The 53,664-nt window shown below is 45.0% G+C and carries 50 protein-coding genes and 2 pseudogenes; 39 read left to right on the plus strand and 13 right to left on the minus strand.

Annotated elements, in window-relative coordinates; all coding sequences use genetic code 11:
- Positions 1 to 707: tyrosine-type recombinase/integrase (locus AAY47_RS13825; RefSeq protein WP_047770731.1), on the plus strand; the 707-nt coding region annotated here is incomplete at its 5' end.
- A 172-nt stretch (positions 708 to 879) separates the two neighbouring features.
- Here AAY47_RS13825 and AAY47_RS21760 read toward each other — a convergent pair.
- Positions 880 to 1,107, minus strand: coding sequence for a hypothetical protein (locus AAY47_RS21760; RefSeq protein WP_047770732.1), 228 nt, complete (start codon positions 1,105 to 1,107; stop codon positions 880 to 882).
- Positions 1,108 to 1,689: 582 nt separating this feature from the next.
- On the opposite strand from AAY47_RS21760, the gene AAY47_RS13840 reads away from it, so the two are divergent.
- Positions 1,690 to 2,109 carry an HNH/ENDO VII family nuclease gene (locus AAY47_RS13840; protein ID WP_053014289.1) on the plus strand — a complete coding sequence of 140 codons (420 nt, stop codon included), beginning with the start codon at positions 1,690 to 1,692 and terminating at the stop codon, positions 2,107 to 2,109.
- Positions 2,106 to 2,537, plus strand: a complete 432-nt coding sequence (locus AAY47_RS13845) for an SMI1/KNR4 family protein (RefSeq protein WP_047770734.1) — start codon at positions 2,106 to 2,108, stop codon at positions 2,535 to 2,537. Before AAY47_RS13840 ends, AAY47_RS13845 begins: the two co-directional genes overlap by 4 nt.
- A 44-nt stretch (positions 2,538 to 2,581) precedes the next feature.
- Here AAY47_RS13845 and AAY47_RS21320 read toward each other — a convergent pair.
- A pseudogene (locus AAY47_RS21320) lies at positions 2,582 to 2,761 on the minus strand (type I toxin-antitoxin system SymE family toxin); the annotation flags it as partial.
- Positions 2,762 to 2,941: 180 nt separating this feature from the next.
- On the opposite strand from AAY47_RS21320, the gene AAY47_RS13850 reads away from it, so the two are divergent.
- The 4 genes and pseudogenes from AAY47_RS13850 to AAY47_RS13860 all read left to right on the plus strand — a co-directional run bounded on the left by AAY47_RS13850 (position 2,942) and on the right by AAY47_RS13860 (position 5,995).
- Complete coding sequence (locus AAY47_RS13850) at positions 2,942 to 3,526, plus strand: TetR/AcrR family transcriptional regulator (RefSeq protein WP_047770735.1); 585 nt, start codon at positions 2,942 to 2,944, stop codon at positions 3,524 to 3,526.
- 139 nt (positions 3,527 to 3,665) lie between these two features.
- Entirely contained in the window at positions 3,666 to 4,541 is an 876-nt protein-coding gene (locus AAY47_RS13855) for an NAD(P)-dependent oxidoreductase (RefSeq protein WP_047770736.1), read from the plus strand.
- Positions 4,542 to 4,593: 52 nt separating this feature from the next.
- Positions 4,594 to 4,831, plus strand: a pseudogene (locus tag AAY47_RS22770) (IS5/IS1182 family transposase); the annotation flags it as partial.
- Positions 4,832 to 5,461: 630 nt separating this feature from the next.
- Positions 5,462 to 5,995 carry a hypothetical protein gene (locus AAY47_RS13860; protein WP_047770737.1) on the plus strand — a complete coding sequence of 178 codons (534 nt, stop codon included), beginning with the start codon at positions 5,462 to 5,464 and terminating at the stop codon, positions 5,993 to 5,995.
- A gap of 68 nt (positions 5,996 to 6,063) precedes the next feature.
- On the opposite strand, the gene AAY47_RS13865 is transcribed toward AAY47_RS13860, so the two are convergent.
- Positions 6,064 to 6,444 (minus strand): DUF1090 family protein, encoded by a 381-nt coding sequence (locus tag AAY47_RS13865; RefSeq protein WP_047770738.1) that lies wholly within the window; start codon positions 6,442 to 6,444, stop codon positions 6,064 to 6,066.
- Positions 6,445 to 6,651: 207 nt separating this feature from the next.
- Here AAY47_RS13865 and AAY47_RS13870 point away from each other — a divergent pair, with 207 nt between their 5' ends.
- The gene (locus tag AAY47_RS13870; RefSeq protein ID WP_047770739.1) at positions 6,652 to 7,494 is read left to right on the plus strand and encodes a 23S rRNA (adenine(2030)-N(6))-methyltransferase RlmJ; all 843 of its coding nucleotides are present in this window, start codon (positions 6,652 to 6,654) and stop codon (positions 7,492 to 7,494) included.
- A 151-nt stretch (positions 7,495 to 7,645) separates the two neighbouring features.
- Positions 7,646 to 8,998 carry a glutathione-disulfide reductase gene (gene gorA / locus AAY47_RS13875; protein ID WP_047770740.1) on the plus strand — a complete coding sequence of 451 codons (1,353 nt, stop codon included), beginning with the start codon at positions 7,646 to 7,648 and terminating at the stop codon, positions 8,996 to 8,998.
- Positions 8,999 to 9,120: 122 nt separating this feature from the next.
- On the opposite strand, the gene lsrK is transcribed toward gorA, so the two are convergent.
- Complete coding sequence (lsrK, locus tag AAY47_RS13880; RefSeq protein WP_047770741.1) at positions 9,121 to 10,713, minus strand: autoinducer-2 kinase; 1,593 nt, start codon at positions 10,711 to 10,713, stop codon at positions 9,121 to 9,123.
- A gap of 298 nt (positions 10,714 to 11,011) precedes the next feature.
- Between lsrK and lsrF the strand changes: the two genes are divergently transcribed.
- Together lsrF and lsrG are read left to right on the plus strand one after the other, a co-directional pair.
- Positions 11,012 to 11,896, plus strand: a complete 885-nt coding sequence (lsrF, locus tag AAY47_RS13885) for a 3-hydroxy-5-phosphonooxypentane-2,4-dione thiolase (protein WP_047770742.1) — start codon at positions 11,012 to 11,014, stop codon at positions 11,894 to 11,896.
- Position 11,897: 1 nt separating this feature from the next.
- Positions 11,898 to 12,197, plus strand: a complete 300-nt coding sequence (lsrG, locus tag AAY47_RS13890) for a (4S)-4-hydroxy-5-phosphonooxypentane-2,3-dione isomerase (protein ID WP_047770743.1) — start codon at positions 11,898 to 11,900, stop codon at positions 12,195 to 12,197.
- Positions 12,198 to 12,253: 56 nt separating this feature from the next.
- Here the strand turns inward: lsrG and mobB are convergent, their stop codons facing one another.
- Together mobB and mobA are read right to left on the minus strand one after the other, a co-directional pair.
- Positions 12,254 to 12,778, minus strand: coding sequence for a molybdopterin-guanine dinucleotide biosynthesis protein MobB (mobB, locus tag AAY47_RS13895; RefSeq protein ID WP_047770744.1), 525 nt, complete (start codon positions 12,776 to 12,778; stop codon positions 12,254 to 12,256).
- A complete protein-coding gene (mobA, locus tag AAY47_RS13900; protein WP_047770745.1) occupies positions 12,775 to 13,362 on the minus strand; it encodes a molybdenum cofactor guanylyltransferase MobA in 588 nt (195 codons plus the stop codon). The genes mobB and mobA overlap by 4 nt, the downstream gene beginning before the upstream one ends.
- Before the next feature lie 187 nt (positions 13,363 to 13,549).
- Here mobA and AAY47_RS13905 point away from each other — a divergent pair, with 187 nt between their 5' ends.
- The 4 genes from AAY47_RS13905 (at position 13,550) to polA (ending at position 18,671) form a co-directional block, all read left to right on the plus strand.
- Positions 13,550 to 13,819 (plus strand): YihD family protein, encoded by a 270-nt coding sequence (locus tag AAY47_RS13905; protein WP_047770746.1) that lies wholly within the window; start codon positions 13,550 to 13,552, stop codon positions 13,817 to 13,819.
- An 18-nt stretch (positions 13,820 to 13,837) separates the two neighbouring features.
- Positions 13,838 to 14,827 carry a serine/threonine protein kinase gene (locus AAY47_RS13910; RefSeq protein ID WP_072059800.1) on the plus strand — a complete coding sequence of 330 codons (990 nt, stop codon included), beginning with the start codon at positions 13,838 to 13,840 and terminating at the stop codon, positions 14,825 to 14,827.
- An 18-nt stretch (positions 14,828 to 14,845) separates the two neighbouring features.
- A complete protein-coding gene (gene dsbA / locus AAY47_RS13915; RefSeq protein WP_047770747.1) occupies positions 14,846 to 15,469 on the plus strand; it encodes a thiol:disulfide interchange protein DsbA in 624 nt (207 codons plus the stop codon).
- A 409-nt stretch (positions 15,470 to 15,878) separates the two neighbouring features.
- Entirely contained in the window at positions 15,879 to 18,671 is a 2,793-nt protein-coding gene (polA, locus tag AAY47_RS13920) for a DNA polymerase I (protein ID WP_047770748.1), read from the plus strand.
- A 448-nt stretch (positions 18,672 to 19,119) separates the two neighbouring features.
- Here polA and yihA read toward each other — a convergent pair whose 3' ends face one another.
- A complete protein-coding gene (yihA, locus tag AAY47_RS13925; RefSeq protein WP_047770749.1) occupies positions 19,120 to 19,743 on the minus strand; it encodes a ribosome biogenesis GTP-binding protein YihA/YsxC in 624 nt (207 codons plus the stop codon).
- A gap of 596 nt (positions 19,744 to 20,339) precedes the next feature.
- Here yihA and ppiA point away from each other — a divergent pair.
- The 3 genes from ppiA (at position 20,340) to AAY47_RS13940 (ending at position 23,103) form a co-directional block, all read left to right on the plus strand.
- The gene (gene ppiA, locus AAY47_RS13930; protein WP_047770750.1) at positions 20,340 to 20,906 is read left to right on the plus strand and encodes a peptidylprolyl isomerase A; all 567 of its coding nucleotides are present in this window, start codon (positions 20,340 to 20,342) and stop codon (positions 20,904 to 20,906) included.
- Positions 20,907 to 21,187: 281 nt separating this feature from the next.
- Entirely contained in the window at positions 21,188 to 21,763 is a 576-nt protein-coding gene (locus tag AAY47_RS13935; RefSeq protein ID WP_047770751.1) for an aminodeoxychorismate synthase component II, read from the plus strand.
- Between the two features lie 122 nt (positions 21,764 to 21,885).
- Entirely contained in the window at positions 21,886 to 23,103 is a 1,218-nt protein-coding gene (locus tag AAY47_RS13940; RefSeq protein ID WP_047770752.1) for an aspartate aminotransferase family protein, read from the plus strand.
- Between the two features lie 64 nt (positions 23,104 to 23,167).
- Here the strand turns inward: AAY47_RS13940 and crp are convergent, their stop codons facing one another.
- From crp to AAY47_RS13955, 3 genes are all read right to left on the minus strand, one after another.
- Positions 23,168 to 23,800: a cAMP-activated global transcriptional regulator CRP gene (gene crp, locus AAY47_RS13945; protein WP_004240730.1), complete on the minus strand. Its 633-nt coding sequence runs from the start codon at positions 23,798 to 23,800 to the stop codon at positions 23,168 to 23,170.
- A gap of 426 nt (positions 23,801 to 24,226) precedes the next feature.
- Positions 24,227 to 25,096 carry a phosphoribulokinase gene (locus tag AAY47_RS13950; protein WP_047770753.1) on the minus strand — a complete coding sequence of 290 codons (870 nt, stop codon included), beginning with the start codon at positions 25,094 to 25,096 and terminating at the stop codon, positions 24,227 to 24,229.
- A 66-nt stretch (positions 25,097 to 25,162) separates the two neighbouring features.
- A complete protein-coding gene (locus AAY47_RS13955; protein ID WP_047770754.1) occupies positions 25,163 to 25,381 on the minus strand; it encodes a YheU family protein in 219 nt (72 codons plus the stop codon).
- A gap of 185 nt (positions 25,382 to 25,566) precedes the next feature.
- On the opposite strand from AAY47_RS13955, the gene AAY47_RS13960 reads away from it, so the two are divergent.
- On the plus strand, positions 25,567 to 26,172 hold the full coding sequence (locus AAY47_RS13960) for a LysE family translocator (protein ID WP_047770755.1): 606 nt from the start codon (positions 25,567 to 25,569) through the stop codon (positions 26,170 to 26,172).
- Positions 26,173 to 26,244: 72 nt separating this feature from the next.
- Here the strand turns inward: AAY47_RS13960 and murQ are convergent, their stop codons facing one another.
- Complete coding sequence (murQ, locus tag AAY47_RS13965; protein ID WP_200897790.1) at positions 26,245 to 27,150, minus strand: N-acetylmuramic acid 6-phosphate etherase; 906 nt, start codon at positions 27,148 to 27,150, stop codon at positions 26,245 to 26,247.
- A gap of 1,042 nt (positions 27,151 to 28,192) precedes the next feature.
- Here murQ and AAY47_RS13970 point away from each other — a divergent pair.
- Complete coding sequence (locus AAY47_RS13970; RefSeq protein WP_047770778.1) at positions 28,193 to 29,086, plus strand: LysR family transcriptional regulator; 894 nt, start codon at positions 28,193 to 28,195, stop codon at positions 29,084 to 29,086.
- 289 nt (positions 29,087 to 29,375) lie between these two features.
- Here AAY47_RS13970 and AAY47_RS13975 read toward each other — a convergent pair whose 3' ends face one another.
- On the minus strand, positions 29,376 to 31,331 hold the full coding sequence (locus AAY47_RS13975) for an ABC transporter ATP-binding protein (RefSeq protein WP_047770757.1): 1,956 nt from the start codon (positions 31,329 to 31,331) through the stop codon (positions 29,376 to 29,378).
- Between the two features lie 249 nt (positions 31,332 to 31,580).
- Here AAY47_RS13975 and AAY47_RS13980 point away from each other — a divergent pair, with 249 nt between their 5' ends.
- On the plus strand, positions 31,581 to 31,784 hold the full coding sequence (locus AAY47_RS13980; RefSeq protein WP_047770758.1) for a YheV family putative zinc ribbon protein: 204 nt from the start codon (positions 31,581 to 31,583) through the stop codon (positions 31,782 to 31,784).
- Between the two features lie 145 nt (positions 31,785 to 31,929).
- Positions 31,930 to 32,463 (plus strand): peptidylprolyl isomerase, encoded by a 534-nt coding sequence (slyD, locus tag AAY47_RS13985; RefSeq protein ID WP_047770759.1) that lies wholly within the window; start codon positions 31,930 to 31,932, stop codon positions 32,461 to 32,463.
- Positions 32,464 to 32,595: 132 nt separating this feature from the next.
- On the opposite strand, the gene AAY47_RS13990 is transcribed toward slyD, so the two are convergent.
- The gene (locus tag AAY47_RS13990; protein ID WP_047770760.1) at positions 32,596 to 32,814 is read right to left on the minus strand and encodes a SlyX family protein; all 219 of its coding nucleotides are present in this window, start codon (positions 32,812 to 32,814) and stop codon (positions 32,596 to 32,598) included.
- A gap of 265 nt (positions 32,815 to 33,079) precedes the next feature.
- On the opposite strand from AAY47_RS13990, the gene fkpA reads away from it, so the two are divergent.
- From fkpA to rpoC, 17 genes are all read left to right on the plus strand, one after another.
- On the plus strand, positions 33,080 to 33,844 hold the full coding sequence (gene fkpA, locus AAY47_RS13995) for an FKBP-type peptidyl-prolyl cis-trans isomerase (protein ID WP_047770761.1): 765 nt from the start codon (positions 33,080 to 33,082) through the stop codon (positions 33,842 to 33,844).
- 478 nt (positions 33,845 to 34,322) lie between these two features.
- Complete coding sequence (locus AAY47_RS14000) at positions 34,323 to 35,060, plus strand: helix-turn-helix transcriptional regulator (RefSeq protein ID WP_047770762.1); 738 nt, start codon at positions 34,323 to 34,325, stop codon at positions 35,058 to 35,060.
- Positions 35,060 to 35,455, plus strand: a complete 396-nt coding sequence (gene tusD / locus AAY47_RS14005) for a sulfurtransferase complex subunit TusD (RefSeq protein WP_047770763.1) — start codon at positions 35,060 to 35,062, stop codon at positions 35,453 to 35,455. Before AAY47_RS14000 ends, tusD begins: the two co-directional genes overlap by 1 nt.
- A 34-nt stretch (positions 35,456 to 35,489) precedes the next feature.
- Positions 35,490 to 35,849 (plus strand): sulfurtransferase complex subunit TusC, encoded by a 360-nt coding sequence (tusC, locus tag AAY47_RS14010; protein WP_047770764.1) that lies wholly within the window; start codon positions 35,490 to 35,492, stop codon positions 35,847 to 35,849.
- Between the two features lie 19 nt (positions 35,850 to 35,868).
- Positions 35,869 to 36,156, plus strand: a complete 288-nt coding sequence (gene tusB, locus AAY47_RS14015) for a sulfurtransferase complex subunit TusB (protein ID WP_047770765.1) — start codon at positions 35,869 to 35,871, stop codon at positions 36,154 to 36,156.
- A 223-nt stretch (positions 36,157 to 36,379) separates the two neighbouring features.
- Positions 36,380 to 36,754, plus strand: coding sequence for a 30S ribosomal protein S12 (gene rpsL, locus AAY47_RS14020; protein WP_010848548.1), 375 nt, complete (start codon positions 36,380 to 36,382; stop codon positions 36,752 to 36,754).
- Positions 36,755 to 36,852: 98 nt separating this feature from the next.
- A complete protein-coding gene (rpsG, locus tag AAY47_RS14025; protein WP_047770766.1) occupies positions 36,853 to 37,323 on the plus strand; it encodes a 30S ribosomal protein S7 in 471 nt (156 codons plus the stop codon).
- Between the two features lie 95 nt (positions 37,324 to 37,418).
- Positions 37,419 to 39,527, plus strand: a complete 2,109-nt coding sequence (gene fusA / locus AAY47_RS14030) for an elongation factor G (protein WP_047770767.1) — start codon at positions 37,419 to 37,421, stop codon at positions 39,525 to 39,527.
- A gap of 70 nt (positions 39,528 to 39,597) precedes the next feature.
- A complete protein-coding gene (gene tuf, locus AAY47_RS14035; RefSeq protein WP_047770768.1) occupies positions 39,598 to 40,782 on the plus strand; it encodes an elongation factor Tu in 1,185 nt (394 codons plus the stop codon).
- Positions 40,783 to 41,118: 336 nt separating this feature from the next.
- Entirely contained in the window at positions 41,119 to 41,502 is a 384-nt protein-coding gene (secE, locus tag AAY47_RS14040; RefSeq protein WP_047770769.1) for a preprotein translocase subunit SecE, read from the plus strand.
- Between the two features lie 2 nt (positions 41,503 to 41,504).
- Positions 41,505 to 42,050: a transcription termination/antitermination protein NusG gene (gene nusG, locus AAY47_RS14045; RefSeq protein WP_047770770.1), complete on the plus strand. Its 546-nt coding sequence runs from the start codon at positions 41,505 to 41,507 to the stop codon at positions 42,048 to 42,050.
- Positions 42,051 to 42,265: 215 nt separating this feature from the next.
- The gene (rplK, locus tag AAY47_RS14050) at positions 42,266 to 42,694 is read left to right on the plus strand and encodes a 50S ribosomal protein L11 (protein ID WP_038260747.1); all 429 of its coding nucleotides are present in this window, start codon (positions 42,266 to 42,268) and stop codon (positions 42,692 to 42,694) included.
- Positions 42,695 to 42,697: 3 nt separating this feature from the next.
- Positions 42,698 to 43,399, plus strand: coding sequence for a 50S ribosomal protein L1 (gene rplA, locus AAY47_RS14055; RefSeq protein ID WP_047770771.1), 702 nt, complete (start codon positions 42,698 to 42,700; stop codon positions 43,397 to 43,399).
- Positions 43,400 to 43,734: 335 nt separating this feature from the next.
- Positions 43,735 to 44,232 (plus strand): 50S ribosomal protein L10, encoded by a 498-nt coding sequence (rplJ, locus tag AAY47_RS14060; RefSeq protein ID WP_047770772.1) that lies wholly within the window; start codon positions 43,735 to 43,737, stop codon positions 44,230 to 44,232.
- A 63-nt stretch (positions 44,233 to 44,295) separates the two neighbouring features.
- Positions 44,296 to 44,661 (plus strand): 50S ribosomal protein L7/L12, encoded by a 366-nt coding sequence (gene rplL, locus AAY47_RS14065; protein WP_047770773.1) that lies wholly within the window; start codon positions 44,296 to 44,298, stop codon positions 44,659 to 44,661.
- 381 nt (positions 44,662 to 45,042) lie between these two features.
- Positions 45,043 to 49,071, plus strand: a complete 4,029-nt coding sequence (rpoB, locus tag AAY47_RS14070) for a DNA-directed RNA polymerase subunit beta (RefSeq protein WP_047770774.1) — start codon at positions 45,043 to 45,045, stop codon at positions 49,069 to 49,071.
- A 161-nt stretch (positions 49,072 to 49,232) separates the two neighbouring features.
- On the plus strand, positions 49,233 to 53,465 hold the full coding sequence (gene rpoC, locus AAY47_RS14075; RefSeq protein ID WP_047770775.1) for a DNA-directed RNA polymerase subunit beta': 4,233 nt from the start codon (positions 49,233 to 49,235) through the stop codon (positions 53,463 to 53,465).
- Positions 53,466 to 53,664: the final 199 nt, after the last annotated feature.

Consider the following 53,664-nt stretch of genomic DNA (forward strand, 5'->3'; position numbering starts at 1 on the left):
TGGTGTTGCCGAAAGAAGAAAAGCGGCTGCCGGCGCAGATCCTGAGTGAACGGGAAACCACACAGGTGCTGGAGAGCCTTGACGATCAGAGTGTGTTGGGACTTCGCAACCGGGTGATGCTGGAAATCCTCTGGAGCAGCGGCATCCGGCGCATGGAGCTGCGCCAGCTTCAGCGGGGCGACATCGACTTCGAACGTGGTGCGGTAGTGGTAAATCAGGGCAAAGGGAATAAAGATCGGGTTGTGCCTGTCGGTGAGCGGGCGCTGGGCTGGCTGAAACGCTATCTGGTCAACGTCAGGCCACAACTGGCCGCGCACTATGACAGCGGTTATCTGTTTATCTCGCAAAAGGGCAGGCCGCTGAGTCTGGGACACCTGACGCAAATCGCAGGCAAAGCCATCCGGCAGCAGGCACATCTGGACAAGCCGGGGGCGTGTCACCTGTTCCGGCACTCAATGGCCACGCAGATGCTGGATAACGGTGCCGATATCCGCCATATCCAGGCGATGCTGGGGCATGAAAAGCTGAATACAACACAAATCTATACACGGGTGGCTATCGGTCACTTGAAGAAAGTGCATAAACAAACCCATCCGGCAGAGCGTGATACACCGACACCACCGGAAAGCAGCGCAGACCGTGCCAGCGGAAAGCCGGGCGCCGAACCGAAACCACAGCGCACCGGACAACCCGACCGTCCCCGTTAAGTTCGCTGGGTACGGGGCAGGGGCAGACCGTAGCCGGACTGCCCGTCGGCCTCGGTGTCTGCGGGGGTACGTGGGCCATGGTCGGCCTGAACAATGCTGCCCCCGTTCAGTCAGTGCAGGCCGTCCAAAGCCCACTCAACATAATGTTGGGGAATTATGCGAAACTCGCCGTTCAGCCACGTAGTCCCCCAAAAACCGGTAAAGCGGCTCGCATCGCATAATACACATTATGTCTGGCGCCCCCGCTTATCGGCATCGCAAGGTGCCGCCGCACAAGGCTGGCGCCTTCTGCTGTCAGCTTCTGAGCCAGTCCCGGCCAAAGACCCGCGCCGACCCTGAGCACTGTGCCACGTTCCGGCAAAATCACGTCTTCTTTAGCTGCCTTGCGTTGTTCCGGCAAACTTCCCGGTAGGCAGGTCGGCCTGCGGCCTCCGCAAATTTACCTCCCCCGCCCCGACCCCGCTGCACTGGCTGCGCCCGGCTCGCAGTCGCTGCGCTCCTCGCTCGTTACCGTGCTCGCCATCTCCGCCCCGTGCAGCCCCCGCAGGGGGCTTCCCTTGAGTAAAGTGCCATCAACAAAACCGAGCACAATCTTCGGCTTCCATGCCTGAGAGCGTCGCAGGGCGCCGCTGGCAGGCTCTCTGCCGCCCGCCGCCCGGCAAGCCGGGCAGCGTTCGCCCGTTGCCGATGGTGAAAAACCGCACAAAATCAGGTTGATTACCCCATCAATCAGAAAAAGGGGCGCTATACTGCACAACGGCTTGCGGCGGTAGCCCGGCAAAAGCGCACCGGGGCAACATGGCAAAACAGCGCAAAAGTGCGTATCGGCGTTTTAAGTTCGTGGATGTGGGCTAAACGGGTAAAAACGGTTCTTTAATAATCTGATATTAAAAGAAAAAATTACGTAAAAAAGTACGACCGCACCGGAATCGTTCCTAAGGATCCGCTGGGGCTGGCAGGGGGGGTTAACCCGTATTCTTATGTGCATAATCCCACGGGTTGGGTAGACCCTCTGGGGCTAGCTGGTTGTTATTCACAAAAGAGAAAATATTGGTCTGTTCCTGTTACCTTTAAGGGCAATAAAGTCTATCAACGAGATGATTTATTCGATCCTCAAAAAATGTCAACATGGAGGGATAAAGGGAAAGTGATCAGGGGAACGAATATTGAACGAATGGCATCAGGTAGAGCACCTGTTGGGTATGATGGTAAGGCTGTCAATTTACATCATATGCTACAAACTCAACATGGCCCTATAGCTGAGCTTAGCCAGACATTCCATAAAACCAATCACAAAGCAATTCATATAAATCCTAATACCATTCCTTCAGGAATAAATCGTACTGCATTTAATAAATGGAGAGAGGAGTATTGGATGAACAGAGCTGGAGATTTTAAATGAATAGAGTGAAATTATTAGATCTATTTGCTCAACATTCAGATTTATTAAATATGGGTAGCACAGATGATGCACCTTCAACTGAATGGATAGAAAAAGCAGAAAGCGCATTATCTTTGGTCTTACCTAATGATTATAAATGGTTTTTAGAAAACTTTGGCGGCGGCGATATATGTGGTGATGAAATATACAGTATATATTGCATTCCATTCGAAGAAGCTGTAGGTGGTGACTTAATATACCAAAATACAATAGCTAATAATTACCTGAATGAAGGGCGTTTAGTTGTATCAAATACTGACTTTGGAGAAGAATTTTACTTTGATACCAAAGAATTGAAAGCTATTTATGTTGCATTAGGTGAAGAACATAAATTATACGCAAGCGATTTTATCGAATTCTTATATAAACGATTAATGTCTTATATTTAAGATTAAAGCCGGAAAGATCTCTATGATCTTCCGGCTTTTTACGATTATCCTGCCTTATAATCTCCAAGCAGTTCCCGCATCTTGAGCTTAATCTCACTGAGCTGATCCTGCTGGCGCTGGTACTGTTGCTTGATGGTGCGGGTGTCGTCGCTGTCAGGAATAAGCACCAGACAGCCATCCAGTATCTTCACGGTCAGGGTACAGCCCTTATCAAACCCAGCGGCTTTAAGCCACTACAAGTACAGCTTTGCCCTGCGCACCATTCATTACATTCTCTTTGTCTTGGGTCGGAATACGTACTGCCATACCATCTTTATGATTCTGCTATATATATCAAACTTGACTGTCTTATATGCTTGGTGATAAATTTTATTTGACCGATCATTACAAAAAGAGAAAGTTTTATGAGATCAAAAGAATTTGATCTGGATGTGATAGCTAAGGCTGCAATGCGTACTTTTTGGCTTCGCGGGTATTCCGGTACAAGTATTCAGAATTTAGTAGATGATACGGGATTAGGACGAGGGAGTTTATACAATACTTTTGGTAGTAAGCATGGACTCTATGAGTTTGCCCTACAGTCTTATTATGAAATGACAGCAAGTTACGTTGAATTACTTACTCGAAACGACTCAGTTAAGGATTTGATTCGACAATTACTTCTGAAAATCGTTTCAGAAGAACTCAATGATACTGCAAAGTTGGGATGCATGGTTGCAAATGCTTCTTTGGAAATGGCACGACATGACAGTGATATTGCCAATCTGGTAGCGATGAACCTAAGCAGAATGGAACATGCTCTGAGTACTTTGATACTTCGAGGTCAAGTCACAGGTGAAATAGCCCCGACCAAAAAGCCCATCGCTCTGGCTAGATTTATTGTCAGCACAATTCAAGGAATTAGAGTTGTCAGTAAAGGAGCGCCTCAAACAGATCGTTCTGAGCGACTCGCTGATATCGTTGACGTTGCGATGAGTACAATAGAATAAGTAATCATCATATCGTAAAAATACAAAATTTTTTGAAATGATTAGTTAATAACGGGTGTTTATTTTTTAAATTGTCAGTTTGAAAATATACCCGATCTAAGCAAACGAGATTATATTTCATATTTCGAAGGATAAATTTATGACTCAAATAGTACACGCAAACACTAATAAAATTGCAGTACTTGGTACTGGTATTATGGGAGCTGCTATCGCTTGTAATTTACAAAAGAATGGCTTTAACGTTAGCGCATGGAGTCGCACTTATGAAAAAGCAAAAAATCTGGAAGAATTCGGAGTAACTGTACACAAGTACGTGCAAGACGCAGTTAGTGATGCTGATATTATATTAACAATGCTTAAAGATGGTGATTCAGTATTAAAAGTTATAAATTCTGCATTACCTAATTTATCCAAAGGGACAATCTGGATTCAGAGCAGTACTGTTGGTATTACAGCAAATGAACAACTTGAAACCTTTGCTGCTGAAAATGGTCTTAAATATTTTGATGCTCCAGTTCAAGGAACTAAAGGTCCAGCTGAGCAAGGTAAGTTAATTATTATTGCGTCAGGTCCTTTATCCGATCGTAATACAGTTCAGTCTATATTTGATGCCATTGGTCAGCGTACTGTGTGGGTTTCAGAACAAAGCGGTGTGAGTAGCAAGCTCAAACTTGCCCTAAATAGTTGGGCTTTCGCTTTAACACATGGGATCGCTGAAAGCTTATCTATCGCTAAAGCTCTTGGTGTAGATCCATCACTTGTTATTGACGTAGTTAAAGGCGGACCGATGGATAATATGTATTTCCAGCTAAAGTCTGCTGCAATAATTTCTGGAAATTATGATGCTAGCTTCTCTTTGGATAATGCAGTAAAGGATGCTGAATTAGTTATAGATGCCGCCAAACGCGCTGGTGTAAAAGTTGATGGTGTTGAGGCAGGACTTGAGCGTTTCAAACGAGCACAACAAGCGGGTCACGGTAATAAAGATATGGTCGCAACTTATTTTGCCAAATAATAATTTTTGCTTTGCGTAGGATATATCGTAACTATAAAAGGGTCGATAATAATGGCGGGATTTATCGCCTGAATTTGGCAAATGGAATACGGTCTTTTCGCGGTTTAATGCCGGGTTAAAAAAGGCATTTTACAGCTTATTTTCAATTGGTTATCTGGCATTATTGATACAAAATGGTTGTTTATTGATGGGCGTATTGTTTGTACTCACCAACATAGCGCCGGAGTAGGCGCTCAACCAAGCTCCATTTAGCGCTACCCTGCGGAGATGTGCCGTGTCTACATTTTGATCAATTTTGTGGCTGTGAAAAGTTTTTGGCGGTTCCCTAAGGTAGGTGAATGCAAAAGTACACTGATATGCATAAATTACCTGTATTTCCTTTCTCTTTATGATTATTTTTTAATATAACAAATCAGATACACGAGATTGCTCTAAAACTATCATAAAATCACGTTAGCAACTATTTATCTAATTTATTATTTGCTTACCATATTTTTCTATTTGAAATCAAAAAAAACGCGGGTACAATTACTATACTTTTTAGTCATCCTGAGTGTCCCTGTATAACTCTCTTGATGCTAGAGATTGGAAGTGGACATCTATTTTTATCTTGTAAACCGCACTTAAGATATCAAATAGCAATTGTATAACAATCGCTTGTAAGTAATAAGTGATGTCGAATTGTCTCCACAATTCAAGATATACCTTCATAGCAATTGTAAACCCTAAAAAAATCAGGCTGCTGTTGGAAAGGCAGAAGGGCGTGTTTTTTGCCTGTGTTTATCAGTGCCGTGAAGCAAGATGTGGCGATAAAAATGCAGTTGTAAAATTCATAAGGAATAATATCAATCACTTGATTTTAAAGGTTAAAATTCCAAGGCCGTTTTCTCATATCAAATTTGATTATGAAGGGGGGAATGATGTTTTTCCGTGGTGTCAACAAAAGTAATATGATTATTTTTTCGTTAATACTGGGAATTGCTATTTTATTTTTGTCTTTTGAAAACAGCAGATTAGGGATTATTGTTTATGCCGATAAGCATTGCCAGAGAAATACAACCTGTTTGATTGATATGAATAAAATTATTCCTTTTGACTGGGACAAAATGTATATCATCGACAAAGGCATAGCGCCGGAGGATATTGAAAAAATTATCGGGGCAAAGTTTAATTACGAAACCAGCCTTTTTTATAAAATTATTTTTGTCAGAGATCAGAAGGTGATTTATTCAGATGAGTATCATCCACCAGATGAGTCTTATATGAAAAAATTCATTAAGCCTAATTTTTATTATCCTTATGAAAGAGAAGGAAATTATTTTAGCCATTATGCTATTTCTAAAGATAACTCCATTCTTTCTGTGAAAATTGAAAATGAACCGCTTATGAGTGATAAAATCTATTACAATATCTTCCCTTCTAATGTGCAGCAAATTAGAGGGAGGGAGCTATAAACCTATTGGATGATAAAATAAATACAGGATTAGATGCAGGCCGTGTTTTGTACCTGACCTGCACTTTTTTATTTTTTCTTTCTTATGTCTATTTTGTTGCTTTTGGACGGTTTGTGAGATGGCCTTTTGCTACTTGGCTGTTTCAACGGTGGTGAACTGTTCTTGTCAGCTGAGTTCCCTGTTGTATTATTTTTCGCGTTGCCTTTTACGGTTTCTGGCTTATTGTTTTGTGCTTGAAGAAGCTCTTCCAGAGCACATGTAGTCTTTATGTTTTCCAAAGAGCGCATTAATCCTTTTATCAGACGCTTATCTTTATCTGCCTGAGCATACTGGAGCTGTTTTTCCAACGTTTTTTTCTTAATCTCACATCCCGTTTTACCCCGGTTTGCATAGGCAACACTCATACTGAAAACGATCAATACAGATAAGATCACTGTTTTCGACATCATGAATTATTCCTAAGATTTTTAGGTTATTTATCTGAAATTTTATACGCTGATCTTGCTTTGATCCTGAAAGCTCCCCTTAGATTCACAACGAAGAGAGCAAAAAGAGGCACTTATCTTTTTTGTTAAGAATGAGGCTATAATGCCCCTTTAGTTGTCTGATAGGGCATCAGGCAAGTTATCAATATTTTGCTCTCGGGGTTAAATCCAATGTTAAGTTATCGCCATTGCTTCCATGCCGGCAACCATGCTGATGTGTTAAAGCACGTAGTACAAAGCCTGATCATTGAGTCACTTAAAGTAAAAGAAAAACCTTTCCTGTATCTGGATACTCACGCTGGCTCAGGCCGCTATCATTTGAGTGGAGAACGTGCAGAACGTACAGGAGAGTATCTGGACGGTATTGCCCGTATTTGGCAGCGTGATGATATCCCCGAAGAATTGGCGGCGTATATGGATGTTGTGAAGATGCTGAATCCACAAGGCTCCTTACGTTATTACCCAGGCTCTCCGCTGATTGCTCGTCATTTATTGCGGGAGCATGATGAGCTTAATCTGAGTGAATTGCATCCTAGCGATTTTCCTCTGTTACGTACGGAGTTTTCCCGCGACAGACGTGCCCGTGTCCTGCGGGAAGATGGTTTCCAGCAATTAAAATCAAAGCTGCCACCAAAAAGCCGTCGTGGGTTTGTACTGATTGATCCGTCTTATGAATTGAAATCGGATTATCAGAATGTCGTTCAGGGTATTCAGGAAGGGTATAAGCGCTTTGCTACAGGGACTTATGCACTGTGGTATCCCGTTGTTCTGCGTCAGCAGATTAAACGCTTGGTGAAGGGGCTGGAAGCCGCTGGTATTCGTAAGATTTTACAAATTGAACTTGGTGTTCGCCCTGATAGTGATCAGCGTGGTATGACGGCATCAGGTATGATCGTCATTAATCCGCCGTGGAAATTAGAACAACAGATGAAGGCTGTATTGCCGTGGTTGCATCAGGTACTGGTTCCTGAAGGTACAGGACATACATCAGTAGAGTGGATTGTCTCCGAATAAGGTAAAGGTTTAGTGTGGCGTTATCACTCTATAGCCGTGGCCTATGGCAATGAGAGCTAGAATCGTCCACTGTCAGTGATAACTTTTTGTAATAATGACGTCAGGTTGAGCTTTAGCAGTAACTTAATTGATTAGACGGAAATGACCTAAGATGAGTAAACATTACGATTATATTGCAATTGGTGGTGGCAGTGGCGGTATTGCTTCCATTAACCGTGCCGCTATATATGGGCAAAAATGTGCCCTGATCGAAGCAAAGGCGTTAGGTGGAACATGTGTTAATGTGGGCTGTGTACCAAAGAAAGTGATGTGGCACGCTGCTCAAATTGCGGAATCTATTCATCAATATGGTCCCGATTATGGTTTTGATACCACCGTCAATCACTTTGACTGGAAAAAACTTATTGCCAGCCGCACTGCTTATATTGAGCGTATCCATCAGTCATATGAACGCGTATTGAATAATAATAAGGTCGATGTTATTCAGGGATTTGCCCGTTTTGTTGATGCGCATACTGTCGAGGTTAATGGCGAAAAAATCACGGCTGACCATATCCTGATCGCAACAGGGGGGCGTCCTGTACGTCCAGATATTCCCGGTGCGGAATATGGCATTGATTCAGATGGTTTCTTCGAGCTGAATGAACTGCCGAAGCGTGTTGCTGTGGTCGGGGCTGGCTATATTGCTGTTGAAATCGCGGGTGTTTTGAATGCACTGGGTAGCGAAGCACATCTGTTTGTCCGTAAACATGCACCTTTGCGTTCTTTTGACCCCCTGATTGTGGAAACACTGTTGGAAGTCATCAAAAATGAAGGGCCAATACTGCATACAGAAGCAATATTACAGTCCGTGATTAAAAATAGTGATGGCAGCCTGACAGTTAAATTGCAGGATGGCCGGGAGCAGGTTGTTGATACGCTGATCTGGGCGATTGGGCGTGAGCCGATGACAGATAAACTGAATCTGGCCGCTACAGGTGTTGAACTGAATGAAAAAGGCTATATTCAGGTCGATAAATATCAGAACACCAATGTTAATGGTATTTATGCGGTGGGTGATAACACGGGCGCGGTGGAGTTGACGCCAGTTGCGATAGCCGCAGGGCGTCGTTTGTCAGAGCGTCTGTTTAATAATAAACCTGATGAGCATCTGGATTACACCAATATACCTACAGTGGTATTTAGCCATCCACCAATTGGCACGGTAGGTTTGACGGAGCCACAGGCAAAAGCTCAGTATGGTGAAGATCAGGTTAAGGTTTATACATCGTCATTCACCGCAATGTACACCGCAGTGACGCAGCACCGTCAGCCATGCCGTATGAAGCTGGTCTGTATAGGAGCCAATGAGAAGATAGTCGGTATTCACGGTATCGGCTTTGGCATGGATGAAATACTGCAAGGTTTTGCGGTTGCGTTGAAAATGGGGGCAACGAAGAAGGATTTTGATAATACGGTTGCTATCCATCCGACGGCGGCAGAAGAGTTTGTGACGATGAGATAATGGGATAGGTTTTAAGCGTAATTCCCCATTATTTATTGCTGAAAAAAGCCAGAGTTATTCTGGCTTTTTTATCTGAGATAGGCGCTACATCTCAGGTGGAAAGTTTTTTATTAAATGTTGAATCACAACCCCGGTGCCTTCCATAACGAAGTTGTCAGCCCGTCATCCACCAGATGCAGTTGGTCTGCATACACCGCCTGCCAGTCTTTTTTCGCTTTCTGGTAAACCTCACGGTGGTTTAAATTCGGTTGATATTCCCGCTCCCAACGTACCAATCTTTCTCCTGTTGCGGGCATGGAAGCATATAATCCAACCCCCACCCCTGCCGCAATGGCACAACCCAATGCCGTTGCCTCTTTTACCACAGGCACGCGAACAGGCAGCCCCGTAACGTCAGACAGGATCTGGCTCCAGAGTTTGCCTTTTGCCCCACCGCCTGCGAAGACCAGCGATTCTGCCTGGACACCAGAGAAAGCCGAAACCATATCAAGGTTACAGGCCGAGACGATAGCGGCGTTTTCTTCCAGCGCCCGAAATAGCGTTGCCTTGTTGCATTTTTCTGGATCAATCGAGAGATTGAGGAAAGATGGCGCAGCGTGATACCACGATTTAAAGCGCATAACATCGGAAAAAATCGGCATGACGCCATGTGCACCGGCAGGAACCCTTGCCGCCATCTCTTCCAGCAGATTGTAGGCATCAACGCCCAGTCGTTCCGCCAGCCGTTTTTCTTCTGCGCAAAAAGCATCGCGGAACCAGCGCATGGTGAGACCGGTGAAAAAACTGATGGATTCTGCTTGTGCCATGCCGGGGATAACGTGCGGATTGATACGGATGTTCATGTTGGGGTCGGTGATCGGTTCAGGCAGGTTGACGACTTGCTGCCAGAATGTTCCGCCGAGTACTGCGGTTTGGGCGGGTTTGACGATACCAATGCCAAGGCAGCCGAGTTGAACATCGCCACCACCCATAATCACGGGAGTACCGCTGTTCAGGCCGCATTCTGCCGCGGCTTTTGCCGTAATATAGCCGAGCAAGGTGCCCGTTTCTTTGACGGGAGAGAGGATATCAGAGCGCAATCCTGCCATTTCTAACAGGTTGGGGCACCAATCGCGGCTGGCTAAATTCAGCATGCCTGTTGTGCCCGCGTTAGAGGGATCAACGGCCAGCTCGCCACTTAGCATATAAGCCAGCCAATCACTGATCATGGTTAAGGTACTGGCTTGTTGATAGATATCAGGGCGATAGTGCGCTAGCCAAAGCAGGCGTGGCATGGCTCCCAATGCCAATGTTTGGCCGGAATGGCGGTAGACATCATATTCAAAGGTATTATTGTAAAGCGCTTTCAGTTCGCTGACTTCACGACTGGAGCGGGCATCTACGTTGGCACATGCCCAGATAGGATCGCCGTCGCCATTATAAAGGACAATCCCTTCCCGCATTGAACAGGCGGCAACACCTTGAATCGACTTGGCAGGCAGTTCTGCCTTTTGCAGTGCCTGCCGAATGCATTGGCAGGCCAGTTGCCAGTTATTTTTCAGATCAAATTCCATTGAACCCGCAACATTCGGTACGGGATGGTGTATCCATTCAGCTTGTCCAACGGAAACCTGATTGCCTTCGAGATCAAATATAACTGCCCGGATACTGCCAGTTCCTGCATCAAGCGCCATCAGATACTTCCCTGATGGGGGGGTATAAGCGCGTTGATTCATGATGCTATCCTCGTCTGTCGTTACCTTTGTTCGATATGTCACAGGGAGTGGATGAGTACTATTCGTCGATCAATTTTCATAGCGATCTGAATGGACTTTAACATAACTTTAACTTTTTCACAGAATGTGATCGGAATACTGCAAAAATCTATAATTATGAATTAGAGTTTTGAACAAAAATATTTTTAATAAATAAATGTTCATGTTTGGTTATTTTTCACCAAAGACAATATCAATCAGTACGGTTTCTAATTCATGGGGCGGGTATACAGCCCCTGACACCTTTCTGGAGGGAGAAATGGCAGATTTAGATGATATCAAAGAGGGTAAAGATTTTGGCATTAATACACCGCAACAGAACACGCTGTTTGAACTGAAAGGCTGTGGTGCGCTGGATTGGGGTATGCAGTCCCGTTTGTCACGGATTTTCAATCCCACCACCAATAAAACGGTGATGCTGGCATTTGACCACGGTTATTTTCAGGGACCAACGACAGGCCTGGAGCGTATTGATATCAATATCGCCCCGCTGTTTGAATATACCGATGTGTTGATGTGTACCCGCGGTATCCTGCGCAGTCAGGTTCCGCCTGCAACCAATAAACCTGTCGTCCTGCGTGCGTCTGGGGCGAACTCGATTCTGACTGAACTCTCCAATGAAGCTGTTGCGGTGGCGATGGAAGATGCACTGCGCCTCAATGTCTGTGCGGTTGCAGCACAGGTCTATATCGGTTCAGAACACGAACACCAATCTATCAAGAACATTATCAAGCTGGTGGATCAGGGAACACGTTATGGCATGCCAACAATGGCGGTGACGGGCGTCGGTAAAGATATGGCGCGTGACCAACGTTACTTCTCGCTGGCGACTCGCATTGCAGCTGAAATGGGGGCGAACATCATCAAAACCTATTATGTCGAAAGCGGTTTTGAGCGGATTGTGGCGGGTTGTCCAGTGCCGATTGTGATTGCGGGTGGTAAAAAATTGCCGGAACCGGAGGCGTTGAATATGTGCTATCAGGCGATTGATCAGGGAGCGTCTGGTGTGGATATGGGACGCAATATCTTCCAGTCGGAAGCCCCTGTTGCGATGCTGAAAGCGGTGCAGGCCGTGGTGCATCATCATGAGAAACCTGCTCAGGCTTATGAGCTTTTCCTGAGTGAAAAAGCCAGGGGGAAATAATATGCACGTCACATTAGTGGAAATTAATGTTAAGGCCGACAAGATAGACGAATTTATCGAAGTATTTCGGGATAATCACTTTGGCTCTGTTAAAGAGCCGGGTAATTTACGGTTCGATGTATTGCGTGATGAGAATATCCCGACTCGCTTCTATATCTATGAAGCCTATGCTGACGAAGCGGCAGTTGCAGCGCATAAGAAAACGCCTCATTACCTGCGTTGTGTTGAAAAACTGGAAGCATTGATGACTGAACCCCGTAAAAAAACCACGTTTATTGGTTTGATGCCGGAAGGGAAGTAAGGCAAGGGGACATCAGGTCGAGTGACAGGAAATATTTCTTATTGTTATAACCACGGTTATTGATGTAACCACTCGGCAATAAACGCTGCCACTTGTTCCGGCCGATTAATATCAAACTGTGGAAGTGGTGTTGCCAGCGTAATATCGCTGGCAATTGCTATGACATGCGGATCGAGAAGCTCATCAACGGTAGAGTTTAAGCCATCTCGATAAAGTGCGATTTTGGGGATGGGTTCATGTTTGAATCCTTCAACCAAAATCAGATCCGACAAATTGACATCAAATTGACGGGCAAGGTAGTCAAGATCCAGTTTCGGCAACTCTGGGGTTTCAGTCATCAAAGCCCAGCGTTGCTGGCTGGCAACCAATGTTTGTGCCGCCCCCGCTTTGCGTAGCTCGTAGCTGTCCTTGCCGGGCTTATCGACATCCATATTGTGGTGAGTATGCTTAATCAGCCCAACGCGGATGTGTTGCTGGCGTAACAGTGGAATAACGTGCTTCAATAGTGTCGTTTTTCCGGTTCCACTATAAGCGGTGATACCCAGAATAGGCAGTGTTGTGTTGTTGGTGCTGTGGTTCATGCCATCTCCTGAAGGCGTTTCCAATGATGGCATTCTTCAGGGGTATTTAAGTTGGTGAACGCATTGGGATTGGGAAAATAGACCGCTTTTGCCTTAATCATCTGCATAAAGAACATCAGTTTTCTGTCTCCCAAAGCCAGATAGCTTTCCAGGCGGGGGATTAGTCTGCGGTGCATTAATACCAGAGTAGGATGAGCGCGTTCGCAGTCATGAGCATAAGCCGCCAAGGCGTTTTGTTTGTAGTGCCACAGTGTTGCGACCAGGTTTTCCGGGAAATTGGGGACATCGCAAGGAACAAATACCACCCACTCGTGGATGGCGCTTTTTAAAACCGCCAGCATACCTGCCAATGGCCCGGAAAAATCGGCAATGATATCCGGTATGACGGGATAGCCACTCTGATAATAAACCGCCAGATTGCGATTGGCATTAACCAACAGTTCATGAACCTGCGGCTGCAATCTTGTGGCAATGTGTTGGTAGAGTGGTGCATTGTTAAATTGCAGCAATCCTTTGTCGTTTCCTCCCATGCGGGTGGATAATCCTCCAGCCAGAATTGCGCCACTGATTTTTGGATGCGTCATGTAAAATCACCTGATATTGGGCAATGAAATATTTAATGTTTGGTATACCCTTTGTCTTTCAATTGTGAATCAATATCTCACCATGCTGCTTGAGGTGGCAGTATAACTTTACGCTGATTGACAGACCAATGCTTTCTCAAAGTCATTAACCCTGCTAATTTGTATCGTGATTTATAAGGAACTAAAAATGAAGTATCACCGCCTCAATGAAGTTATCGAACTTTTACATCCAGTATGGAAGAATGAGCCGAATTTAAATTTGCTGGCACTTTTGCAAAAACTGGCTGATGAAGCGGGATTCACAGGGCAGTTGTCTGAATTAACGGATGATATTTTGATTTATCACCTGAAAATGCGCGGTACGGATAGCCATGCAGAAATCCCTGGGTTGAAAAAAGATTATGAAGCAGATTTTAAGACGGCATTGTTGCGTGCCCGGGGCATTATTGAAGATTGATAAAGAGAGAACTGTGTTGTGACAGAACCGAAAGCTTTTAATTTCCAAAATATTACGCCAGATTTAATCATGGATGCATTGGGGCAATCTGGCCTGTATCTTGATTCTGGTCTGACTGAACTGAACAGCTATGAAAATCGGGTGTATCAGTTCATGGATGAGAACCGCAAACGCTATGTTGTGAAATTTTATCGCCCCCTGCGCTGGAGCCAGCAGCAAATTCAGGAAGAACACGATTTTGCCCATGAATTGCAGCAGGCTGATTTGCCCGTGGCAGCCCCGTTAATGTTTGACGGGCAGACAGTGCTGAATTACGGCGGTTTCTTTTTTGCCATTTTTCCCAGTGTGGGGGGGCGTCAGTACGAGTCAGATAGTTTTGACCAATTGGAAGACGTTGGGCGATTGCTGGGAAGAATGCATCAAATCGGGGCAAAAAAGCCATTTTCTGCTCGTCCTACCCTTAATCTGAATGAATATTTATATCAGCCGTACCAACATCTCGCTGAATGTAAACTCATTTCCGCCCGGCATAAACAGAATTTTCTGGTTGCACTCGATGAATTGAATCAGGCAGTCGCAAGCCAATGGCATGATAACTGGCAAGTATTGCGGCTGCATGGTGATTGCCATGCTGGTAATATCTTGTGGCGTGATGAAGCATGGTTTGTGGATCTTGATGATGCCCGCAATGGTCCCGCTATTCAGGATTTGTGGATGTTGCTGAGTGGCTCACGGCAAGAAAGGGTGATCCAGTTGGATATCTTGCTTGAGTCATATGGTCAGTTTATGGCATTTGATCCCAAGACATTGGCGTTAATAGAGCCTCTGCGTGCGATGCGAATGGTCTATTATTTAGCCTGGGTTGCTCGTCGCTGGCAAGATCCGGCTTTTCCAAAAGCGTTTCCGTGGATGGCTGATAGTGATTTTTGGCATAAGCAAGTGAGTCTTTTTTCTGAACAAGTCAGGCTGTTACAGGAACCGCCTTTACAGCTTAATCCGATGTATTAATTTTTTTGGAGACCATTTATGAAGAAATTTTGGCTAGCGCTGGTGGGAGCATTTATGGCATTTAATGCTGCTGCTTCCGGTTTTTCTGAAGGCAAACAGTATACCGAGTTAAAAGATCCGGTTGCAAATCAGCCTCAGGTGGTGGAGTTTTTTTCTTTTTATTGTCCTCACTGCTATCAGTTTGAAAATACGTATCACGTTCCTGCTACGGTTGAGAAAAACTTGCCAGCAGGTGTGACTCATGAACGTTATCATGTGGATTTTCTGGGGCCGTTGGGCAAAGCATTGACCGATGCCTGGGCAGTCGCCATTGTCATGAAGATTGAAGATAAAGTCACTCCTATTTTGTTTGATGGCATTCAGAAAAGCCAAACCATCACTAGCAAGGACGATATCCGCAATGCCTTCATCAAAGCGGGTATATCTGGTGAAGAGTATGATGCAGCCCTGAACAGCTTTATCGTGCAGTCGGTAGCGGCTAAAGAGCGTCAGGCAGCCAAAGATTTCAACTTACGTGGTGTTCCAGCGATGTTTGTTAATGGTAAGTACCTGATCAACAATGGCGGAATTGACACTCGTTCAGCTTTGGACTACTCACAGAAATTTTCTGAGGTCGTGAACTATCTGGTAAACAAAAAATAAGTTGCAAGAAGGTAGCGTAACGAAACAAAAATGCGAGTATTAATATAAAATAATACAGGTATTGTGCCAGCCATGAGAGAGTTGGCACAATACCTGCCAAAAAACACCTTTCATAACATAAACTCCGGTAATATCCACAAGTCAGTGATTTTAAAGCGGTTGTAATATTTATTTAATATTTCGCGTAATTCATTGATTTTTACCTCCTGTTATCCTCTCTTTGCGGTGATATACATAAATCTGTTTTATATGCCATTTTTTTGTGCACAAAGTTATCCACAGAGCACTGATCAGAATATTTGTCATAAAATGCAAGTTAGTACGAGAAAATTCCCGCAAAATTCGTCTATAACGACACAGTATGGCATTCTATTCTTTATTCATCCCACAGAACGACGAAGAAAATTTTATGGCACAGATAGCAGACAATCCCCTGATTTTAGTTGATGGTTCTTCATACCTTTATCGTGCATATCATGCGTTTCCACCACTGACAAACAGTTCGGGAGAACCGACGGGTGCCATGTATGGTGTGCTGAATATGTTGCGAAGTTTGATTATGCAGTATAAACCCAGTCATGTGGCGGTTGTGTTTGATGCCAAAGGCAAAACGTTCCGTGATGAGCTATTTGCTGAATACAAATCCCATCGGCCGCCTATGCCGGATGACTTGCGTTTGCAGATTGAACCGTTGCACAAAATGGTTAATGCAATGGGACTGCCTATTCTGGTTGTGCCAGGCGTTGAAGCTGACGATGTTATCGGTACGTTGGCCTTGCAGGCTGAAAAAGAGGGCCGTTCGGTGCTGATTAGCACGGGTGATAAAGATATGGCGCAATTGGTGACGCCAAATATCACGCTGATTAACACCATGACCAACACTATTTTGGGACCGGAAGAGGTTGAGGGAAAATATGGTATCCCGCCTGAGCTGATTATCGATTTTCTCGCCCTCATGGGGGACTCTTCCGATAATATTCCGGGGGTGCCGGGAGTAGGTGAGAAAACCGCGCTGGGGCTATTGCAGGGGATTGGCGGATTGGATGAGATCTATGCCCGGCTTGATGACATTGCCACACTTGGTTTCCGTGGAGCCAAAACCCTGGCTGGCAAAATGGAACAGCATAAAGCGATGGCTTATCTTTCCTACCAATTGGCGACAATCAAAACCGACGTTGAGTTGGATAGGACCTGTTTAGATCTTTCTGTTATCCCACCGGATGCGGATGAGTTACTGTCTCTGTTCAGTCATTATGAATTTAAACGTTGGATCAGTGACGTACAGAATGGTAGTTGGCTGGCAGGTAATGGAAAGAAACCTGTTGCAGCCGGCACTAAGTCAAAATCAGTAGCTGCTGCACCCGCCGCTGTTAAAATTTCACCGGAAAATTACCAAACCATCCTTGAGCGTCAATCCTTTGATGAGTGGATTGAAAAGCTGAAACAAGTTCCGGCATTCTCTTTTGATACGGAAACCGACAGTCTTGATACCCTGACAGCTAATCTGGTGGGAATGTCCTTTGCCATTGCCGTGGGGAAATCAGACGTTGAAGCCGCTTATCTGCCATTGGGACACGATTATCTGGATGCGCCACAGCAATTGGAGCTGCACGAAGTTCTCGCAGCATTAAAACCGCTGCTGGAGGATGCCAATCTGCCTAAAATTGGTCAAAACCTGAAATTTGATCGTGGTGTTTTAGCGCGTTATGCCATTGCTTTAAATGGCATTGTTTTCGATACCATGCTGGAATCGTATGTTTTGAACAGCGTAGCGGGGCGGCATGACATGGATAGCCTTGCTGATCGTCATCTGGGCTATAAAACCACCACATTTGAAGAAATTGCGGGCAAGGGCAAAAAGCAACTCACCTTCAATCAAATTCCATTGGAGGAAGCCGCAAAATATGCGGCGGAAGATGCAGATGTGACTCTTAGGCTACATCAGGTCATGTATCCTCAGTTAGAGAATGCGCCAACGCTGCAAAAAGTTTTCCAGAAGATCGAAATACCTCTGGTGCCGGTTTTGTCCCGTATGGAAAGAACAGGGGTGCTGATCAACGCCCAAACGTTGGCAGAACATTCAAGGGAAATCACTGCACGTCTGGATGAACTGGAAAAGTCTGCTTATGAGTTGGCAGGGGAAGAATTCAATCTGGCGTCACCAAAACAGTTACAAGTCATCTTATTTGAAAAAATGAACTTGCCTGTATTGAAAAAGACGCCAAATGGCGCACCATCAACGAATGAAGAAGTACTGGAAGAGTTGGCAGAGAACGATGAGTTGCCAAGAGTGATTCTGGAACATCGCGGCCTGGCAAAACTGAAAACCACTTACACGGATAAATTGCCTCTGATGGTGCACCCACTGACAAATCGCGTTCATACGTCTTATCATCAGGCGGTAACTGCGACGGGACGCCTCTCTTCCCGTGATCCAAACTTACAAAACATCCCTGTTCGTAATGATGAAGGGCGCCGCATCCGTCAGGCATTTGTGGCACCGGAAGGTTACCGCATTATGGCGGCGGACTATTCGCAGATTGAATTGCGCATTATGGCGCACTTGTCACAGGACAAAGGCTTGTTGGAGGCATTTGCCCAAGGCAAAGATATCCACCGCGCAACGGCTGCGGAAGTGTTTGGCGTACCATTGGAACAAGTGACCAGTGAACAGCGTCGCAGTGCTAAGGCGATTAACTTCGGCCTGATTTATGGCATGAGTGCGTTTGGCCTATCCCGCCAGTTAGGTATTCCGCGTGGTGAAGCGCAGCGCTATATGGATCTCTATTTTGAGCGTTATCCGGGAGTGCTGGCTTATATGGAACGTACACGGACGCAGGCGGCTGAACAGGGATTTGTCGAAACGCTGGAAGGTCGTCGGTTGTACCTGCCGGATGTCAAATCGAGTAATGCCATGCGTCGTAAGGCGTCAGAGCGTGAAGCCATCAATGCACCTATGCAGGGGACGGCAGCAGATATCATCAAATTGGCAATGATTGCGGTAGATAACTGGATTATCAGTGAGCAGCCAAATGTGCGCATGATCATGCAGGTTCACGATGAACTGGTATTTGAAGTGCATGAATCAGAGCTGGAGACCGCAGGGCAGAAAATCAGAGAGCTGATGGAACAAAGTATGCAGCTTGATGTGCCGTTAAATGTGGATGTTGGGATTGGTGATAATTGGGATCAGGCACACTGATATACCTTTTTATCTTAAGAAGCAGAAGCAGAAAAAGAGCCGTAGAAATGCGGTTCTTTTTTTATTGAATGATTTTTATGAAAATACTGCTTGTTTAATGAACTGAAATTATCTCAATTATGCCGCGAAAAGGCATGTGACAAGAATTTCAGTTAGGTTGTAGATTAGATCTAGATCTCATAAATATGTAATTAAACTACATTAATGACGCCATAATAACCTGAATTGCTTAAATGTTAACAGCTGAATCGAGGTAATTAGTGAAAATTAATTACAAAAAAGTCTTTTTTTGATTAAAAGAATAGGTTAAAGTTATCGGCGTAGGGTACAGAGGTAAGATGTTCTATCTTTCAGACCTTTTACTTCACGTAATCGGATTTAGCTGAATATTAGCTGCCCCAGTCATTTCTTTTGACTGGGGCGTTTTTTTATGGGGCAGAGGCGGATGTTATTCCATCTCAATGGCTGGCTGATTGAACCACTGGTTAAGTTTTTGCTCTAGTTTATCAATGCCGATTTTTTTCAGGGCGGAGAAGTATTCGATCTGAATATCACCTTCCAGAGAGGCTAATTCCTGACGAACTTTTGCCAGTTGGCTTTTACGGGCACCGGATGCCAGTTTATCAGCTTTAGTCAGCAATACCATGACAGGGACTTGCATCACGACAGCCCATTCGATCATTTGCCTATCCAGATCTTTCAGTGGATGGCGGATATCCATCAAAACCACCAATCCCTGAAGGTATTCACGCTTCTGGAGATATTCCCCCAACGCTTTCTGCCACTTACGTTTCATCTCTTCTGGTACTTCGGCGTAGCCATAGCCCGGCAAGTCTACCAGACGGACTCCTTCTTCTACTTCGAATAGGTTAATTAATTGGGTACGGCCAGGGGTTTTACTGGTACGCGCAAGGCTCTTTTGGCGGGTCAGTGCATTCAGGGCGCTGGATTTACCCGCATTTGACCTACCGGCAAACGCGACCTCAATACCCACATCTTGAGGCAGGTGGCGAATGTCAGGTGCACTCGTAATAAAGTGGGTCATATGATAGTTGTAGTTCTTGATGGTCAAAATGGTTATCTCCCTGAGGAATACACAAAAATAGCGCGATGATTATACCGAGGGGAGTTGCTTGTGGACAGGAGTAACTTGAGGAATCCGTAATAGGTTCTTTTTGTGAATAATTCGCCAAATCAACACTTTTTCGGGATTCAAACTTTCCTTATATACTCGATAAACTTCAAGTTGCAATCCGCAAGACGACGTGAGGCCTTATATTTCCCCGCTGCGCGGGGAAATATAACACGCATCTTGAAGTTGGATTGGTATAGATCATGTTGGTGATTATTCTGGAAAAAATATCCGAAAGCACAGTATAAGAAACTGAGCTTACAGATTTTGAATGACTCTGATTATGCTGTCGAGTGTACATCAATCTTCAATTTCTATGTTTTAGCATGGAAAGCATATCAATATGGGGGTTATTCACAAAATAGACTTTGCTGAACTATGCGAATATAAAAGTTATCGGTAGATTTTCCCTCTATTCATCTAAGATACTCGTAAATGTAGGTAAATCTTTGGAACTTCACTCCATAGGGAATTACACTTAAGGCGTTTTGTTGTTATGAGTTTTATTGTTGACCTCAAAAATAAAGGAACCATTAATGTTTAAACGTATTTTTGTGTCGCTTATGGCTGCATGTGCTATCAGTGCGATAGCTGTCCCAGTATTAGCCGCTGAAACTCACGTGAAGCTGGTCACATCGGCTGGAGAAATCGAACTTGAGTTAGACAGCAATAAGGCACCAATGACTACCAGGAATTTCGTTGAGTATGTCAATGAGGGATTTTATAACAACACCATCTTTCATCGTGTTATCCCGGGCTTTATGATCCAGGGTGGCGGCTTTACAAAGGATATGAAGCAAAAAGCTACCCGGGAGCCAATTAAAAATGAAGCAGATAACGGTCTGCGGAATCTGCGGGGTACTATTGCTATGGCACGTACCGCAGATAAGGATAGCGCAACCAGCCAGTTTTTTATTAATGTGACTGATAATGCTTTCCTTGACCACGGGCAGCGTGACTTCGGTTATGCAGTCTTTGGCAAAGTGGTTAAGGGCATGGATGTGGTTGATAAAATTTCTCAGGTCAAAACAGAAAATGTTGGTCCTTACCAAAATGTACCGGCAAAACCTATTGTGATCTTGTCTGCCAAGGTTGAACCTTAACAGCTCGAAGACCGACATAATACGGTATTCGGATAATCATTACTGGTTGTTTGAGTACCGTTTGCATTCCCCTTCTCTCCGCCATTTCTACGTTGTTACATCATGCTGCATTATGGTAATGCGGTCTCCGTACCACTATTTTAAAAGTGCTTCTGTGGTATGATTAGCCCCCCATTGCTGTTAATACTGCTTTACCTGATTTTACTGTTATACAGAATGCATAATACCCCTATGGGGTAGGGTAACTTATAAGACTATAATAATCAGTAGGATATACTCCTATGTTACTAATAATAGATAACTACGATTCTTTTACATTCAATTTATATCAATATTTTTGTGAGTTAGGGACAGAGGTTTTAGTTAAGCGTAATGATGAGATTCAGCTTGAAGATATCGAAGATTTGGCGCCTACTCATTTAGTCATTTCTCCGGGGCCTTGCACACCAAATGAAGCAGGGATCTCGTTGGAAGCGATTTCACATTTTGCAGGGAAATTGCCCATCCTCGGTGTGTGCCTGGGACATCAGGCAATAGGTCAGGCTTTTGGGGCGAGCGTTGTTAAAGCTCGTGAAGTGATGCATGGAAAAACCAGTCTGATCCATCATAGCCAGCAAGGGGTATTTAAAGGATTAGATCGTCCATTGACGGTCACGCGTTATCACTCTCTGGTCGTTGCCGCAGAAACGCTTCCTGCTTCATTTGAAGTGACGGCCTGGAGTCAGCGCAATGGCGACGTAGATGAAATCATGGGAATACGTCACCGTACTTTGCCATTGGAAGGCGTGCAATTTCATCCAGAAAGCATTCTGAGTGAGCAGGGACATGAATTGTTGAATAATTTCCTCAAATATTAGTCAGTTACCTCCATATTCCCTCATTCAGTGTTTTTTTATTTGCTCTTAAGTGATTTTTTATTCATATTTTATGATTATTATTTCATTTTTTAAATGGTAAAGATAAAAATAAGGTGGGGGAAATGTCAGAAAATAAGGCAACAAAACGAAATACCTATGATCACGTGATGTTGCCCATTTATGCACCGGCGAATTTTATTCCTGTCAGAGGGCAAGGAAGTCGAGTATGGGATCAACAGGGTAAAGAATATATTGATTTTGCCGGAGGGATCGCGGTTCTGGCTTTGGGGCACTGTCATCCGGCTTTGGTGAACGTCCTGAAGCAGCAAGGTGAAAAATTGTGGCATGTCAGCAATATTTTTACCAATGAGCCAGCCTTAGCTTTAGCACAGAAATTGATTGATGCGACCTTTGCCCAGAAAGTCTTTTTCGCTAATTCGGGAGCGGAAGCTAATGAAGCGGCATTTAAATTGGCACGTCGTTATGCGATTACTCGTCATCATCCGAATAAAACTAAAATTATTGCTTTCCATCAGGCGTTTCATGGACGCACCTTTTTCACTGTTTCGGTAGGAGGGCAGCCGAAATATGCCGACGGGTTCGGACCTAAACCTGCTGATATTGTTCACGTACCTTTTAACGATTTGGATGCCGTCAGGGCGGAAATCAATGATCACACTTGCGCTGTTGTTTTGGAGCCAATTCAAGGAGAAGGGGGAGTGACTCCTGCAACGATGAAGTTTCTGCATGGAGTGCGGGAATTGTGTGATAAACATCAGGTCTTGTTGGTCTTTGATGAAGTCCAGAGTGGAATAGGGCGCACGGGTAAATTATATGCTTACCAGCATTATGGCGTACAGCCGGATATCCTGACGACAGCAAAAGCGCTGGGGGGCGGTTTTCCCATCAGTGCAATGTTAACGACAGATACAATAGCGGCAGCAATGGAAACGGGCGCGCATGGAACGACTTATGGTGGAAACCCGCTAGCGTGTAGTATCGGTTGTGTCGTACTGGATATCATCAATACGCCAGAAGTGATGATGGGCGTGGAAAAACGGCACGATATGCTCATTCATGCTCTGGAAAAACTGAACCAAAAATATGGTATTTTCCATGAAGTTCGTGGAAAAGGCTTGCTTATTGGCGCCGTATTGAAAGCTGAATATCAGGGCAAGGCCAGAGAGATAATACAGCAAGCGGCGGAATCGGGATTGATGTTATTAAGTGCAGGAGACAGCATCTTGCGCTTTACACCATCATTGATCATTCCTGAGGACGAAATTACAGACGGCATGATGCGGCTGGAAATGGCGATATTCCGCTGGTTAAACAAATAAAAGTAAAAAAGAAGCCAGTGCGAAGTAACGGATTGCACTGGCTGAGTTTCTGGTTTATCGGGAATTAACGTGTCCCGTAAACGACGATGGTTTTGCCATGTGCAGAGATCAGGTTTTGATCTTCCAGCATTTTCAGGATACGGCCAACCGTTTCGCGGGAGCAACCCACAATCTGCCCAATTTCCTGACGTGTGATTTTGATTTGCATACCATCAGGGTGAGTCATTGCATCAGGCTGTTTGGCCAGATTGAGCAACGTCTGGGCGATACGGCCTGTAACGTCCAGAAAGGCCAAGTTACCTACTTTTTCGGAAGTGGTTTGTAGGCGACTTGCCATCTGGGCAGATAAACGCATCAGAATATCAGGATTGACCTGAATTAACTGGCGAAATTTCTTATAGGAAATTTCAGCCACTTCACAGGCACTTTTGGCTCGCACCCATGCAGTACGTTCTTGCCCCTCTTCAAACAATCCAAGTTCACCAATGAAATCTCCCTGATTTAAATAAGAGAGAATCATCTCCTTACCTTCTTCATCTTTTATTAGAACAGCAACTGAACCTTTAACAATATAGTAAAGCGTTTCTGCTTTCTCGCCTTGATGAATAAGCGTGCTCTTGGATGGATATTTGTGAATATGGCAGTGTGACAAAAACCATTCAAGAGTTGGGTCTGTTTGTGGCTTGCCGAGAACCATTCGCTTTATCCTCTGTTGTTATTTCTGCCTTTATGATGTGAGAAACTGTCGTTCCTCTTCAGGCTGGCTTTATAAAGTCAATAGGTTAACATATTAACCTGCTGAAAAGCTGACAAGCGGGGAATTTTATATTGATTATAAAGATGTCAAAATTTGGGCATATTGATCTTAACCCATATACCTTGCCAGTCCCTACTTGTAACCTTGTTTGTAACACAGGAAAGCGTTTCTGTCTTCTCCTGTATCGCTTCAGCCTATTAAACTGACTGCCAGATTACCAGAAATCAGGTAGAAGAGTTGGTTTTATTGATTTTACATTTATAAAAGGGAAAAAATTATGTCACAAAAAATGGCCTATTTATTTTAATAAAACAGGTAACATTATTTTTTGTTACCTGCCTTATTAAAAATTAAATGGGGATTAAATTACGAGATTTTTTTGCCTTCCAGTAATTGTTTAACAAGCGGTGCCATAATTAATTCCATTGCCAGTCCCATTTTTCCACCTGGAACGACAATAGTATTTAGGCTGGAAATAAATGAACCCTGAAGCATAGCGAGTAAATAAGGAAAATCAATTTGAGTGAGACCACGGAAGCGGATCACGATAAAACTTTCGTCCAGCGAGGGAATCGCTTTGGCAGAGAAGGGGTTAGAGGTATCAACGGTAGGGACACGTTGGAAATTGATGTGGGTACGTGAAAACTGAGGAGTGATGTAGCGGATATAGTCATCCATTGAGCGGACAACGGAATCCATGACAGCTTCTCTGGAATGCCCACGCTCACCGGTATCACGGATGAGTTTTTGTATCCATTCTAAGTTGACGATAGGCACAACGCCAATCAACAGATCAACATGACTGGCGACATTGTGTTGTGGCGTGACAACACCACCGTGTAGTCCTTCATAAAATAGGACGTCTGTATTTGATGGCAGAGGTTCCCACGGTGTGAAAGTACCTGGTAATTGGTTATAGGGGACGGCTTCATCATAGGTATGGAGATATTTTCGGCAGCGGCCATTGCCCGTTTCTCCGTACTCAAGGAATGTCTTTTCCAACGTACCGAAATCGTTAGCTTTTGGCCCAAAGTAGCTGATATGTCTGCCTTGTTCTCTTGCTTTCCGTATCTCGGCATCCATTTCAGGACGAGTATAACGATGGAAACTATCCCCTTCTATCAGTGCGGCTGTTACGTCAAATTGTTGGAAAATCTTGCGAAAAGCGACACTGGTCGTGGTTGTTCCTGCGCCACTGGAACCAGTGATTGCGATAATGGGGTGTTTGGCAGACATGAACAGACTCCTTAATCAATAAAATTGGCGAATCAGTCAATTAGAATGAATAAAACAAACCGAGCTTTACGGGCGGAACATCGCTTTAGACAAGATATTAACGGTTCCATGTAGTTCAGACCATACCAGCAGAACTTCACCTCGCTCAAGTTGACGTTTGACATCTTGCACTTTTTGTTCGAGCGTTTTTTCCTGTTCGCCGTAATCAGTACCTTCCCGCAAGACAAAGTTTTCAATTAAGTTGTGGAGTGTATCGGCTTCCAATTGTTGCCACGGGATAATCATTGTGATTGCTCCTGAAAATACGGTAATTCATCATTGGGTAAACTTAGTCAGTGTCAATGGAGTTGTAGGCCGGGATTCATAATGAATTGATTTCATGATTAGTTATCTTGTATGTGAAATAACATACTGTTATTTTCTTGAAAAGAAATGTCAACCACCTGGGTGGGGGGGAGGGGAATCTACCCATGACTTTAAGCCTGGTATTCTCGCTTAGTATATTTATGTTTATTTCCGCTGTCACACCGGGTCCAAACAATTTGTTACTGACATCATCGGGAGCTAATTTTGGAATTCGCCGTTCTATCCCGCTTTGTCTGGGCATTATTTTGGGGATGCAGACAATTTTGCTGCTGTCTGCGTTTGGTGTTGCTGCGTTACTGCTGATTTATCCTGCGTTACATACGGGCCTGAAAATACTCGGATGCCTGTATTTATTCTGGCTAGCCTGGAAGACAGCTACTTCGCATTATAAGCGGCTGGACACCACCGCATCGGCAGGAGAACCTATCAAAATTTATCAGGGTTGGTTATTGCAGTTCTTAAATCCAAAAACCTGGTTGATGGGATTGGGCGCAATCAGTAGTTACAGTCTGGCTGGAGAGCTGTATAACTATTCCATTTTTGTTATCAGCATCGTGATGTTAATCGTCAATACTCTTGCTGGTGCAATCTGGCTGGTTCTCGGCTCACTGATTGGTCAGTTACTGAGAAGCCGTCGCGCGTGGTTTACCTTCAATGTCGCAATGGGTGTTCTGACGGCGGCTTGTGTGCCGTTAATCTGGTTTGGTTAAGTCAATATTTTTGCACCTGAAAAATAGCGTTAGTGAAGTCCATTCCGTCAATGGCGTTGAGTATTTTAATGATTATCGGTCTATTGAGATAGCTGGCCGGATAAGCCCTTGGTGTTCTGCCAGTAACGCTTTGGCTTGTTCGGCGTTGACACCCGATAAAATCATGACGATTGCGGTCTTGCAATGACCACCACAGGCGTTCAAGGCATGTTCTGCCATTTCTCTACTGCACTCTGTGGCGGCCATGACAATATTTTTCTGGCGTTCGATTAATTTGGCATTGGTGGCGTTTACGTCAACCATCAAATTACCATATACCTTGCCAATACGGATCATGGCACCTGTCGTGATCATATTCAGTATCAATTTTTGTGCCGTGCCTGCCTTCATACGGGATGAACCCGTTATCACTTCTGGCCCTACGACGGGCGTGATGGCAATATCAGCTAATTGCACCATTGAGCTGTTTGGATTGCAGCTGATACAGGCGACAGTAGCACTAACTGATTTGGCATATTCCATGGCACCTAATACATAGGGGGTTCGGCCACTGGCTGCGATCCCGACCAGAACATCTCTTTGATTAACGTGTAATGCCTGAAGATCTTTTGTACCTAATTGCCGATTATCTTCCGCATTTTCGACAGCGTGCAAAATGGCTTGATGCCCTCCGGCAATTAAGCCGATTACCTGTTCTGGTTTTGTACCATAAGTGGGTGGACATTCGCTGGCATCCAGGATACCTAAGCGCCCAGATGTGCCTGCTCCACTATAGATTAAGCGCCCACCCTGACGAAATGCCTCGGCAACTTTATCAACGACACGGGCAATTTGAGGCAGTGTTTTTTCAACGGCAATAGCCACTTTTTTATCTTCCTCGTTGATAACACGGAGCATATCGAGAGTTGAGAGTTGATCAATGTGGGTACTGGCGGGGTTACAACTTTCTGTTATCATATTGCTCAAGTCGATTTTCATCATTTATCTGTCATATTTTATTGAAATTAAGAAGTGAATTATGTACGTCAGATTATCTTACTGAGCGTTTAATAGAAAATATACACCAAAATAGATTAAAAACACGATTCCCCGATTTTTATTTTATATCAACCCAACTTCAATATACGTGTTATATTCCCCTGCACTGTGGGGAAATATAAGGCCTCGCGTCGTCTTGCGGATTGCAGCTTGAAGCTTGAAGTTTGAAGTTTATCGAGTATATATCGGAAGAATTGTCGATACGATGTTTGAAGGTGTTTTCTTAGGTGACTAAAAATTAACACGTTTTATTCATAAAATGAAAATTCAATACAGAGTATTCCGATATAAAAAAAGAGTAAAAAAGCGTTAAGAATAAGTATGCATTATCACTATTAACACACTATAAAGCCTGTCATTGCCGTATTGCTATTTTTTTAATATCACATATACTTATTAACACGTAATAAGAGTGAATATTAAAATAATCATAAAATTAAAATATGGAAGAGCTATTAATGATATAATGGATGTAAATTATCTGCTGTTTGTTACATTATACGGGTAAGCTAGGTGTATATGCTTTTCTTTATATTCTTCAATTAAATTATTCACACAATAGTTTCACAATATGATATTTTAACTTTCATAATCTCTGGTATTTGATTTGGCAGATTCTCAATAAAGAAGAGTTATCCATTGTGGATCTGTTTATAGGTTATGTCTCGATTGTTTTTAACCTTAAGAAATAATAATGACTCTGTGGTTTAAAAAATGAAATGGAATGATAAATAATATCGTTAACAAGGAAGATATCCACATTGCCAGAATAATTAGTTACTATTGAAATAATTTTTTAATGAAATTAAAACATAATTATAATAAATATTTTGCGAATTGCCCTCTTATTAACTAACATTTTATTAGTTAACATTTTGACCATTTTACCTGATAAAACCTTTGGCAAAACACTAAGTTAAAATGCTATCACCATGAATCTGTAATGTTTTGTAGTTATTCAACAATCATTGGGCTAAAGAACATGGATATACGCAATCTTGAAGCTTTTATCGTTTTGGCTGAAACGCTTAATTATCATAAGGCTTCTGAGAGGCTTTATCTTTCTCAGCCAGCCTTGACGAAGAGAATTCACGGGTTGGAAAATATTCTTGGTGCATCACTATTTATAAGGGGACCAAATGGAACAAGGTTGACAGATTTTGGGCAGAAGACGTTGGAAAATACCCGGAAGTTTTTATCTCACTATGAGCACTTCAAAAGTCAGGTTCATGTCGATTCAAAAGAGGATATGGTCAGGCACTTATACGTCGGTTCTTGTTTTCCTATCCACAATTATTCTCAAATAGAGCGACAGTTCGTGGAAAAAAAAGGGAGCGTTGTGCTGTCATTGGTGACAGGGCTGTCAGTTGAGCAGCAGATAAATTTATTGAATGCAAGGATGTTACATGTTGCAGTGATGCCGCTATCATCTATTAGCGCTCCGTTAGAGCCAAAAAAGGTGTTTACGGAAAGGTTGATCTATATCTTTAAGAAAGGAAGTCATCTGGTATCTAAATGCAGAATAGCCTTACGTAAGTTTGGCAACGGAGTTACTCCGAAAAATTCACCAGAAAAAAAAGAGGAGGTTGAGTTAACGGATTGCCTCAATGTTTTTCCTATCTATACTGGTGACAATATGCATTTGCTATTAAAAACAAATGATATCATGTTGATAGTAGAGATGATTACAAAAAATAATGCCTATACCTGTGTGCCTAAACGGATTATTAGTTCTATCCCTGAGTATTATATGAATTTTTTGGAAATTGTTGAAACGGATAAAAAAATTGATCTTGGGGTGGTATGGGCAAAATACATAGATGAGCCTTTGATTGAAGATGCTGAAAACTTTTCTGCCTTAGTTGCTAATGTATGAGTCAGTCATTATTCCTTGTTTTATACGGAATATTGTCATTTTGTCTCTCATGATAATCAAGCTTGAGGTGTGATTTTTAAAAGGTTTCTCAGTCAATGAGCAAAAAATGAAAATCTGAAACATTTTTCAATTATAAATGATCTCCTGCATAATTGATGAATTATTATTTTTTACGACGAATATTCTGGCTGTTTGCAAGCAATTTTATATTTTTTCTTTGTAAATAGGGAATAATCGGGTGTTGAATGACAATACCCGATTATATACTTACAGGTTTATACCTGAAAAATTAACTGACTCCTTGACTCGCATCAAATTCTGTTGTCATTTGTTCGAGCTGTTCCTGAATATCCAACCATTCCATTTCAGTATCTTCCAGTTTGGATTTTGTTTGCGTCTGCTGATGCAGGCATTCAGTCAGTTCAGTTTTACGATCATGGTCGTAAAGCGTATTGTCTGACAGCTTCTCTTCTAATTCTGTCAATGCCGTACCCAGTTTTTCCATCTGTTTTTCAAGGGTTGCAAGCTGTTTACGCAATGGCTGCGTTTGGTTACGGAATTCAGCTTCACGCCGTTTTTGATCTTTACGCTCTTGAGCACTGTAATTTTGAGTGCTATTTGTTGAAGATTCGCTCTCTGATTTTTCTTTTTCCTGACTATCCCGCATTTGCTGGCGTTGCAGTTCAGTGAGCCATTGCTGATAATCGTCTAAATCACCTTTAAAAAGTTCTACTTTGCCATCATGTACCAGATAAAGTTCGTCTGTTGTAGAACGCAGTAAGTGCCTGTCATGCGATACGACGACCAGAGCACCTTCGAAATCAATCAGTGCTTCAGTCAATGCTTGTCTCATGTCGAGATCAAGGTGGTTGGTCGGTTCGTCAAGCAGAAGGAGGTTTGGACGTTGCCAGACAATCAGAGCCAGTACCAAACGCGCTTTTTCACCACCGGAAAAACGTCCGCTTGGGTCGGTCACTTGATCGCCTTTGAAGCCAAATCCTCCCAGATAATCTCGAAGCTGTTGCTCTGTCTCTCTGGGCGCGATTCGGACTAAATGCTGTAATGGAGATTCATCTGCCCGTAGGTATTCCAATTGGTGCTGTGTGAAGTAACCCAGTTTAATGCCTTTCGATAAGGCAATTTCTCCTTGCTGAGGTGCAAGCTCTCCTGCCAGCAACTTGATCAACGTGGATTTACCCGCCCCATTGCGACCTAGCAGGCCGATCCGTGAACCTGGCACCAGATTTAATTTGATCGAGTTCAATACCGTTTTTTCGCCATAGCCAGCACTAACTTTATCCATATTTAAGAGTGGATTTGGCAGGTTTTCCGGCTGGCGGAAACTGAAATGGAAAGGGTTATCGACATGAGCGGGCGCGATAAGCTCCATGCGTTCCAGCATTTTGATGCGACTTTGTGCCTGTTTCGCTTTAGAGGCTTTGGCGCGGAAGCGGTCAATATAACTCTGCAAATGGGCCACTTTTTCCTGTTGGCTTTGGTATAACGCCTGTTGCTGGGCAAGTTTGGCCGCGCGTTGCCGTTCGAAGGAAGAGTAGTTACCGGTATATTCGTATAGATCCTGCTGTTCAATGTGCAGAATTTTATCGATGATTGGATCGAGAAAATCACGATCGTGGGAAATTAGGATCAAGGTGCCGGTATAACTCTTCAACCATTTTTCCAGCCAGATAACAGCATCCAGATCAAGATGGTTGGTCGGTTCATCGAGTAATAGCAAATCAGAGCGGCAGATCAGCGCTTGTGCCAGGTTGAGGCGCATACGCCAGCCTCCAGAGAATGAACGTACCGGTTGTTCTAGCTGAACCTGAGAAAAACCTAATCCGTGCAGCAGGCTAGCGGCTCGGGCGCGGATTGTCCATGCCTGAATAGTATCAAGCAAACCATGAAGGTGAGCGATGGCGTGACCGTCATTTTGTTCGTTGGCGATTTTGAGTTTTTGCTCCAGTTGTCGGAACTCACGGTCACCATCGATGACATATTCCAATGCTGATGTTTCCAGGGCTGGCGTTTCCTGATTAACCCAAGCCAGTGCCCAGTTGCAGGGGAAGGTGACAGAGCCATTTTCAGCTTGAAGTTCATCTTTCAGTAATGCCAGCAGGGTAGATTTACCGCAGCCATTTTTGCCAACTAATCCGACTTTTTGTCCAGGATTGATCGTTGCGTTGGCGTTATCCAGCAGGATGCGAATGCCACGACGGATTTGCAGTGAAGAGAAAACAATCATAGATGTCGTCTATATATAATGTGTTAAGTTAATTAATAGTTAGATTTATATATCCTTCATCTTTCAAGTTGCCGCTTTGTTGACTGCGTTCCTCATACCAATCGTATATCGATATGCATAGTGATCGTTGATACGTATAGTGTTCGATGGGCCGCAATTTGAAATCTATTGGGTATATGTATTGAGTTTTAAGTACCTGGTGTGCATGGTAGCGGAAAATAGATGTTCTGACACGTCTTAGGGGGAATTATGTCAATTAGTCGTAAGCGTTTTATTGCAGGAGCAGTCTGCCCAAAATGCCAATCACAGGATACGCTGGCAATGTGGCAGGAAAATAAGGTTGATGTTGTTGAGTGTGTCCGTTGTGGCCATATACAGAGGCAAACGGAGGACGCTGTCACATCTCATATCAGAGACCAGGAACAGGTCATTGGGATCTTTACACCACAGTAACTCAATACATGTACAATGAATTGTGGATAAATTTTGCCATTGACTAGGTACAGTAACGTAGAATTCCGTTACAATTGGCAGCATTTTTTTGAGCAGTAAAAATTTTCCCTCACGGATTTTTTCCCTCGGGTATGTAGGAGTTGTCATGAAAGTAGCAAAAGACTTGGTGGTCAGTCTGGCTTATCAAGTAAGAACAGAAGATGGTGTTTTAGTTGATGAGTCCTCGGTGAGTGCACCGTTAGACTATCTGCATGGCCGTGGTTCTCTGATCAGCGGATTAGAGAAAGCAGTGGATGGCCGTGAGGTGGGTGAACGTTTTGATGTTAGCGTAGAAGCAGAAGATGCATACGGTCAGTATGATGACAACCTGGTTCAGCGTGCACCAAAAGATGTGTTTGTTGGCGTTGATGATCTCCAGGTTGGTATGCGTTTCCTGGCTGACACCGATCAGGGACCTATTCCAGTAGAAATCACTGCGATAGAAGGTGATGAAGTGGTTGTTGATGCGAACCACATGTTGGCTGGCCAGAATCTGAAATTCAATGTTGAAATTGTTGCGATCCGTGAGGCAACCGAAGAAGAATTGGCTCATGGCCATGTACATGGTCAGGGTGGCTGTGATGATCACCATGATCACGATCACGGTGATCACGGATGCTGCGGCGGTAGCTGCCATTAAGATTAATCGGGGCTAACTGAAAATCGTTAGTCACCTGAAATATCAGTAAGCAGAAAAAGAGAAGCGGGTTTTAAGCTTCTCTTTTTTATTTTGCGTCTAGCCTTCCTTGGCGGGTCGCTTCCCTGATGAATATCAGTAATGGGGGGGCGGTGTTTCTTCAGAAAGCGGTGCAATGATGGATGCCTGGTGAGTTTTCAGACGTTCAGCGATTAATTTTAGTTGTTCTTTCAATCTGTCAGTTTCGAGCTGTTGCTTTATCACTTCCTGATTCAATGCTTCAATGGTGGCATCTTGGTAAGCCAGCTTGGTTTCTAGTTGTTCAAATCTTCGCTCAAATTCAGATAATTCCATTATCTTTCCTCCTGCCTCTGAATCAATTAATTTAAATGACGGACCGATGATTCGGTCAAGATGCCACTATAATGCTCCAAGATGCCACTATAATGCTCATATATCCAGTGAAATAGAATTTCACGAAACCTCTTTGCTTTAATGTTGTCTCAACGATTTTTATGGCAAGGTATAGCAAATATTGTCATTGGTTTTCTTAGGCGGTTATAGTAGATGTTATGCCCTATGCTGATGGCAACCCCACCCAAACTTATTGGAGAATAGGATGAAATCACTGTTTAAAACAACTCTGCTGGCAACAACGCTAGCGGTGGCATTTAGCGTACCCCAGGTTTTGGCTGCTAACACCGAAACCAAAGACGAAGTCAAACTAAATAGTGCTTTTAAAACAGCAGAACAGCAAAATTCTTATGCTCTGGGTGCTTCTCTGGGAGGCTATATGGCCAACTCATTGCAAGAACAGAAAGCGCTCGGTATCAATATAGAAAAAGAAAAGTTGCTGGCTGGTGTTGAAGATGCATTAAATAATAAAGCCAAACTGACGGATAAAGAAATACAGGAAACCCTGATAGCCTTTGAATCTAAAGTGAAAAGTGCAGCACTGGCTAAGGCAGAAAAAGAAGCCAGTGAAAATGGTGAAAAAGGTGCCAAATATCGCAAAGAGTTTGCTAAACAAGCGGGCGTAGTGGAAACCAAAACCGGGCTTCTTTACAAAATTGAAAAAGCAGGTACGGGTAACGCACCTAAAGAGACTGATACTGTCGTTGTTAACTACAATGGTTCTTTGATTGATGGTCAGGTTTTTGACAGCTCTTATGACCGTAAAGAGCCGCTGACAATCCGTTTGGATAGCGTTATTCCAGGTTGGAGTGAAGGTATACAGCATGTGAAGAAAGGTGGAAAAATCACATTAGTTATTCCACCTAAGCTGGCTTATGATCAGGTTAATTTACCTAAAATTCCAGCTAACTCCACTTTAGTTTTCAATGTTGAATTACTGGATATTAAGCCTGCGGCCAAGGCAAAATAATTTCTGTGATTAAAAGATATTAGCAGGGGCTTAAGGCTCCTGCTTTATCACACATTTTTTCTACCTTTCGATTTGCTGCTGATATTTACCTCTATTTGATGAGTAATAAGCATGGATAAAAAATAATAAATTTATTTGCTTATTATTTCCCACGGTATTAAATGGGATATTGCTTTTCGTATTTCAGATGGATTCGGCATAAAGCTGTGATTGAACCCCGCGCTATACTCAGCAAGAGCTTGACGGCAGTTCGATGTGGTTTTAACGTCACTATTCTGAATAGTCCGAATAGAATAATATAGAGCAAACATTTTTAACTGTTTGTTTTTAGCGCTTATCTCATAAGGCTATTTAACTTTCTTGTAACAATAGGCGTTTACCGAAGTAGATGCTGAGTTGCAGTAATGTGATTTTATAATAAATCTTGCCCCGATGTTTTTGGTGAGGCAAAGTCAGAATTTGAAGGATGGTGTATTACATGTCTACCCCGCTATTAACTGGTGATAATATCTCTGGTGAAAACAGTGATATTGATTTACTGGAAAACCAACCATTTAGTGAAACTGATCACGAAATTTTAAAATCTTACGAAGCTGCTGTGGATGGCCTGGCTATGTTGATTGGTGGGCATTGTGAAATAGTTCTTCATTCACTGGAAGATCTTAAATGTTCAGCCGTCAGAATAGCTAATGGCGAGCATACAGGGCGTAAAATTGGTTCTCCGATTACCGATCTGGCGTTGCGAATGCTGCATGATATTACGGATGAAGACAGTAGCGTTTCCAGGGCGTATTTCACACGGGCTAAAAGTGGCTCGTTGATGAAATCTGTCACGATTGCTATCCGCAATCGCCAGCGTCGAGTCATTGGGCTTTTGTGCATCAATATGAATCTTGATGTGCCTTTCTCTGAAATTATTCAGACCTTTATCCCGGAAAAAACCCATGAAGTTGCTTCAAACGTCAATTTTGCTTCTTCCGTGGATGATCTGGTAGCACAAACTCTGGAATTCACAATTGAAGAAGTGAATGCTGATCGCAATGTTTCCAATAATGCGAAAAACAGACAGGTTGTGCTGAATCTTTATGAGAAAGGTATTTTTGATATTAAAGATGCGATTAATCAGGTGGCTGATCGTTTGAATATCTCCAAACATACGGTATATCTCTATATTCGCCAGTTCAAAAATGGTGAATATGCGGGTTCGGAGAAGTAATGTCGTCACTGTCTTATTGTTTGCTGGTCACTGGGCCAGCTTACGGTACTCAACAAGCCAGCAGCGCTTACCAATTTGCTCAGGCATTGATCACCTCTGGCCATAAACTGCATAGCGTGTTTTTTTATCGCGAAGGTGTCCAAAACGGCAATCAATGGGTTGCCCCTGCCAATGATGAGTTTGATTTGGTCAGGGCCTGGCAGGCATTGGCAGTCCAGCATCAATTCGATCTGTTTATCTGTGTTGCTGCGGCATTGCGCCGTGGTGTCGTGGATGAACAGCAAGCCCGTGAATTGAATCTGCCCGCCGCTAATTTAGCTGAAGGGTTTGAGCTTAGTGGGTTGGGATCGTTGGCAGAAGCCATGATGTTATGTGATCGTGTCATACAATTTTAGCGCTGGTTAGGTTTGGGAATCTTCGTGGGTATCGATGAAAAAAATTGCCTTTGTTTTTACTGAAGCTCCTCACGGCTCTTCTGCCGGCCGGGAAGGGCTGGATGCACTGCTTGCGACGTCGGCATTGACTGAGCAGATCGGTGTATTTTTTATTTCTGATGGTGTATTTCAATTATTGGCCAATCAGCAGCCGGATAAAATCCTGGCCCGTGACTATATCTCAACCTTTAAGGTCTTGCCGCTCTATGACATTGATAAATGTTACGTCTGTCTGGATGATTTGGTGATTCGGGGAGGCAGCCCAGCCAGCAATTTTGTGCTGGAAGCTGAATTTCTTTCTGCCGCCGCAATCCGAGAATTGTTGGCGGGTTATGATTTTGTGTTGAAATTTTAATCTATTTCAGGCAGGTAACATGTTATATACTGTCAGTCGCTCACCTTACCATAATGACTTCAATGCAATGCTTGGCCTTGTATCTGATACCGATGATGTTTTATTGATGCAAAATGGCGTGTTATTGGGCATTAATGATAACCGTTATTTGACGGAGTTGCTCCGTACGAGGGCAGGCATTTATGTTTTAAAAGAAGATCTTGATGCACGGGGGCTGATTGAACAGATTTCAGACCGTGTAATGGTGATTGATTACAATGGCTTTGTTAGCTTAACAGTAAAACATCAGCAAAATTTTGCATGGTAGAGGTGATGGGTAGATCTGAATGGCACTTTTCAGCAACTTTACCAGCCCAACGCTTTACTGGCAGTACTTTATCGATAATATTTTGCCGATATAGAAAAACTGTATATTTCTTGACACCTCGTCAAGTCAGCAATAAAATTCCGCGTCCTCTTGTTTTGTCATAATGGCAGAGAGAGGGTAAAATCCGTGTTTACGAAGCAAAAAACCAGGAGCTTTTTTAATAATGGCAACTATTAATCAGCTGGTTCGCAAATCTCGTAGCTCGAAAGTTGTGAAAAGCAACGTTCCTGCTCTGGAAGCTTGCCCGCAAAAACGTGGCGTATGTACTCGTGTATATACTACCACCCCTAAAAAACCAAACTCCGCACTGCGTAAAGTATGTCGTGTGCGTTTGACTAACGGTTACGAAGTTTCTTCCTACATCGGTGGTGAAGGCCACAACCTGCAGGAACACTCCGTTATCCTGATCCGTGGCGGTCGTGTTAAAGACTTGCCAGGTGTACGTTACCACACCGTTCGCGGCGCTCTGGACTGTGCCGGTGTTAAAGACCGTAAACAAGGTCGTTCTAAGTACGGTGTGAAGAAGCCAAAGGCTTAATGGTTCTCCGTTAAGTAAGGCCAAACATTTTTCACATTAATGTCAAAATAAACTCGTAGAGTTTTGGACAACCCTGAAATTCGAAACGGAGTATTTCCATGCCACGTCGTCGTGTAATTGGTCAACGTAAAATTCTGCCAGATCCAAAGTTCGGATCTGAACTGCTGGCCAAATTTGTAAATATCCTGATGGTAGACGGTAAGAAGTCTGTCGCAGAAGCTATTGTATATGGTGCGCTTGAGACCCTGGCTCAGCGTTCCGGTAAAGATCATCTGGAAGCATTCGAGCTGGCACTGGATAACGTGCGCCCGACTGTAGAAGTTAAGTCCCGCCGTGTTGGTGGTTCTACTTATCAGGTTCCAGTTGAAGTTCGTCCGGTTCGTCGTAATGCTCTGGCAATGCGTTGGATCGTTGAAGCTGCTCGTAAACGCGGTGATAAGTCCATGGCTCTGCGCCTGGCAAATGAATTATCTGATGCGGCTGAAAATAAAGGCGCTGCTGTGAAGAAACGTGAAGACGTTCACCGTATGGCAGAAGCTAACAAGGCGTTCGCACACTACCGTTGGTAAAATCCTTTATTGGGTATTCCATCGGCAGTGAATATGTTCCGGGTGGCTGTCCAGCTACCCGTTCTCTAAATTGAACGCCCACGAGAGAGGAAAAAATGGCTCGTAAAACCCCTATAACTCGTTACCGTAATATCGGTATCAGTGCGCACATTGACGCGGGTAAAACTACTACCACCGAACGTATTCTGTTCTACACTGGTGTAAGCCATAAGATCGGTGAAGTTCATGATGGCGCTGCTACTATGGACTGGATGGAACAGGAGCAAGAACGTGGTATTACCATCACGTCTGCTGCGACTACCGCATTCTGGTCTGGTATGGCTAAACAGTTTGAGCCACACCGTATCAACATCATCGACACCCCAGGCCACGTTGACTTCACTATCGAAGTAGAACGTTCCATGCGTGTTCTTGACGGTGCAGTAATGGTTTACTGTGCAGTTGGTGGTGTTCAGCCACAGTCTGAAACTGTATGGCGTCAGGCGAACAAATATAACGTTCCACGTATCGCGTTCGTTAACAAAATGGACCGTATGGGAGCGAACTTCCTGCGCGTTGTTGAGCAGATCAAAACTCGTCTGGCTGCTAACCCTGTTCCTCTGCAATTGGCAATTGGTGCAGAAGATACTTTCACCGGCATTGTTGATTTGCTGAAAATGAAAGCAATCAACTGGAACGACGAAGATCAGGGTATTACCTTCGAATACGAAGATATCCCGGCTGACATGCTTGAGCAGGCTCAGGAATGGCATCAGAACCTGATTGAATCCGCAGCAGAAGCATCAGATGAACTGATGGATAAATACCTGGGCGGTGAAGAGCTGACTGAAGAAGAAATCAAGGCAGCTCTGCGTAAGCGTGTTCTGGCTAACGAAATTATTCTGGTTACCTGTGGTTCTGCATTTAAGAACAAAGGTGTTCAGGCAATGCTGGATGCAGTGGTCGAATATCTGCCAGCTCCAACGGATGTTGAATCCATCAAAGGTATGCTGCCAGACGGTAAAGATACTCCGGCGGAACGTCACTCCCGCGATGACGAACCATTTTCAGCACTGGCGTTCAAAATCGCGACTGACCCATTCGTGGGTAACCTGACGTTCTTCCGCGTTTACTCCGGTGTGGTTAACTCTGGTGATACCGTACTGAACCCAGTGAAAGACAAAAAAGAACGTTTTGGCCGTATCGTTCAGATGCACGCCAACAAACGTGAAGAAATTAAAGAAGTCCGTGCAGGCGACATCGCTGCTGCTATCGGTCTGAAAGATGTCACTACAGGTGATACTCTTTGTGACCTGAGCAAGCCAATCATTCTGGAGCGCATGGAATTCCCAGAGCCAGTTATCTCTGTTGCTATTGAGCCAAAAACTAAAGCTGACCAGGAAAAAATGGGTATCGCTTTAGGCCGTCTGGCTCAGGAAGACCCATCTTTCCGCGTGAGCAGTGATGAAGAGACTGGTCAGACTATCATCGCAGGCATGGGTGAACTTCACCTCGACGTACTGGTTGACCGTATGCGTCGTGAATTCAACGTTGAAGCGAACGTAGGTAAACCTCAGGTTGCTTACCGTGAAACCATCCGTGCTTCTGTTGAGCAGGAAGGTAAACACGCTAAACAGTCCGGTGGTCGTGGTCAGTACGGTCACGTTTGGCTACGTATCGAGCCTCTGGAAGCAGGTGGTGTTGGTTACGAGTTCGCGAACGAAATCGTTGGTGGTGTTGTTCCTAAAGAATACATTCCTGGCGTCGATAAAGGCGTTCAGGAACAGCTGAAGAGCGGTGTTCTGGCTGGTTATCCAATCGTTGACGTTAAAGTTGCTCTGTTCGATGGTTCTTACCACGACGTTGACTCCTCAGAAATCGCCTTTAAAATTGCTGCATCCATGGCATTTAAAGAAGGCTTCATGAAAGCGAAACCAGTTCTGCTGGAACCAATCATGAAAGTCGAAGTGGAAACACCAGAAGACTACATGGGTGACGTCATCGGTGACCTGAACCGTCGCCGTGGTATGATCGATGGTATGGATGATATAGCTACGGGCAAAATTGTTCGTGCTCAAGTACCATTGTCTGAAATGTTTGGTTATGCTACTGACCTGCGTTCTCAGACCCAAGGTCGTGCTTCTTACTCCATGGAGTTCTTGAAGTACAACGAAGCGCCTAGCAACGTCGCTCAGGCTATTATTGAAGCTCGTAAATCTAGATAAGTTTTCGAGTTTACTATCTTTTTAGCTCCCTCCTCTTTGTGACGAGGGAGCGGTATTAAGGAATAGAGTCGTGTCTAAAGAAAAGTTTGAACGTTCAAAACCGCACGTTAACGTTGGTACTATCGGCCACGTTGACCACGGTAAAACTACCCTGACTGCTGCAATCACTACCGTTCTGGCAAAAACTTACGGTGGTAGCGCACGTGCATTCGACCAGATCGACAATGCGCCAGAAGAAAAAGCACGTGGTATCACCATCTCTACTTCTCATGTAGAATACGATACCCCAACTCGTCACTACGCACACGTTGACTGCCCAGGCCACGCCGACTATGTGAAAAACATGATCACCGGTGCTGCTCAGATGGACGGTGCGATCCTGGTTGTTGCTGCAACTGATGGCCCAATGCCACAGACTCGTGAGCACATCCTGCTGGGTCGTCAGGTAGGCGTTCCTTACATCATCGTGTTCCTGAACAAATGTGACATGGTTGATGATGAAGAGCTGCTGGAACTGGTCGAAATGGAAGTGCGTGAGCTGCTGTCTCAGTACGATTTCCCAGGCGACGACACGCCAATTATCCGTGGTTCGGCGCTGAAAGCGCTGGAAGGCGACGCAGAGTGGGAAGCGAAAGTTATCGAACTGGCAGAAGCACTGGATACTTACATCCCAGAACCAGAGCGTGACATTGATAAGCCATTCCTGCTGCCAATCGAAGACGTGTTCTCCATCTCCGGCCGTGGTACTGTAGTAACCGGTCGTGTAGAGCGTGGTATCGTTAAAGTCGGTGACGAAGTTGAAATCGTAGGTATCAAAGAAACCACTAAAACCACGTGTACCGGCGTTGAAATGTTCCGCAAACTGCTGGACGAAGGCCGTGCGGGTGAGAACGTGGGTGTTCTGCTGCGTGGTACTAAGCGTGATGACGTTGAACGTGGTCAGGTTCTGGCGAAGCCAGGCTCTATCCACCCACACACTCAGTTCGAATCTGAAGTGTATATCCTGAGCAAAGATGAAGGTGGTCGTCATACCCCATTCTTCAAAGGTTACCGTCCACAGTTCTACTTCCGTACCACTGACGTAACCGGAACTATCGAACTGCCAGAAGGCGTAGAGATGGTCATGCCAGGTGACAACATCAACATGGTAGTTAACCTGATTGCCCCAATCGCAATGGACGAAGGTCTGCGTTTCGCCATCCGTGAAGGTGGCCGTACTGTAGGTGCCGGTGTTGTTGCTAAAGTGATCGCATAATTTTTTTAATGTGTTCATTTTAGAAGGGCATCGATAGATGCCCTTTTTATACGTTGTCTTAAGAAGAACCTATCTCATCAATAGTTGTTCATTATTGGGCAATTAATAGCAGATAAATTGCTGTTTGATTGCTATTCTTAATTATTGGTGAGATAGGCTCTGATACAACGGATGGGCTTAAATATCATTAAGATACAAAAGTCCTGCTGAATTTTGGTGCCGAGTCAGATACAATTACAATTATCTTTGGGTTCGGTCTGATTTGTTTTGCTCTTGCGAGGCAAGCTGGCTATCTATTTACATCATAGTTACTTACATATAGTTACAGGTTGGTTTATGAGTGCGAATAGCGATGCTCAAGAAAGCGGGCGTGGTCTTGATATAGCAAAGTGGCTATTGGTGGCGATGCTACTGGTGGTTGCTATTGTGGGTAATTACTATTACCGAGAGTATAACCTGCCTCTGCGCGCGATAGCCGTGGTTGCTATTGTGGCCCTTGCAGGAGCAGTTGCATTGTGGACTGTAAAAGGTAAAGCTGCGTTAGCATTTGCCCGTGAAGCCCGCATTGAAATGCGTAAAGTCATTTGGCCAACTCGCCAGGAAGCACTGCATACGACTTTGATTGTTGCAGCTGTGACGGCTGTCATGTCTCTTATTTTGTGGGGGCTTGATGGTATTCTGGTGCGTTTAGTTTCATTTATTACAGGCCTGAGGTTTTAAAAATGTCTGAATCCCCAAAAAAGCGTTGGTATGTCATCCAGGCATTTTCTGGGTTTGAAGGTCGCGTCGCTCAATCTCTGCGTGAACATATCAAATTACAAGAGATGGAAGATTTTTTTGGCGAAGTGATGGTGCCGACAGAAGAAGTTGTTGAGATCCGTAGTGGTCAGCGCCGTAAAAGCGAGCGTAAATTCTTCCCTGGCTATGTCCTAGTACAGATGGTAATGAACGATGCGACTTGGCATTTGGTTCGTAGTGTACCTCGCGTAATGGGTTTTATCGGTGGCACCTCTGACCGCCCAGCACCAATCAGCGATAAAGAAGTTGATGCGATCATGAATCGTCTTCAACAGGTTGGTGATAAACCACGGCCAAAAACTCTGTTCGAACCAGGCGAAATGGTTCGAGTCAGTGATGGTCCGTTTGCAGACTTCAATGGTGTGGTGGAAGAAGTCGATTACGAGAAGAGCCGCTTGAAAGTCTCGGTTTCTATCTTTGGTCGTGCTACACCTGTTGAGCTGGATTTCAGCCAGGTAGAGAAAGCCTAATCTGGTGATTAAGTAAGCGCTTATGCTTGCAAAGGGTGTGAAATTAGCATACAATTTCGCGCCTTTTGTTTTTTATCCAGGCATCATTTTGAGATGATACTGAGATAATATTAGGTTAATTAAAGTTTTTAGTGACCTGGTCTTTAATAGACGGGGTTCAAATCGTCAGGGGAGCCTCATTTTGAGGCGATAAGACCCGCATAGAGGAAAAATAAATGGCTAAGAAAGTACAAGCCTACGTTAAGCTGCAAGTTGCAGCGGGTATGGCTAACCCAAGCCCACCAGTTGGTCCAGCTCTGGGTCAGCAGGGTGTTAACATCATGGAATTCTGTAAAGCGTTCAATGCTAAAACTGAAAGCATTGAAAAAGGCTTGCCAATTCCAGTTGTTATTACTGTTTACGCAGACCGTTCTTTCACTTTCGTTACCAAAACCCCACCAGCGGCTGTTCTGCTGAAGAAAGCAGCAGGCATCAAATCTGGTTCTGGCAAACCGAACAAAGAAAAAGTTGGTAAAGTAACCAGCGCTCAGATTCGTGAAATTGCTGAAACTAAAGCTGCGGACATGACTGGTGCTGACGTTGACGCGATGATGCGTTCAATCGAAGGTACTGCTCGTTCCATGGGCCTGGTAGTGGAGGGTTAATCAATGGCTAAACTGACTAAGCGCATGCGTACTATCCGTGAAAAAGTTGATGCAACTAAACAATATGACATCAACGAAGCTATTACTCTGCTGAAAGAATTGGCTACTGCTAAATTCGTAGAAAGCGTTGACATAGCTGTTAATCTTGGCATTGATGCTCGTAAATCTGACCAGAACGTTCGTGGTGCAACTGTACTGCCACACGGTACTGGCCGTTCAGTACGTGTTGCTGTATTTACTCAGGGTGCAAACGCTGAAGCGGCTAAAGCTGCTGGTGCTGAACTGGTAGGTATGGAAGATCTGGCTGAATTGGTTAAGAAAGGCGAGATGGACTTCGACGTTGTTATCGCATCTCCAGATGCAATGCGCGTTGTTGGCCAACTGGGTCAAATCCTTGGCCCACGTGGTCTGATGCCAAACCCGAAAGTGGGTACTGTAACGCCTAACGTTGCTGAAGCTGTACAAAACGCTAAAGCGGGTCAGGTTCGTTACCGTAACGACAAGAACGGTATCATCCACACGACTATCGGTAAAGTTGACTTCGAAGCTGACAAACTGAAAGAAAACCTGGAAGCTCTGCTGGTTGCGCTGAAAAAAGCGAAACCATCTTCAGCTAAAGGCATTTACGTTAAGAAAGTTAGCCTGTCTACTACCATGGGTGCAGGTGTTGCGATCGATCAGTCTAGTCTGAACGCATCAGCTTAATGATTTAAGCTGAGAATAACGCTTTACCTTAGCGTCAGATTTGTCTAAAATCTGGCGCTTCAAATTTGCCTGATCAGTGTGTTTTATCACACAGCCTTCGGAAAATAAGGCGGTATCGGCAAATAACAAGTTTTCGGTTGGAGCTTGGCCTGATCCAAGCCCCGTCCAAGACCGCAGGCGTAAGTAATTACTTAATATCCTGCGTAGACGGTGACAGAGCCAAATGAAATTTATTTTCTGGATTCTGCTCACCGTGTTTCAGCGCTCAGGCACATTTGGTGTTTTGAGTGAAGTGAGTCCCGGGTTTGCCCGGTTAATCCAGGAGCAAGAAGCTAATGGCACTAAATCTTCAAGACAAACAAGCGATTGTTGCTGAAGTCAGCGAAGTAGCCAAAGGCGCGCTGTCTGCGGTTGTTGCGGATTCTCGCGGCGTTACCGTAGATAAAATGACTGAACTGCGTAAAGCAGGTCGCGAAGCTGGCGTTTATATGCGTGTTGTTCGTAACACTCTGATGCGCCGTGCTGTTGAAGGTACTGAGTTTGAGTGCCTGAAAGAAGCGTTTGTTGGTCCAACCTTGATTGCTTTTTCTAACGAACATCCGGGCGCAGCTGCTCGTTTGTTCAAAGATTTCGCGAAAGCGAACCCAGCATTCGAGATTAAAGCAGCAGCCTTTGAAGGTGAGTTTATCCCAGCGAGCAACATCGATCGTCTGGCAACACTCCCAACTTACGAAGAAGCAATCGCACGCCTGATGGCAACCATGAAAGAAGCCTCTGCAGGCAAACTGGTTCGCACTCTGGCTGCGCTACGCGATCAGAAAGAAGCTGCTTAATTGCTTATTTCCTTCGTTGCTTTTTAACGTATAAATTTTTTCTGAATTTTAGGAACACTTGTTATGTCTATCACTAAAGAACAAATTCTGGACGCAGTTGCAGAAATGTCTGTAATGGACGTTGTTGAACTGATCAGCATGATGGAAGAAAAATTCGGCGTTTCTGCTGCTGCTGCTGTAGCTGTAGTTGGTGGTGCTGCTGAAGTTGTTGAAGAAAAAACTGAATTCGACGTCATCCTGACTGGCGTTGGTGCTAACAAAGTTGCTGTAATCAAAGCAGTACGTGGCGCAACTGGCCTGGGTCTGAAAGAAGCGAAAGACCTGGTTGAAAGCGCACCAGCAGCACTGAAAGAAGGCATCAGCAAAGACGACGCTGAAGCTCTGAAAAAATCTCTGGAAGAAGCAGGTGCTTCTGTTGAGATCAAGTAAGATCTGTTTGAAGTTCGCAGCCTGATTTTATAAGGCTGGCGGCTGGCGATTTTTTAATCGCCAGCCTTTTTGCGCTGTAAGGGCATTGTCTGAAAGTCAGATTTGTCTGAAAGGCATCAATAGGGAATTAGTAGCATTTCACACTGTTTGGCTACTAATAAACCCAAAATACTTCATCCTATTGACGACTTAATATACTGCGTTCTCAGCTACGATCCACTCGGTAGCTCGGTAGTAAGGTAACGCAATGAAATGATGTAAGAGTAATAGTCATGAGTATTACGGAAAATATTCTGTTTTCTGTTCGAAAAAATAGTGTTGCAGCGTGCTGTCCTTAAGGGCGGACAGAGTGGGTCACTTATCAGCGAGCTGAGGAACCCTATGGTTTACTCCTATACCGAGAAAAAACGTATTCGTAAGGATTTTGGTAAACGTCCACAAGTGTTGGATGTTCCATACCTTCTTTCTATCCAACTTGACTCGTTCCAGAAGTTTATCGAGCAAGATCCAGAAGGCCAGAATGGACTGGAAGCGGCCTTCCGTTCAGTGTTTCCAATTCAGAGCTACAGCGGTAATTCAGAGCTGCAATATGTAAGCTACCGTCTTGGTGAACCTGTCTTTGATGTCAAAGAGTGTCAGATCCGTGGAGTGACTTTCTCCGCACCTCTGCGCGTTAAGCTGCGTCTGGTGATCTATGAGCGCGAAGCGCCAGAAGGCACAGTTAAAGACATCAAAGAACAAGAAGTCTACATGGGTGAAATTCCACTCATGACTGATAACGGGACTTTCGTTATCAACGGTACTGAGCGCGTTATTGTATCTCAGTTGCATCGTAGCCCAGGCGTTTTCTTTGATAGCGATAAGGGTAAAACCCATTCATCCGGTAAGGTACTGTATAATGCACGTATCATTCCTTACCGTGGTTCGTGGTTAGATTTCGAATTTGATCCAAAAGATAACCTGTTTGTGCGTATCGACCGCCGCCGTAAGTTGCCGGCTTCGATTATTCTGCGTGCGATGGATTATTCCTCTGAAGACATCCTGAATCTGTTCTTCAAAAAAACCGTTTTCGAAATTCGCGCCAATAAATTGCAGATGATCCTGGTTCCAGAGCGTCTGCGGGGCGAGACTGCTTCATTTGATATCGAAGCAAACGGCAAGGTTTATGTTGAAAAAGGCCGTCGTATCACAGCTCGTCATATCCGCCAGTTAGAAAAAGAGCAGGTAGACCGTATTGAGGTGCCTGTTGAATATATTGCGGGTAAAGTTGTAGCAAAAGATTACATCGACCAAAACACAGGTGAAGTCATCTGTACCGCTAACATGGAACTCTCTTTGGATCTACTGGCCCGTTTGAGCCAGTCTGGTTACAAATCTATCGAGACCCTGTTTACCAATGATCTGGACCACGGTGCTTATATTTCCGAAACCCTGCGTGTTGACCCAACCAATGATCGCCTGAGCGCACTGGTTGAAATCTATCGCATGATGCGTCCGGGTGAACCACCAACACGTGAAGCCGCAGAAAACCTGTTTGAGAACTTGTTCTTCTCTGAAGATCGTTATGATCTGTCGGCGGTTGGTCGTATGAAGTTCAACCGTTCGCTAGATCGTGAAGAGATTGAAGGTTCCGGTATCCTGAGCAAAGAAGACATCATTGACGTGATGAAGAAGCTCATCGATATCCGTAACGGTAAAGGTGAAGTCGACGATATCGACCACTTGGGCAACCGTCGTATCCGTTCCGTTGGTGAAATGGCTGAAAACCAGTTCCGCGTCGGCTTGGTTCGTGTAGAACGTGCAGTGAAAGAGCGTTTGTCTCTGGGCGATCTGGATACCCTGATGCCACAGGACATGATCAACGCCAAACCAATTTCTGCGGCGGTGAAAGAGTTCTTTGGTTCGAGCCAGCTGTCCCAGTTCATGGATCAGAACAACCCACTGTCTGAAATCACCCATAAACGTCGTATTTCTGCGTTGGGTCCAGGCGGTCTGACCCGTGAGCGTGCAGGCTTTGAAGTTCGAGACGTACACCCAACTCACTACGGTCGTGTATGTCCAATCGAAACACCTGAAGGTCCAAACATCGGTTTGATTAACTCATTGTCCGTTTATGCGCGTACCAATGAGTATGGTTTCCTTGAAACGCCTTATCGCTTGGTTCGTGATGGCGTAGTGACTGATGAAATCCACTACCTGTCTGCAATCGAAGAAGGTAACTACGTTATTGCTCAGGCGAGCACCGTATTGGATGAAGAAGGCCATTTCGTTGAAGAATTGGTCACGTGCCGTCATTACGATGAATCCAGCTTGTTCAACCGTGATCAGGTTCAGTACATGGACGTTTCGACACAACAGATTGTGTCCGTCGGTGCTTCTCTGATCCCATTCCTTGAACACGATGACGCCAACCGTGCATTGATGGGTGCGAACATGCAACGTCAGGCGGTTCCAACTCTGCGCGCTGATAAGCCGCTGGTCGGAACAGGTATGGAACGTGCGGTAGCGGTTGACTCCGGTGTAACCTCAGTAGCTAAACGCGGCGGTGTGGTTCAGTACGTTGACGCATCCCGTATTGTTATCAAGGTTAACGAAGATGAAATGTACGCAGGTGAAGCGGGCATTGATATCTATAACCTGACCAAATATACCCGCTCAAACCAAAACACGTGTATCAATCAGACACCATGTGTTTCTTTGGGTGAATTGGTAGAACGCGGTGACGTACTGGCTGATGGTCCATCCACCGACTTGGGTGAACTGGCACTGGGTCAGAACATGCGTGTGGCGTTCATGCCTTGGAATGGTTATAACTTCGAAGACTCCATCCTCGTCTCTGAGCGTGTTGTTCAGGAAGACCGTTTCACCACTATTCACATTCAGGAACTGGCTTGTGTGTCTCGTGACACTAAACTGGGACCTGAAGAGATTACGGCTGACATCCCTAACGTGGGTGAAGCTGCACTGTCTAAACTGGACGAATCCGGTATCGTTTATATCGGTGCGGAAGTGAAAGGCGGCGACATTCTGGTTGGTAAGGTGACACCAAAAGGTGAAACTCAGCTAACTCCAGAAGAAAAACTGTTGCGTGCGATCTTCGGTGAGAAAGCGTCTGATGTGAAAGACTCCTCACTGCGCGTACCAAATGGTGTTTCTGGTACTGTTATCGACGTACAAGTCTTTACCCGTGATGGTGTAGAGAAAGACAAGCGTGCGTTGGAAATCGAAGAGATGCAGTTGCGTGAGGCTAAGAAAGACCTGACAGAAGAACTGCAAATTTTCGAAGCTGGCCTGTTTGCACGTATTCACTCTGTACTGGTTGCCGGTGGTGTTGAAGCGGAAAAACTCAGCAAACTTCCTCGTGGGCGTTGGCTGGAACTGGGCCTGGCTGATGAAGAAAAACAAAATCAGCTAGAGCAGTTGGCAGAACAGTACGACGAACTGAAAGTAGAGTTCGAGAAAAAACTGGATGCTAAACGCCGTAAGATCACTCAGGGCGACGATCTGGCACCGGGCGTACTGAAAATTGTCAAAGTGTATCTGGCTGTGAAACGTCAGATCCAGCCTGGTGACAAGATGGCAGGTCGTCACGGTAACAAAGGTGTTATCTCCAAGATCAACCCGATCGAAGACATGCCTTACGATGAAAACGGCACACCAGTGGACATCGTACTGAACCCGCTGGGCGTACCATCACGTATGAACATCGGTCAGATTCTGGAAACTCACCTGGGTATGGCGGCAAAAGGCATTGGTGACAAGATCAATGCAATGCTGAAACAGCAGCAGGAAGTTGCCAAACTGCGTGAATTTATTCAGAAAGCTTATGATCTGGGTGATGATACCCGTCAGAAAGTTGACTTGGGCACCTTCACTGATGAAGAAGTGATGCGTCTGGCAGAAAACTTGAAAAAAGGTATGCCTATCGCAACGCCGGTCTTTGATGGTGCAAAAGAGACCGAAATCAAAGAGTTGTTGAAACTGAGTGGCTTGCCGACTTCCGGTCAAATCACGCTGTTCGACGGCCGTACAGGTGAACAATTCGAGCGTCAGGTAACCGTTGGTTACATGTACATGCTGAAACTGAACCACTTGGTTGATGACAAGATGCACGCCCGTTCTACCGGTTCTTACAGTCTGGTGACTCAGCAGCCGCTGGGTGGTAAGGCACAGTTCGGTGGACAGCGCTTCGGTGAGATGGAAGTTTGGGCATTGGAAGCATACGGTGCGGCGTACACCCTGCAAGAAATGCTCACCGTTAAATCCGACGATGTTAACGGTCGAACCAAGATGTATAAAAACATCGTGGATGGTAACCACCAGATGGAACCAGGCATGCCGGAATCTTTCAACGTATTGCTGAAAGAAATCCGTTCGTTGGGTATCAACATCGAGCTGGAAGACGAATAAATCGTTTTCCCGCTGGTACTGCCCGGCCGTATGTTGAAACATAAGAATGTCGGGCAGTTTACCCGCCAGAGGTTGCACTGGTCCCAGTGGTTATACTGGTTATAGAGGGGAGTGGCATGGGCCACTCACCTAACAGGTCTAACTCCGACAGGAGCCATTTCGTGAAAGACTTATTGAAGTTTCTGAAAGCGCAAACTAAGACCGAAGAGTTTGATGCGATCAAAATTGCTCTGGCCTCTCCAGATATGATCCGTTCGTGGTCATTCGGGGAAGTAAAAAAGCCGGAAACTATTAACTACCGTACGTTCAAGCCTGAGCGTGACGGTCTTTTCTGTGCGCGTATTTTCGGGCCTGTAAAAGATTACGAATGCTTGTGTGGTAAATACAAGCGTTTGAAACACCGTGGTGTGATTTGTGAGAAATGTGGCGTTGAAGTAACCCAGACTAAAGTGCGTCGTGATCGTATGGGTCACATTGAGCTGGCATCTCCAACCGCTCACATCTGGTTCCTGAAATCTCTGCCATCCCGCATCGGTTTATTGCTGGATATGCCTCTGCGCGATATTGAACGCGTACTATACTTCGAATCCTATGTGGTTGTTGAAGGGGGGATGACCAATCTTGAGCGTAGCCAAATCCTGACTGAAGAACAGTATCTGGATGCACTGGAAGAGTTCGGTGATGAATTTGACGCCAAAATGGGTGCAGAAGCAATCCAGGCCTTGCTGAAAAGCATCGATCTGGAAAACGAATGCGAAACCTTGCGCGAAGAGCTGAATGAAACCAACTCTGAAACCAAGCGTAAGAAGCTGACCAAGCGTATTAAACTGCTGGAAGCGTTCATTCAGTCTGGCAACAAACCAGAGTGGATGGTTCTGACCGTTCTGCCAGTTCTGCCACCGGATTTGCGTCCACTGGTTCCACTGGATGGCGGTCGTTTCGCAACTTCAGACCTGAACGATCTGTATCGTCGCGTTATTAACCGTAACAACCGTTTGAAGCGCCTGTTGGATCTGGCTGCGCCAGATATCATCGTACGTAACGAAAAACGTATGTTGCAGGAAGCGGTGGATGCGCTGCTGGACAACGGCCGTCGCGGTCGTGCGATTACCGGTTCTAACAAACGCCCTCTGAAATCCCTGGCAGACATGATCAAGGGTAAACAGGGTCGTTTCCGTCAGAACTTGCTGGGTAAACGTGTTGACTACTCAGGTCGTTCTGTTATTACCGTAGGTCCATACCTGCGTCTGCATCAGTGTGGTCTTCCTAAGAAGATGGCACTGGAACTGTTCAAGCCATTTATTTACGGCAAACTGGAACTGCGTGGCCTGGCGACGACTATCAAAGCCGCCAAGAAAATGGTTGAGCGTGAAGAAGCTGTGGTATGGGATATCCTGGATGAAGTCATCCGTGAGCACCCTGTTCTGCTGAACCGTGCACCAACCCTTCACCGTTTGGGTATTCAGGCATTTGAACCCGTACTGATCGAAGGTAAAGCTATTCAGTTGCACCCACTCGTGTGTGCGGCATATAACGCCGACTTCGACGGTGACCAGATGGCTGTTCACGTACCGTTGACACTGGAAGCTCAGTTGGAAGCGCGTGCGTTGATGATGTCTACCAACAACATCCTGTCTCCAGCGAGCGGTGAACCCATCATCGTTCCATCTCAGGACGTTGTATTGGGTCTGTACTACATGACCCGTGACTGTGTTAACGCGAAAGGCGAAGGCATGGTTTTGACCGGCCCTAAAGAAGCAGAGCGCGTATACCGCGCAGGCCTGGCTTCTCTGCATGCCCGTGTCAAAGTGCGTATCACTGAAGAAGTGAGAGATGGTGAAGGTAATGTCGCCACCAATACTGGGTTGGTTGACACCACTATCGGTCGTGCCATTCTGTGGATGATCGTACCAAGAGGCCTGCCTTACTCACTGATTAACCAGCCACTGGGTAAAAAAGCTATCTCTAAGATGCTGAATACCTGTTACCGCATACTGGGTCTGAAACCAACCGTTATTTTGGCTGACCAGACCATGTATACCGGTTTTGCTTACGCTGCCCGTTCAGGGGTATCCGTAGGTATTGATGACATGGTTATTCCTGAGAAGAAAGAAGGCATCATCGCGGAAGCTGAAGCGGAAGTGGCCGAAATTCAGGAACAGTTCCAGTCAGGTCTGGTAACGGCTGGCGAACGCTATAACAAAGTTATCGATATCTGGGCTGCGGCGAACGAACGTGTTGCTAAAGCGATGATGGAAAACCTGTCTTCTGAAACAGTGATTAACCGTAACGGTGAAGAAGAACAACAGGTTTCTTTCAACAACATCTTTATGATGGCCGACTCCGGTGCGCGTGGTTCTGCGGCTCAGATCCGTCAGTTGGCGGGGATGCGTGGTCTGATGGCAACGCCAGATGGTTCCATCATCGAAACCCCAATTACCGCGAACTTCCGTGAAGGTCTGAACGTACTTCAGTACTTCATCTCAACCCACGGTGCTCGTAAAGGTCTTGCGGATACCGCATTGAAAACGGCGAACTCCGGTTACCTGACCCGCCGTCTGGTTGATGTTGCCCAAGATTTGGTAGTGACTGAAGATGACTGTGGTACTCACGATGGCATCCTGATGACTCCAGTTATCGAAGGTGGTGATGTTAAAGAGCCACTGCGTGAGCGTGTATTGGGTCGTGTGGCGGCGGAAGACATCCTGAAACCAGGTACAGGTACAGCGGATATTCTGGTTCCACGTAACACGTTGCTGAATGAAAAATGGTGTGATCTGTTAGAAGAGAACTCTGTTGACAGCGTGAAAGTACGCTCCGTAGTAAGTTGTGAAACTGACTTTGGTGTTTGTGCGAACTGTTACGGTCGTGACCTTGCTCGTGGTCACCTGATCAACAAAGGTGAAGCGATCGGTGTTATCGCGGCACAGTCAATCGGTGAACCAGGTACACAGTTGACGATGCGTACGTTCCACATCGGTGGTGCGGCATCTCGTGCGGCAGCAGAATCCAGTATTCAGGTACGTAACAAAGGTCATCTGAAACTGATCAACGCGAAATTCGTGACGAACTCAGCAAGCAAACTGGTTATTACCTCTCGTAATACCGAATTGCGCCTGATCGACGATTTCGGTCGTACCAAAGAGAGCTATAAAGTCCCTTACGGCTCGGTATTGACCAAAGGTGATGGTGAGACAGTAACCGGCGGTGAAACCGTTGCGAACTGGGACCCACACACTATGCCAATCGTGAGTGAAGTATCCGGTATTATCCAGTTCTACGACATGGTTGATGGTCAAACCATTACCCGTCAGACGGATGAGCTGACCGGACTGTCTTCACTGGTGGTTCTGGATAGTGCAGAGCGTACCGGCAGTGGTAAAGACCTGCGTCCGGCACTGAAAATCGTAGACGCCCAGGGTAACGACGTTCTGATCCTAGGTACAGATATGCCTGCTCAGTACTTCCTGCCGGGTAAAGCGATCGTTCAGCTGGAAGATGGTATGTCCATCTCTGCGGGTGATACATTGGCACGTATTCCTCAGGAATCTGGGGGTACTAAAGATATCACCGGTGGTCTGCCACGCGTTGCGGACCTGTTCGAAGCTCGTCGTCCGAAAGAGCCTGCTATCCTGGCAGAAATCAGCGGTATCGTTTCTTTCGGTAAAGAAACCAAAGGCAAGCGCCGTCTGGTCATTACTCCGTTGGTTGGTGATGAACCTTACGAAGAGATGATCCCTAAATGGCGTCAGCTCAACGTGTTCGAAGGTGAGGTTGTTGAACGTGGTGACGTGATCTCCGATGGCCCAGAATCTCCACATGACATTCTGCGCCTACGTGGTGTTCACGCGGTTGCTCGTTACATCACTAACGAAGTACAGGAAGTTTACCGTCTGCAAGGCGTTAAGATTAACGATAAACACATTGAAGTTATCGTTCGTCAGATGCTGCGTAAAGCAACTATTGCGAATGCGGGTAGCTCCGAATTCCTTGAAGGTGAGCAGGTTGAATACGCACGCGTTAAGGTTTCGAACCGCAAACTGGAGCAGGATGGCAAAGTACCCGCTCTCTTCCATCGTGACCTGTTGGGTATCACCAAGGCATCATTGGCAACAGAATCCTTCATCTCTGCGGCATCGTTCCAGGAAACAACCCGCGTTCTGACTGAGGCCGCTGTTGCAGGTAAACGTGATGAACTGCGTGGCCTGAAAGAGAACGTCATCGTTGGTCGTCTGATCCCTGCGGGTACAGGTTATGCTTACCATCAGGATCGCATCCGTCGTCGTCAAGAAAACGATGTGGTTGAAGCGCCACAATTTAGCGTTGACGAAGCCTCTGCAAACCTTGCTGAGTTGTTGAATGCAGGTTTTGGTAGCAGCAGCGATAACGAATAATCGTGATGCGTAGCATACCTATAGCTAAATATAGATATAGCTAATCGTGAAAATGCCCTCTCTGGTAGAGGGCATTTTTTATTTGGATGGAAAATTGAAATGAGACGAATTGTTTATATTATTGCAATGGCTTGCTTGGCAGGGCAAGATCACGAATGTTTTTTAGTCAAAAATAAACAGGTTGCTTCGAGTAAAGAGC

The sequence above is a fragment of the Xenorhabdus griffiniae genome (assembly GCF_001028135.1).
In the GTDB taxonomy this organism is placed as follows: Bacteria; Pseudomonadota; Gammaproteobacteria; order Enterobacterales; family Enterobacteriaceae; genus Xenorhabdus; species Xenorhabdus bakwenae.

Excerpts from the sequence above, each read along its gene's own strand:
- AAY47_RS13845 (WP_047770734.1), top strand. The coding sequence starts at position 2,106 with ATGAATAGAGTGAAATTATTAGATCTATTTGCTCAACATTCAGATTTA.
- AAY47_RS13850 (WP_047770735.1), top strand. The coding sequence starts at position 2,942 with ATGAGATCAAAAGAATTTGATCTGGATGTGATAGCTAAGGCTGCAATG.
- AAY47_RS13855 (WP_047770736.1), top strand. The coding sequence starts at position 3,666 with ATGACTCAAATAGTACACGCAAACACTAATAAAATTGCAGTACTTGGT.
- AAY47_RS13860 (WP_047770737.1), top strand. The coding sequence starts at position 5,462 with ATGTTTTTCCGTGGTGTCAACAAAAGTAATATGATTATTTTTTCGTTA.
- AAY47_RS13865 (WP_047770738.1), bottom strand. The coding sequence starts at position 6,444 with ATGATGTCGAAAACAGTGATCTTATCTGTATTGATCGTTTTCAGTATG.
- AAY47_RS13870 (WP_047770739.1), top strand. The coding sequence starts at position 6,652 with ATGTTAAGTTATCGCCATTGCTTCCATGCCGGCAACCATGCTGATGTG.
- gorA (WP_047770740.1), top strand. The coding sequence starts at position 7,646 with ATGAGTAAACATTACGATTATATTGCAATTGGTGGTGGCAGTGGCGGT.
- lsrK (WP_047770741.1), bottom strand. The coding sequence starts at position 10,713 with ATGAATCAACGCGCTTATACCCCCCCATCAGGGAAGTATCTGATGGCG.
- lsrF (WP_047770742.1), top strand. The coding sequence starts at position 11,012 with ATGGCAGATTTAGATGATATCAAAGAGGGTAAAGATTTTGGCATTAAT.
- lsrG (WP_047770743.1), top strand. The coding sequence starts at position 11,898 with ATGCACGTCACATTAGTGGAAATTAATGTTAAGGCCGACAAGATAGAC.
- mobB (WP_047770744.1), bottom strand. The coding sequence starts at position 12,778 with ATGAACCACAGCACCAACAACACAACACTGCCTATTCTGGGTATCACC.
- mobA (WP_047770745.1), bottom strand. The coding sequence starts at position 13,362 with ATGACGCATCCAAAAATCAGTGGCGCAATTCTGGCTGGAGGATTATCC.
- AAY47_RS13905 (WP_047770746.1), top strand. The coding sequence starts at position 13,550 with ATGAAGTATCACCGCCTCAATGAAGTTATCGAACTTTTACATCCAGTA.
- dsbA (WP_047770747.1), top strand. The coding sequence starts at position 14,846 with ATGAAGAAATTTTGGCTAGCGCTGGTGGGAGCATTTATGGCATTTAAT.
- polA (WP_047770748.1), top strand. The coding sequence starts at position 15,879 with ATGGCACAGATAGCAGACAATCCCCTGATTTTAGTTGATGGTTCTTCA.
- ppiA (WP_047770750.1), top strand. The coding sequence starts at position 20,340 with ATGTTTAAACGTATTTTTGTGTCGCTTATGGCTGCATGTGCTATCAGT.
- AAY47_RS13935 (WP_047770751.1), top strand. The coding sequence starts at position 21,188 with ATGTTACTAATAATAGATAACTACGATTCTTTTACATTCAATTTATAT.
- AAY47_RS13940 (WP_047770752.1), top strand. The coding sequence starts at position 21,886 with ATGTCAGAAAATAAGGCAACAAAACGAAATACCTATGATCACGTGATG.
- crp (WP_004240730.1), bottom strand. The coding sequence starts at position 23,800 with ATGGTTCTCGGCAAGCCACAAACAGACCCAACTCTTGAATGGTTTTTG.
- AAY47_RS13950 (WP_047770753.1), bottom strand. The coding sequence starts at position 25,096 with ATGTCTGCCAAACACCCCATTATCGCAATCACTGGTTCCAGTGGCGCA.
- AAY47_RS13955 (WP_047770754.1), bottom strand. The coding sequence starts at position 25,381 with ATGATTATCCCGTGGCAACAATTGGAAGCCGATACACTCCACAACTTA.
- AAY47_RS13960 (WP_047770755.1), top strand. The coding sequence starts at position 25,567 with ATGACTTTAAGCCTGGTATTCTCGCTTAGTATATTTATGTTTATTTCC.
- murQ (WP_200897790.1), bottom strand. The coding sequence starts at position 27,150 with ATGAAAATCGACTTGAGCAATATGATAACAGAAAGTTGTAACCCCGCC.
- AAY47_RS13970 (WP_047770778.1), top strand. The coding sequence starts at position 28,193 with ATGGATATACGCAATCTTGAAGCTTTTATCGTTTTGGCTGAAACGCTT.
- AAY47_RS13975 (WP_047770757.1), bottom strand. The coding sequence starts at position 31,331 with ATGATTGTTTTCTCTTCACTGCAAATCCGTCGTGGCATTCGCATCCTG.
- AAY47_RS13980 (WP_047770758.1), top strand. The coding sequence starts at position 31,581 with ATGTCAATTAGTCGTAAGCGTTTTATTGCAGGAGCAGTCTGCCCAAAA.
- slyD (WP_047770759.1), top strand. The coding sequence starts at position 31,930 with ATGAAAGTAGCAAAAGACTTGGTGGTCAGTCTGGCTTATCAAGTAAGA.
- AAY47_RS13990 (WP_047770760.1), bottom strand. The coding sequence starts at position 32,814 with ATGGAATTATCTGAATTTGAGCGAAGATTTGAACAACTAGAAACCAAG.
- fkpA (WP_047770761.1), top strand. The coding sequence starts at position 33,080 with ATGAAATCACTGTTTAAAACAACTCTGCTGGCAACAACGCTAGCGGTG.
- AAY47_RS14000 (WP_047770762.1), top strand. The coding sequence starts at position 34,323 with ATGTCTACCCCGCTATTAACTGGTGATAATATCTCTGGTGAAAACAGT.
- tusD (WP_047770763.1), top strand. The coding sequence starts at position 35,060 with ATGTCGTCACTGTCTTATTGTTTGCTGGTCACTGGGCCAGCTTACGGT.
- tusC (WP_047770764.1), top strand. The coding sequence starts at position 35,490 with ATGAAAAAAATTGCCTTTGTTTTTACTGAAGCTCCTCACGGCTCTTCT.
- tusB (WP_047770765.1), top strand. The coding sequence starts at position 35,869 with ATGTTATATACTGTCAGTCGCTCACCTTACCATAATGACTTCAATGCA.
- rpsL (WP_010848548.1), top strand. The coding sequence starts at position 36,380 with ATGGCAACTATTAATCAGCTGGTTCGCAAATCTCGTAGCTCGAAAGTT.
- rpsG (WP_047770766.1), top strand. The coding sequence starts at position 36,853 with ATGCCACGTCGTCGTGTAATTGGTCAACGTAAAATTCTGCCAGATCCA.
- fusA (WP_047770767.1), top strand. The coding sequence starts at position 37,419 with ATGGCTCGTAAAACCCCTATAACTCGTTACCGTAATATCGGTATCAGT.
- secE (WP_047770769.1), top strand. The coding sequence starts at position 41,119 with ATGAGTGCGAATAGCGATGCTCAAGAAAGCGGGCGTGGTCTTGATATA.
- nusG (WP_047770770.1), top strand. The coding sequence starts at position 41,505 with ATGTCTGAATCCCCAAAAAAGCGTTGGTATGTCATCCAGGCATTTTCT.
- rplK (WP_038260747.1), top strand. The coding sequence starts at position 42,266 with ATGGCTAAGAAAGTACAAGCCTACGTTAAGCTGCAAGTTGCAGCGGGT.
- rplA (WP_047770771.1), top strand. The coding sequence starts at position 42,698 with ATGGCTAAACTGACTAAGCGCATGCGTACTATCCGTGAAAAAGTTGAT.
- rplJ (WP_047770772.1), top strand. The coding sequence starts at position 43,735 with ATGGCACTAAATCTTCAAGACAAACAAGCGATTGTTGCTGAAGTCAGC.
- rplL (WP_047770773.1), top strand. The coding sequence starts at position 44,296 with ATGTCTATCACTAAAGAACAAATTCTGGACGCAGTTGCAGAAATGTCT.
- rpoB (WP_047770774.1), top strand. The coding sequence starts at position 45,043 with ATGGTTTACTCCTATACCGAGAAAAAACGTATTCGTAAGGATTTTGGT.